Consider the following 57,671-nt stretch of genomic DNA (forward strand, 5'->3'; position numbering starts at 1 on the left):
TTCAGAGGAGGGTTTTGTCCCAGCCTCTTTTTTACGAATAATTAATTTTTCATTCTAGGATCTAGCGCATCCCTTAATCCATCCCCCATTAAGTTAAACCCTAATACCGTTAGCATTATTGCAATTCCCGGAAAAAAGACGGTCCATGGTGCTTGAATAATAAAATCCTTCGAATCAGACAACATTTTTCCCCACTCAGGAGTTGGCGGCTGTGCACCTAATCCAAGGAAACCGAGCCCTGCTGCTTCAATGATTGCGGTGGCGATAGCTAAGGATCCTTGAACAATAATAGGTGCCAAGCTATTTGGCAGAACATGGTGTAATAAAATTCGACTATCCTTCATGCCAATTGCCTTCGCAGCTGTGATATACTCCTCTTCTTTTACAGAAAGTACTCTTGCTCTTAAAAGCCTCCCAAACGTTGGTATATTAATAATAGCAATCGCAATTAACGCATTTTGCAATGATTGACCAAGCATAGCGACAATTGCAATAGCAAGTAAAATACTTGGGAATGCCAGTAATATATCAAAGATTCTAGAAATAATGGCATCCAACCATTTTCCATAATACCCTGAAATAATACCTAGAAAAGAACCGATAATAGCGGATCCCACAACCGAGAAAAATCCTACAGATAAGGAGATTCTTGCTCCAAAAATTACCCGGCTAAATATATCACGTCCAAAATCATCGGTACCAAACCAATGTTTTGCGGAAGGCGGTAAATGCTTGTCCTTAAAATGCTGCTCATTGATTCCGTAGGGTGCTATATAGTTTGCAAATATAGCTATTAAAATAAAGAATACAACAATTAATAAGCCAATAAGGGCAACCTTGTTTTTCTTGAAATTTCTCCAACCCTCTCGCCACGGGGATATTAATGGCTCTTCTGCTAGAGGTTTCTGCGTAACTGTAGTTGATATTTCAGGCATTTGAGAATTTACCTCCTCACTTTTAATATTTTATCCGTGGGTCAATGGCCGCATAAAGTAAATCTACAATTAAATTAATAAAGACAAAAATTAGTGCAATAACTAATATTCCAGATTGAATGACAGGATAATCCCTTGATTGGATGGCATCATATATATATCCACCGATACCAGGCCAACCAAATATTGTTTCCGTTAATATTGCCCCACCTAATAAAAGGCCTGTTTGCAAACCGATAACGGTTAAAACGGGAATGAATGCATTCTTTAAAGAGTGTTTATATACAACCCAAAACATTCTTAATCCTTTTGCCCTTGCTGTTCTTATATAATCTGATCGCATTACCTCAAGCATGCTTGATCTTGTCATCCTTGCTATAATCGCCATTGGAATAGTAGCTAATGCCACACTTGGCAAAATTAAATGTTTAACCACAACGATAAATTGATCAAACCTACCTTCTAATAATGTGTCTATTAAATATAGATTCGTAATAGCTTGAACTGGATCACGAATATCATCACGGCCAGTGGTTGGCAATAGATTCAAATGAATAGAAAATGCATATTGCTCCATTAATCCAAGCCAGAATATAGGCATGGAAACTCCAACAAGCGCTAAAAGCATTGCAATATAATCAAACCATGAGTTTTGAAACCATGCGGAGATAATCCCTGCATTCACTCCAATGATAATGGCGATAATTAGTGCTACTACAGATAATTCGATCGTTGCACAAAGGTATGGCCATATCTCTTGATTAATTGGTGTTTGCGTTTTTAATGAAGTTCCTAAATTACCGCTTAGCAGATCCCTTATATAATGAAAAAATTGTAAATATAGGGGTTGATCAAGCCCAAGCTGTTTTGTCAACGCTGCTACTGATTCCTTCGTTGCATGCTGACCAAGGATCATTTGAGCAGGATTTCCTGGAATAGCATGGATTAACGAAAAGACAATGATCGCCATCCCAAGCAATACTGGAATAAGCATAAATATTCGACGAATTGAATAGGCAACCATTATTATTTCCCCCTTCCATATTATGTATTAACTTTGAATCAATAACTTGGGTACAAGTATGCTGCTTTATCTAAAAACAGATCTATGAATCAAACATTTAAAAAGGGGGAAGAGCAACTTACTCCTCCCCTATTTGGTTAATCGATGGAAACATCAGCAAAGCTTTGAGAACCAGTTGGATGTGGGAAAAATCCTTTAATGTTGCTTTTTCCAGCTAGCAATGGCGTTGAATGTGCTATAGGAACCCACGGAGCATCATTATGAATAATAACCTGAGCTTGTTTGTAAAGTTCATTCCGTTTATTTTCGTCTGTTTCTGTTTGCGCTTTTATTAATAATTTATGAACTTCATCATTGGAATACTGCGAGTTGTTATTGGATCCAATAGCATCTTTGTCTAATAAGGCATATAGGAAGTTATCAGCGTCACCATTATCGCCTGTCCAACCAACGATGTACATTGGCGCTTCCCCTTTTGCCAGTTTCTCTAAATAAGTACCCCATTCCATTGTAACAATTTTCGCTTTTACACCAATTTTTGCGAAATCTGCTTGAAGCGCTTCAGCTACTTTTTGACCATTTGGCATATATGGGCGCACAACTGGCATTGTCCATAAATCTACACTAAATCCATCTTTATAGCCTGCTTCTGCAAGTAACTTTTTCGCTTCATCCAAATTAAAATCATAGTCTTGGATATCATCATTGTAACCACCTATGGAAGGCGGAATTGGGTTTTTAGCTGGAATTGCCGACCCACCATAGAAGTTTTGAATCAGAGCTTCTTTATTCACTGCATGGCTTAAAGCGATTCTTACTTTCGGATTATCAAATGGTTTTTTCTTCACATTAAATCCAAGATATCCAATGTTCATAGATGGACGTTTAAATAATTGCAGATTTTTATCCGAAGTAACTTTTTCAGCATCACTTGGATTTAAACCATCTATTAAATCAACATCGCCTTTAATTAGTGCATTTAACCTAGCTGAATTATCTTTAATAACTTTTAGAATTACTTTATCCACTTTTGGTAATCCCTTTTGCCAATATTTATCATTTTTCACAACAGTAATGGAATCATCACGTTTCCAGCTTTCAAATTTAAAAGGTCCTGTTCCTACAGGATGCTCAATGTATTTATCTCCCCACTTATCAATTGCAGCAGGACTTGAAATCGAGAATGGTGTCATTGCAAGATTTTTCAAAAATGGTGCTTGCGCACGGAAAAGAGTAAACTGAACTTTGTAAGTATCTAATGCCTTTACTTCTTTGATAACAGCTGTTGGTTCACCTTTGTAGCCACCAAATTGTGACTGATAGTATGGAAATTTATCTACGTTTCCGTTAGCCCAACGATCAAAGTTTTTCACTACGGCATCCGCATTGAAATCTGTACCATCTTGGAATTTAACTCCTTGCTCGAGTTCAAACGTATATGTTTTTCCGTCAGGAGATATTTCCCATGACTTGGCAAGGGACGGTTCAATTTCTGTTGTTTCCTTATTGAATTTCACTAATGTTTCAAAGATTTGTTCTGCAACGATCAGAGATTCACCATCTGTTACAGCAGCTGGATCAAGCTTTACTGCATCTCCACCTCTTGCATAAACTAGTATTTTCTGTTTCCCACTCGTTTTTCCGCCACTTGTTTCAGATGAACCGCAGCCCATCAAAGCAAGTGAAAGAATGAGGATTAATACAAAAACTCCCCACAATTTTTTCTTCATTTTTTTTCCCCCTCTGATTTGTTTTACTTATTAAAGGTATGTTCAATCTTCAATGAAGATGACATGCAGTAAAATGACCGTTTTCGACCTCTTTAAAAACAGGTTTCACACTTTGACATTTATCCATTGCATAAGGACAACGTGTATGAAACGCACACCCTTTAGGTGGATTTGCCGGGCTTGGCACATCACCTTGCAGAATGATTCTTTCTTTTTGAAAATCAACATCTGGAATCGGAACGGCAGACAATAGCGCTTGAGTATATGGATGTTTAGGATTGGTATATACTTCTTCACTATCTGCAAGTTCTACAATTCTACCAAGATACATGACACCTACACGATCACTAATATGACGAACAACCCCCAGATCATGTGCAATAAACAAATAAGTGAGATCAAAGTTTTTTTGTAAATCTTTTAATAAATTTAATACTTGAGCTTGTATGGAAACATCCAAAGCAGATACTGGTTCGTCTGCAATAATAAGCTTTGGATTAAGTGTTAACGCCCTTGCAATTCCAATCCGTTGTCTTTGCCCCCCACTAAATTGATGCGGATAGCGTTTTAAATGGGATTCATTTAACCCTACTATTTCAAGTAACTCTTTTACTTTTCTTTTTCTTGCATTTCTATCCTTCACACCATGTACAATTAACGGTTCTTCCAATATTTTTTCTATTGTATGACGCGGATTTAAGGAAGCAAACGGGTCTTGGAAAATCATTTGCATCTCTTTGCGAATTTTTCGTAATTCTGTATTAGAAAGGCTAGTAATGTCTTTTCCCTCAAAGCTAATTTTCCCACTGCTCGGCTCCAAAAGTCTTAGAATCATCCGTCCAGTAGTAGATTTACCGCATCCGCTTTCTCCGACAAGCCCTAAGGTTTCCCCTTTTCGTATCGAAAATGATATATCATCTACAGCTTTTACCTCTCCTACTTGTTTCCCAAGCACGCCACCTCTTATTGGGAAAGACTTTCTAAGATTCTCTATCTTAATCAATGGTTCAGTCATCATTGAGCTACCTCCATATCGTCATGAAGAAAACACCTAATTTTCTGTCCATTTTGCAAGGTTTTTAATTCTGGTGTTTCTGATAAGCACCGTTTAAAAGCATGTGGACATCGAGGAGCAAAATGACAGCCAAATTCAATCGAACCTGGTTTTGGTACGTTTCCAGTTATGGAGTCCAACCGGTCTTTTTTTGTTCGCATGTCTGGAATCGATTTAATTAATCCAACCGTATAAGGATGCTTTGGAGATTTAAAAAGAGTTCGAACATCCGCCTCCTCCACAATTTTTCCGCTGTACATTACAATAATTCTTTGGCACATTTGTGCTACAACACCTAAATCATGAGTAATCATAATAATCGCAGTATCTGTTTCTTTATTTAATTTTTTCATTAAGTCAAGTATTTGTGCCTGAATCGTCACGTCCAAAGCAGTAGTAGGTTCATCAGCTATTAAAAGCTTTGGTTCACAAAGCATAGCCATCGCAATCATTACCCTTTGTCTCATGCCTCCAGATAATTGATGGGGATATTCCTTCATTAATTCTTCCGCCCTAGGCAGACCAACTTTTTTTAGCATATCGATAGAATGTTCTTTTGCTTTTTTCTTTGACCAATTTCTATGAATTTTTACCGCCTCTATTAATTGATCACCGATAGTGAAAACTGGATTTAAACTCGTCATTGGCTCTTGGAAAATCATCGCAATTTCATTACCGCGTATATTACGCATCCTCTTTTCAGATCTATTTACCAAGTTCTCACCATTAAAAATAATTTTACCGTCTACTTTTCCATTTGATGTTGGTACTAGCCCCATAATGGATAAAGATGTCACACTTTTTCCGCAGCCTGATTCCCCGACTATACCAACAACCTCTTGTCGATTTACAACAAAATCAATATCATTTACGACAGGAATGACTCCATTATCCGTTACGAATGAGGTATTTAATCCAATTACCTCTAAAACTGGATTCTCCACTTTTATTGCCTCCTCTATTGATGTTTTATCTCTTGTCGTTTTCAATCATCTCCTAGCACATATGATTACTATTAAAAAATAAGTATAAATTGATAGACTATTTTCTAAATAGTTTACATTTATTTTACTTATTTGAAAATACCTTTTATATAGAATATTTTGTTTTTAACTGTCGAAATTTCATATTTTTTGTCAATTTAATAACATTTACACCGTATTTATCTATTTAATAAATTATTTTCCTATAAAAAAAGAACCTCTCTTACTAGATAAGAGAGGCTCCAGATCTTGCCTAAAGATTTGCTTTTAATTTTAAAAGCCTTTTGGTTAATTTATTTCTCATAACATTTGCTAATTCTTTAACCTGTAAGATTTTCTCGATTCGCTCTTCCTCCATGCAATGAAAAAATGTATCGATAGTAAAGTGAACACTAATTTTTAAAGGATGGCGTTTTAGTAAAATTATTTTAGACTCATTTGTAATCATTCCTTCCTGCAAGACCCGTGCAAAATAGCCTGTCTTGCAAGTTTCGATGACTCTTTTCAAAAAAACATCCACATTATTATGTTGAGAGATTGTCGCGCAAGGTATTCTCCCTTGGGTAATCTGTACAACGGAATCACCTATTTGGAAGATATCTCCGATACAAACACTTTTTTCATCCATTCCTGCTACCGTTAAATTTTCTCCAAAGGATGGAAGTGGAAGATCTCGATTAAATTCTTTTTCCCATTCCTTGTAATGCTCAAAAACATAGAAGCAAACTGCCCTGTCCTCTCCTCCATGAAAGTCTGTATTTGCAACCCCATCATTGACAAAGCCATTTTTTGTCAACCACCCTTTTTGAATTGGCTTTTTATCAATAGCAGTTCTATACTGCCTTTGCTGAAAGTTCTGTATCTTCGGCAACCCGATATTGAGACTTTTTATTTCCATCCCCATCCACCTTCCATAATATACAAATAAAATATTATCCTTTTATTCCATCATAAAAAAACTAAATAAGTAAATATTAATAATAGTACCTAGAAGAGAGGAAATCACTGATGGAACATGTAAATGATACTGTAAAAAACGATTCAAACCAAGATGAAATGCGGGATAAACGATGGGCAATTGTATCGATTGCATCTATCCCCCTCATTATGACTTTGGGAAATTCTATGTTAATCCCAGTACTGCCGGTTATGGAAAAAAAGTTGGACATTTCAAAAGTTCAATCTAGTTTAATCATAACCGTTTATTCCATTGTTGCAATCTTTTTAATCCCAATAGCTGGGTATTTGTCGGATAGGTATGGAAGAAAAATAGTAATTATTCCGTCATTAATATTGGCAGGTATTGGGGGCGTTATCTCTGCGTGGGCTGCATGGAAAATGGGTAATCCATATTCTCTTATTTTAATTGGAAGAATCCTGCAAGGAGTAGGTGCAGCAGGAGCAGCGCCAATCGTCTTACCATTAGTTGGAGATATGTTCCGCAGAGATAAGGATGTGAGTGCTACATTAGGAGTTATCGAAACATCCAATACATTCGGTAAAGTATTAAGTCCGATATTAGGATCGTTTTTGGCAGGTTTTATATGGTTTTTACCTTTTGTAGCGATTCCAATTTTTTGTCTTATTTCTGTCATCGCTATTTTCTTTTTAGTAAAAAAGCCTAAAAATGATAAAAAAGGTGCAGATTTTAAAACCTTTATTCAAAATACGAAAGAGGTCTTTCAGCAGCATAGCCGCTGGTTATTTGCTGTATTTATCATAGGGGCTATTTTAATGTTTGTCTTATTTGCTGTTTTATTTTATCTTTCCTCTGTCCTTGAGGATACGTATAACTATCATGGCGTAAAGAAAGGGTTTATCCTTGCCATTCCATTGGCATGTCTATGCCTTGCATCTTTTATTGCTGGAAAAAAAATTAAAGATAATATGGTAGTCATGAAATGGATTACTTTTAGCGGACTTCTACTTGCTGGTGCTTCTGTACTTGCTGTTAGCTTGTCAGACCAATTTATTTACTTAACCATTGTTTTTCTAGTTTGTGGAATAGGGATTGGAGCTGGTCTTCCGTGTTTGGATGCTCTAATTACACAATCCATTGAAAAGAATGTGCGCGGAACCATAACGTCTTTCTATAGTTCCATGCGTTATATCGGAGTAGCCGCAGGACCTCCGGTTATGGCTTATTTTATGAAGAATAATTTAATCATTATGTTTATGATATTAGCTGTATGTTGTTTTGTAGCAGCTATTATGGCATTTTTCTCTATAAAACCAATTAAAGAAAATGAACAAGAAAAGAATCCTGCCCATTCTCCGGTATAATAATGCATAATAGGGATATAAACTAACACAAAGAAAGAAGCAAATCAAAACGATTTGCTTCTCTTTACATTTTCTAACCGTATTGTTGAGACGGATACCACTGTATAGGTCACAAATGACAATAAAATTGGAATGACAACCGTGTGAATTCCGAACGGATTCGGATAAAAGCGATCAAATAAAATATAACTTATCATCCCGATAAGCATGGAGGTTATCGCCCCATACTTGTTGCCTTTTTTCCAATACAACCCCATGACGATTGGCCAAATAAACACGGCCTCCAAGCCACCAAATGAAAATAAGTTAAGCCATATTAACAGATTTGGCGGATGGATCGCTAAAAAGAAAACAGCAATGCCAACAATGGTGGTTACCCATAAACTCATGTGTTTTATTTTTCTCTCTTCTGCATTTTTATTTATGTAACCAATATAGATATCTTTGACTATTGCAGAGGAAACGAGTATTAAAACGGAATTAACGGTCGACATAATGGCAGCCATTGGTGCTGCTAATACAATTCCTGCCATCCATGCAGGTAATACTTTCATGGTCACCAAAGGCATTACGGTGTCCGCATTTTGAATTCCCGGAACCACCGCTCTAGCAAGCACACCGATAAAATGCATTCCAAACATAATGATACCAATCACAATCGTTCCTATAATAATGGCTCTATGCATGGCAGTTGCATTTTTATAAGACATCGCGCGTATCGCAATTTGCGGTAGTCCCACAACCCCAACACCAACTAAAATCCAAAAAGAAGATATGTACATAGGTGTTAAGCTTCCATCCGAACCATAAGGGCTCAATAAGTTAGGATTCTCTTTTCTTAAATCAGTCATAATATTTTCAATCCCGCCACCCGCCTTAATAGTAGCTACTAAAAGGATGATAGTTCCTAATAACATGACTATGCCCTGGATGGTATCTGTAAACGCAACTGCCCGAAAACCGCCAATAATTACATATAAAAGAACAGAAACTGCAAATATGAATAATGCTGTTGTATAAGACACACCCAAAATCGATTCCATTAATCTAGCTCCGCCAACCCACTGAGCAATCATGGAAGAAAACAAAAATACAATGATGCTTATTGCTGCTAGAATATTGACAAAATGAGAATTATAACGTGCTTTTAAAAAGTCAATCAATGTGATGGCATTATATTTTCTCGCCATAATAGCAAATTTTTTCCCCAATACCATTAATACAAAATATCCAGTTACCACTTGACTCATTGCAAGGAGTACCCAAGCCAGTCCGTAATGATATGCGGCACCTGGTCCCCCGATAAAACTGCTTCCGCTTCCGTAAGTTGCCACCATCGTCATCGCTAAAATAAAACCGCCAAATTGTCTGTTACCTAAAAAATACTCCTGGACAAACGAGTTAGACGTACTCACAAATTTCACGGCAAACATACCAACGATAAAAAAGATAATAAGAAATAATACCAATGGGATAATAACTTGTATATTCATATTCATCATCCGTCCCCTTCTTCTTCAAAAGGAACTTCTTTAAACATGAACTTTACGGTAAGAATAACTAATAATACAATGACAAAGAAGCCAAGAATACAGCTATAAAAAAACCATGCTGGTAAGCCAAAAATATATGTATATCTTTCAACCTTCGTCTTTCCTAAACCATAAGCAAAGCCATACCACCAAATGAAATGAAAAACTGCCAATCCTACTCCGATCAATGCTTCTTTTTTCGCAATTGCAAAACGTAAATCATCTTTCAAAAATGAAGTTCCTCCTCTCACATTATTTGTTTACATAACATTTTTATTGTTAATTAAACTTACGGACAAACTGTTGAATAAGTACATTAACTTTTTTAGATTTTCTTGTTGGCAATTGATGGCCAGCCTTTGAAATAAAATGAACCTCAGTATCAATGAATTTTGGATATAGTCTAACATGGTGATTAATATAATCGGCCCTTGTACCATATATGAGCATAAGTGGTGCATGAAGTTGGGAAATACGATCCATGCAATTAAAACATAAGGATTCTTTATAAAAAGCTGTCCAAATTTCCTTGTTTGCCTTTAAAATATGCTTATACAACGCCTCTTGCAAATCCCTTTCGGGGAAATGACTGATGGATAATATTTTTGCTAATAATGTTGGAAAATGTTCTGCCATATACATTCCAAGCAAATGCTCTTTTTTTAAAACATCTGTATCGATTTTTGGGTATCCACCAGATAATATAACACCTTTCACATGGTTTGGGAATTGTATTGCATATTCTTGCACAATAATTCCCCCTGCTGAATATCCGAAAAGAAATAATTGTTCAAGATTTAACTTTAATCTAATTGCTTCTATTTCTTCTATATAAGTTTGTACAGAAATTGTTCGATCAGAGCTTGGGCTATCTCCGTGTCCACTTAAATCTGGTAGGATAATCCTGAATTGGTTCGCCAAAAGTGTTTGTTTAGCAAATGTTTTTCTCCCCATTCCAGGTGGATGAACAAATAGGATAGCTGTCCCCTCCCCTATATCTTCAAAATAAATATTCTTATTTTCCATCTTTGCAATTGGCATTTTTTCCTCCATATAACTATTTTAATAATAAAAGGTGAAGCAAACCAGCTTCACCTTTTATTACAATGCCCTATTATCTTATTTTTATAAACCTTAAAAAGTAAAATAGTATTTAACGATATTTAAATTGCACTGGCTGCAAATTAGGGGAAATAGCTTCCATTTTATACCCTTTTTGTTGAAAATATTGAAGCACTTTTTCCAGATATTTAAAAGTTGTTGTTTTTTCGTGCATCAATATAACCAATGGTCTAGTCCCTGAGCAATTCTCCACCTGATTTTTTATCTTCCACACATATTCTCCTTTAGTCGTCTGCCAATCATCAGAATCAATATCCCAATCCCACATAATAAAACCTTCTAAATCACTTGCCTTGCGAAATGCCGGTTTCATATATGGAACCGAACCATATGGAACACGAATTAGCTGGGAATTTACACCGGTGATTTTCTTCAAGGTTTTGGATGTTTGGCTCATTTCCTTTACAAAGGCATTAGGAGAACGATAGATTTTATGAATATCATGTGTCACACCATGTGAACCAATGGAATTTCCATCCCTCACCATTTGCTTTACGATTTTAGGGTATTTCTTAATATTTGGTTCAAGCATAAAAAAAGTTGCCTTTGCGTGGTATTTCTTTAGTAACTCCAATGTTTTCGCCGATGATATACTTGGACCATCATCAAATGTCAAATATACCACCTTTTGAGCTTTCGTACTAGGGGATTTCAGTCTTACTAGATTTTTATCATTTGATGCTGACTTTGTCTTTTGTTTATTTAAGAACTTTTTTGGTTCAGTTTTTGTTAATGGTGAAATTGCTATTTTCATAGGGGTTTCTTCTATTTCTTTCCACAATTCATTTTGGAGCATATTCTCCTCTTTTACTTCTTCATTAAAAACTAAATTATGGATAAATGAATCCTGCAATATATTTTGCCTAGTTGGGTATATTTGATTAGGAGTAGCTTTCATTGTGGATGTATTTTTTGCTAAAGCTAAATCGCCTTCTGCTATTTTGCTATTGTAGAATAACAATAAAACAACGGAAATCAATAAAAAGCCAATGATATACTTTGCCAGTAATTTTTTATTATGATTCTTTGATGCTCGATTCACCTATTTCAATCCTTTCCAGCCATTCTACTTTCTGTCCGCCACCCCTTTCATTAGCAACGAAACTCTCAATATATTAGACTTCAAAATGTTAAAAACGTTACATATTTGTAATAATTAACATTATATAAGATTATATATACTTATGGTAGTGTTTATTATAAAAAATCAAAAAATCCCTCCATTTTAGGAGAGATTTTTTGTAACTATCATTTGTTTGGCTTCCTCAATATTGTATATTGGATTTTTACAACTATATTGTTCACATACATATAATACAAAATCATGCTTTCCGTCAATTTTATCTTTCCAGACTTGGAGTTCCTCTATATTGATTCTTTCTGGATTCGCAACCATCAAAATGTCAAATGGATGATAGCTTTCGTGATAAAAGTGAATAAATTCTTTTATTTTATTATGATTTAAACCAGAAACAACCACTTCTTTTCCGCCTGCATACATTGCAATTACAGTTTGCAACATATATAACAGTCCATGAGGATATACTGTTGCATCGTGCTCGAAACTTACTAACAATTGATTTACTTTTTCTTGTAAGTCCATATCCTCTGTTAACTTCGCCAACCTCCATAACTGAAGGGAAGATACACTATTTCCCGAAGGAAGGGCTCCATCAAATCCTTGTTTTTCACGAAAAATTAAGGATTCTGCATCTGTACTAGTGAAATAGAACCCACCATTTTGTTGATCCCAAAATTCATGAAACAAGATATTTTTTATTTTGATTGCCTGCTGCATATCATGAACCCTTTGTTCTGCTTCATACATCTCCAGATAAGCCCACAGCAAGAATGCATAGTCATCAAGATATGCCTTAAATTTCACATCTCCATCACGGAACCTGGCATACAATTGCTCCCCATTCCATAGCTTTTCCTCGATAAAAGTAATACTATTTCGAGCATGTTCAAGAAATTGCGGTTCTTGAAATACCATTCCAGCTTTTGCCAAAGCAGCGGCCATTAAAGCATTCCAGGAAGTTAAAATTTTATCATCAAGATGTGGATAAACCCTTTTTTCACGTTCCTTTAAAAGGATATTCTTCGCTTTTTCCAACTGCATCTTCACATTCTCGACTGACAATCCTCTGTCACTTGCAATTTCTTCCAGTTCGGTTTCAATCATATTAGGAATATTGGATCCTTCAAAATTTCCTTCATCACTAATATCATACGCTTCACAAAAAAGCTCCCCTAATGTAAAATCAAGGATATTCAGTACCTCTGTCCGCGACCAGACATAATACTTCCCCTCGATTCCCTCACTGTCAGCATCTATTGCTGAATAAAAGCCGCCATCCGCATTTGTCATCTCTCTCTTAATAAACTCAAAAACCTCATAAGAAATTTTCTTCCATTTCTCATTACGTGTTGACTGGTAGGTTTCAGCTAATACATATAACAGTAATGCATTATCATAAAGCATTTTCTCAAAATGAGGAACCAACCACATATTATCGGTTGAATATCTCGCAAAGCCACCTCCAATATGATCATATATTCCACCATTAGTCATTCCTTCTAAGGTTTCTTCCACCATAGTAAGAGCTGCATCTGTGCCGGTCCAATAGTAATATCGAAGCAAAAAGAGGAGCTGATGTGACAATGGAAATTTAGGAGCTTGCCCAAAACCGCCATATAACCTATCAAAGCTTTGAACAATTTCCTGATATGCTTTATGTATTACATTTTCTGATATTTCCTTTCCACCCCCAGCGGTAGAACGTTCCTTTAATGAGGAAGTAATTTTATCCGCAATATTCTCGATATTATCCCTTTCCTGCTCATACTTCTCATGGAGCTGTGGAAGCACATCCATCATACCAGGACGACCATAATGACTTGTTTTCGGAAAATATGTTCCAGCATAAAAAGGCTTTTGATGAGGAGTCAAAAACACATTTAACGGCCATCCGCCTTGACCAGTCAACATTTGACAGACAGTCATATAAATCGAATCAATATCTGGCCGCTCTTCCCTATCGACCTTAATAGAAACAAAATATTTATTTAATAAATCCGCCACTTCTTGATCTTCGAAAGATTCTCTTTCCATGACGTGACACCAATGACAAGTAAATCTTATATAACTCCTTTAACTAGGAATAGCCTATAGACACAAAGACTGGTTTCCCCTCCCTTTTAGCCTTCTGGAATGCCTCTGGACTCCACTCTAACCAATTAACCGGATTCGTTTTGTGTTGTAATAAGTATGGTGATTTTGATTCAACTAGCCAATTATACTTTGCTGAATGTCTATCTTTAGTTAAATACTCTTTCATATTATACACATCCTTTATCTTATTAAATGTTTACTACTTGCATTATGATGAACGGGTGTCTAATCCGTATGGTTTATTTATACAAGTAGCGTTCATTTACTTTTATATTATCCTAATGAATATCATTTCAGCCAATAAAAAAAGACCCCATAACGGAGTCACATTTTAAATATAATTAATTTTAATGCTTATATTATTTTTTACGGTTCTTAATCCCTTCTGTATCGTTCATATATTTTTCTTCAAAAACAGACTTTGAAGCTGTCACGGAACGTTGTAAGCTTAAAGAACCACTACATAGGATTTCTTACTATGTCTTTGATATATTGTAATACAAAGGACAAAGAATTACTTCTCTTCGTTTACATGAGCATAAAGAAATTCCTTCTTATACAATTACCGAAGATACTAAATTACTCATTAAAGTTAATTGAAACTCATTTTGACACCATTGATCATCTATAAATTTCACAGTGTTTATTTCCTCGCTAGCCAGAAATCCAATAGTACAGTAATATGATTTTGTTTGTCTAAGTCTTTATAATATATAGAAGGTATTTCTTCATATTAAAATATTTTCTCAACAACTAATTTATCTATTTTAAGACTCATTTAGTTCATTCCCTACTTATAAAAACCAAATTTTATATTAATTGTATATTTAACATTATAATTTATATTTAAATAAGAGGAACTAATTCATCCCTCATTTAAACTTTCCTTTTTTCTCCCAAAACTTAGGTTCTTCTGCTGCTTTAAAGTTGTAGACAGGTTTTATAACTTTTATTATTTCAACTGTATCCCCAATGTTGTCTAGTATGTCCTTCATCCTTTTGTAAGCCATTGGAGCTTCATCGATTGTGTCAGTTCCAACTGATGTAGTCCAAACATCTTTCATTGTATCTTTATACTCTTCAAGATTTAATTGTTTACGAGCCATCGATCTACTCAATACACGCCCGGCACCATGAGGAGCAGAATAATTCCAGTCTGGATTCCCCTTACCAATTGCAATAATACTACCGTCTCTCATATTAATAGGTATGATTAATCTTTCACCTTTTTGAGCTGATACTGCCCCCTTACGTAGAATCATATTGTCTGTATCAATATAGTTATGGATAGTATCAAATTCGTCAATTTTTGTTAGATTCATATGTGAAATTATGATATTGGCAATTTCTTGTCTATTATCGACTGCATATCTTTGGGCAAGCTTCATGTCATGAATATAATGGTCAAAACTTTTACCCTCTAAATAAGCTAAATCCTTCTTAACTTTTGGAGTAGACTCATTTAGTTTTTTAATTGTGCTTTGTATTTCAGAGTGTTTGCCTTCAGATTTAAGTTGATTAATTATTTTATTAACATCAACTTTCTTTAATTCCTGGTATGCTAATTTTTGATAGTAATTTGCAATTGTTGTTCCAATGTAACGACTACCTGTGTGGATTGATAAATAAAGAAATCCATCCTCATCCTTTGAAATCTCAATATAGTGATTCCCACCACCAAGAGATCCTAAACTTTTATTTAATCTAATTGCACTTAATATGTTACTAGATTTAAAGTCTTCTACATTAACTGTTTTAACTTCCCTAATTTCCTCATGGATGTTTTGACCACTTGGAACATGTTCACGAATTACTTTGTCCAGTTTAGCATAATCAATTTCTTTTTCTTCTAATTGAACAGTTAAAACCCCACATCCAACATCCACGCCAACTAAATTAGGGACTACTTTATCTTTAATTTTTATAGTTGTACCGATTGTACACCCTTTACCCGCATGTACATCCGGCATTACTCTAATTGTCGTATCTTTTAAGAATTCTTGATTACATAATTCTTTAATTTGTTCAATTGCTGAGTCATCAACAACATCCGTAAATATCTTTGCCTCTGTAAATTTTCCAATTATTAATTTCATTGTCCTTTACCGCCCTTTTTTCTATATAAAATTGCAATTATTCCTTTATATTCATATACCCACACAAAGATTAATTACATTTGGACTATTGTGTATTTCATTAAACTAAACCATGAATTAATCCATTTGTAAAGTACTTCCATAAATTATCATTAAATTTTTCTAATCAAAGATAAATCTCATCAGGTATTCTACCTCCAAACGAAGAAGCTCGTTTTCACCTTCTATTTTTTGTTCGTTCGTCAATTGTTTTTCTTCTATTTGTTTGTTTTTACTGTTCTTGGCTATATCAGACATGGATGGTCGCCCTTTCGGTTTACCAAGGGCTTCAGCTCCACCTTCAATAAAAGCTCTGTAATTTCGTTATCATTGAAGGATTCGTTAAGCCAAACTTATGGTTTACCTTGTATCCCCGTTTTTTTAATTCTAGATGAATTTGACGATCCGTCGTTATGTTCATCGAAAAAGACTGGATAAGCTCTTCTGACTCAAGTACAGAACAACAATTCATTCTGATCAAGGATGGAATTACCAACATAGAAAGTGGATAAAAACTCTTAAAAAAATAAGGTTGTTCAAAGTATGTCTAGAAAAGGAAACTGTTTAGATAATTCCCAATGGAAAACTTTTTTGGTTAAACAAGAGATGTACCATGGAGAGGCATTATGTTCGTTTGAAGAATTAAAGAGTAAGATTGAAAGATATATAGATTACTATAATAAAAAAGTTGAAGCTATTGTAATAGAAATGAAGGATTTTTTTTATAGAAATAAAATAGTAAATACTCAGAGGAGAGATGTCATGCTCGTTAAAAAACCTTAAGAGAAGTAATCCTAAGGCTTTTGAAAAATAATTACGGAATAATTGATTGTTAGATAATAATAAAGGTGGAAGATAAGATTTTGTACCTTTCCAACAAGGTCTCTACACTTATTTTTGTAGCAATTCGTTTAGAGAATTATAAGTATCTTCCATCATAAATACTCCTGTTATTCTCTCATTTACAAATTGGAAAATATCAAGTGGGTCATCATCATAATCATTAATTGCATCATTTTTATAAATTAATTTAACGTGAGATAAACCCTCCCGAATTAAATTTTTTCCTAACTCTCTCTTTCCCGTTTTTAAATAAAACTCTCCCAAATTGGTATAATTGTAAACATAATTTGGATACTTTTGTATTGACTCATTTAATAATAATTCATATTTGTTTATATCTTCACTTTGAAAATGACAGGCAAGAAGGTAAGATAACATAGATGATGTTTCCATATCAGCTGTATTTTTTATTTCCATAGCTTTCTTAACTAATGCTTCATCTAATCCACCTAGATACCAGTCAGTAAAAAATACTAATAGAACAAAAAATAACTTATTGTCTTTGTGGTAACTTAGTGCGGAGTAAAGATACTCTGATGCTCGTCCATAATCTTCAAGCGGAGATAGTGTTTCCAGTATAATTAACCTATTCCACCCATCAACATCATATGGATTCACTTCTAGATAATTTTCCAATAACCTTTCAGCTGTTTCCAGTTCGCGATTTGAAACTAATTTATCTATTATTTTGTGTATTTCTTTTTCTTTCATTTTACCACTCCAATTTACTGAAAACAGTTGCATGTATAACGACATGTGTAGGTGCGTTAGAATTCTTTCAATTATATTGACAATTTCACTAGGATTTAGTGATAAAAGACATGCAATAGCAAAAAAAGATAAATGTAAAAATAAATAAACGGATGAACCGGTATGGTCAGTAAGAAAAGGTGGGACTCCAATAACAAAATTCTTTCATCATTTTATGAAATTTAATATAAGAAGTAATCATAGACACTGCAAACATTCCAAGTACCTTAATATTATAATAGGATATAAAAATAAATTTATCCAATATCTCACTACTTTGACCATCCATTTATTATTCAAACAAAAGGAAAACACGATATAAATGTTAAATATGAATTTTTATAAGGAAAATACAAAATAAAAGAGGAAACTTCAATTTCTATTTCGCACTACAATGATAGAAGGGAAATTGAGTAGCCTCTTTTTAGTTATAATTAGGAAAGCAATTTATCTAATTCATACTTAGATTATGTTGTTAGAAGGAAGATAAATTATAGCCTAATTACTTATTATAGAAATTGTGAAACAATTACATCATGATCAAAAGGTGTAATACCTTCATTTGCTGAAAATATAATGTCAGCTTCTTCTTTATTATAACACTTTTCCCCTCTTGCTTTAACATGTAATCTTAATAAATCATAAAGATTTGTCTTATTCAAAGTTGTCATTGCTTTTCCCATTAAGACCATTCCCGCTTGATTGCCTTCAACATTATTGTAGAATCGTGGATTTGATTTTAATGCAATATCTGTCCAAATTACTTTGTTTTCATGTAAATCCAATATCATAGGTATACAGATTTTAGCTTCAGAAGTTATATCAATCTTATTTTCTACCGTTTTTGGTTCATAAATTTCCCCAGAATTTGGATTTCCTCTTGCCATCCAACCCATAAAGCATTCAGGAATTTCTGCAAAATTTTGTTCCGTAAAAGAATTTATCGATAATACAATATATCTTCCACCGTATTTTCTTACAGATTCAATATCTAAATCAATAAACTCACTTGCTCCATTTGGTGCGGAAGTTATATCACCGCTATGAAATGCTTTATATGTTACTGATCTTAAATTTGTATAGGAAACATGTTCAAGATAGTTCCAATTCTCATCATACATTACTGCAGATAAGTCTAAGTCTGTTCTATCATTATGAGCTTCTTTCCAATAAATAAATGTTCTTATTGTATTTGTGTTTTTAGGAAAATCTAATTTTGATCCTCTCACAATTGTTTTAAATGATTTACTTGAAGATCTTTGAGAAAATGGTACTATGTAATTCCTTAAAGCTTCATCGACATACACTTTTCCTAAATAATCCTTTTGCTTGAACTGATTAATTAAACTATTTTCACATATTCTAATTATATTATTACAAATAATTTCAGGTACTTCTGGTAGAGTATTATCAATAGCAAATACCTTTGAAATATTTCCTTTAGGAAAGAAAGCTCTCAATTCCTTACCATCATTCCTATGCTTAAAATGTTCTATAACTTGCAATAATACTGTACTTGCAACTTGTTCAGCAACATTTTTAAATTCGTTTATAATAACATTTGGCCTATTAGTTTTTCTCAATAGGTAATCTAGTTTTCTAGCAAATTCACCTGGTCTTTGTTTCAATAAATCAAGAGCAGCCATAAGATTACTCTCTTTAATTGCTTTATCAACTTTTCCATTGAAGGTTTCAATTTTTTCATTATTTCTGAGTTTGTTAAATGCAGTTTGTGTCTTGAGATAAGAAGTTTTAAATTCCGAAGGATGTAGTCTTTCTCCCAACCTTATCCATCTATTTTTATACCTCTTCATATCTTCTTCAATATTATTACAGTTTTCCAATAGCGATAAAATTAACCTTCTTTCCTTCCTTTTAAAGCTCCTAAAGCGTGTATTCTGTGATAAACTGATATCCCCTTCTGATAATGCTACGCAAAGTCTTAGTACATCTGTTGCCGTTTTAAAATACCTAAATAATAATTGTTGATTTAATCCATTCTCCAATATTAATTTTGAAACTAAAGCAACATTTTCTTTAAGTGGTATCTCTTCTGGCAATAAATTTTTAATAAAGTCCAATTTATTGTTAAAAAACCATTTTATATCCGATTGATCCATTTCTGATAATGAAGTCTTTGATTGTAATAAATTAGTGAAGATACTTAAAAACTCTTTTTCATCACCTAAATCAATTACTTTAAATTTATTAGCATTTAACAGTGGTATTCTTGTTTCCTTTTTATAATTTGGTAAAAATTCTCCGAATGTAAGATAATGCATAATTGCATTTATGTATAGTTCACTATCAGTGGCGTTCATTACTTGACTAGGGAAGTTGGGATACATTGGGCTGTATTTTTTATTAGCACCTATTATTAGCTTAATATCAGTAACAATCGAATAATAAAAGTTTTCCAGTTGATCTTTTGAATAATTTTTTATAACATTAATTACTGATTTCGATAATGTAAATCCTAAATCTTCGATATTTTTAATGATGGTTGCTATATATTGAATGCTTTTAGTATCTTCAAATGGTGTATTTTCAATTGATCTATTAAGAAGGATCTTATTTTTTCTTCTTAAGTAAATTGCGTTCTCCATATTTACACCCCTTTTTTAGTTAAGGAAATTGACACTTCTATATAATTCTCCGTAATTTTAGTTAGAAAGAATAATAAACACAGCCTACTTTCCATCTTACACCTATCATTATATTAATTTAACAACCATTATTTATAGTATTTTTTAAATATTTTTATTCAACCAAGGCCCTGGATATAGCCGTTTTCCTTGAAATGAAAACTAACTTGTAATAAACATTTCTTACTGTTATCTTGTTTATCTTGCTGCACTAAAAACATAGTGCTGTTATACAGGTCAATATATTTAAAAAATCCCCTAATATTCGGTTTCGACTGTTATCAAATTTCAAGCCTGAATATCGGAAGCGATCTGCAACAAAGATCAAAATAAGCCTACTTCAAGCGTGCAAAATTAAAAGATTATTCAAGTTGATATATTAAGTAAAATTGCAGCAAATTTCAATAAAACAGGCGCTCAAATAAAAATTAAATGGATTGAATAGTTAATTAAGTATCGCTTAGAAACATTGAAATTGCCTACTAGTTGGTTCTAAAAGTCATCAATTGAGCTGGCGTATTAAAGATTTACAGTAAGAATTACTGTTTAAAGTTGGAAAGATAAAAATTGGAACAATTTAAATAACGATTATTTAATCTTTCCGGAGCAGTTAGAAGGGCAAAATAAGGAATCTGAGGAGTATGTTTCAGCTTAATTTTACTTTAATTAAATTGATAGTAGCAGGAAAGTCAAGAAAAATGGAATATTATGAGTAATAATAACATTTTTGGTAATTACGTTGATGAATCATAGTTCGAAAAAGGCAGGATGTCGATTTTACCTTTTTGAATGATGTCTAGTCGAGCATGCTGTTAGAATTGTATTCGGGATATTAGTCACTTTGGACATACTGGGAGAACAATTCTTATTCATCACTAAAAAGAAAACTAATCAACAATGGATTAGTCTTCTTTATTATGTCGCTTTTGCTATTTATCATCATCAAAGTATATCCATCCAAATTTTAATAGCAGTCGTAAAAATTATAACTGCTAAGATAATTTGAAGAATCTTAGTATTTATCTTTTTACCTGCTTTTGCTCCAAATGGTGCTGCGATAAGACTAGCCACAATCATGATTAAGGCTGGCAAGTAGTCTACTTGACCGGTTGAAATCTTGCCAATTGCCGTACCTATGGATGATATGAAAGTTATTGCTAAAGATGTGGCAATGGTCATTCTTGTCGGTATTTTAAGTATCACCAGCATAATTGGAACTAGTAAAAATGCTCCACCAGCTCCGACAATACCTGCAGCAAGACCAACTAGAAGAGCAAGAAGAGCAGCCAACCATTTATTAAATTTAACTTCATCCAACCGAACAACATCTATCCCTTTTTTGGGGATAAACATCATAATGGCAGCAATAAACGCTAGGATTCCATAAATCACATTAACACTACTCTCAGAAAAATGAGTGGAACCAACCCCTCCTACAAAACTACCGATGAGAATACTGATTCCCATATATGCAATCAATGTCTTATTTAAATATCTACCCTTTCGATACGCCCAAACCCCGCCGATCGTGGCAAAAAACACTTGCAATGCAGTTATACCTGAAACCTCATGTGCAGTGAAGTGAGCAACCCCAACAGCAGCAGGAATATATAACAACATTGGGTAGTTAATAATAGCTCCACCAATACCCAATAAGCCTGAAATAAACGATCCCACAAAACCGACTAAAAAAATGGTAATAATAAAATTAATATCCATCCCTATCCCTCCCTTGTTTTGTTAGCATGGTGATGAGGCGGGAAAAACAATATAACGAAAGGGAGAACCATAAATCGGTCCTCTTCTTATGCCTTCTTTATCCAAAACTTCAGGATTTCATTTTCTTCTTCTTGTTTCACTACCTCATGACCACCTGATTTTGCCCAAGCAGGTAAATCATTTAATGCACCTTTATCTGTTGTATGGATTTCTAATATTTGTCCTGATTCAAGCTCATTCATTGCTTTTTTCGTTTTCACAATTGGCATTGGACATGCTAATCCTTTTGCATCTAATACTTTAGAAATTTCCATGTTGAAACTCTCCTTTTATATTTTTATAAAAAATCCGGTTTAAAACAGGCTTTTTACGGGAAATAAGTTACTTATCTTACTGCACAACGGTTTGGTCCGATTTCCATTTCGCGCTGTTTTTCTTCATCTGGATTGATTTTCCCCATATTGGTTTGGCGAATTTCTTGATATGCATGTGGTTGAGGCGGTAAATTCCCTGTTACCAATTTTCTAAATTCATTTTCATCTTCAATATTTAATCCGTGATTTTTAGCAAATAGTGTTCCTAATTTTTCAGCTACTGTACCATCATCATTTAACTCATCCATTATCATAAAATGTGCTGGAAGAACTAATAATTCATCTGATAATTCTCGATAACGATTGTAAAGAGTCTCCCTTAAATCGGAAACCCAATCTTCTGCCATGCCGGCTAGGTCTGGTCGACCAATGGAGTCGATGAATAGAATATCTCCTGAAAATAAGAATTGTTCATCTACTACGAAAGAAGTGGATCCAATGGTATGACCCGGTGAATATATGGCATGAATATTAATGGTCGCGTTCCCAATCGTTACATCATTTCCACCCTCTAATGGTTGGTATGAGAAGGTTACATCCGTTGCATCTTTTGGTGGAAGCCAATATATTGCGCTTGTTTTCTCTGCAATTTGACGTCCTCCAGATATATGGTCAGCATGAAGATGTGTATCAAATACATGTGTAATTTTTGCACCAATGCTATCAGCAAAGTTTAGATAAATATCAATCATACGAGTGGCATCAATCAATGCAGCTTCCCCGTTAGAAACGACCATATAGGATAAACAGCCTTTCCCTATGCGGACAAATTGATAAATTTCTCCACCATCTTTCAAATCTCCAACTTTCACTGGTTCTAAATGCTCACTCCAAGCTTTCATACCTCCCTTTAAATAAGAAACAGTTAATCCCGCTTCAGAAAGCATATCTGCTACCATGACAGAAGAGCCTTCTTTTGCACAAACCACTAAGATTTCTTTATCAGAAGGAAGTTTTTCTAAAATTCCCTCCACACCATCTAGTAATTCGTAATAAGGAACATTAAGGTAATCAAAGTTTTTACCTTCAATTTTCCAGTCATTAAAATCACTTTCGTTTCTTACGTCCAATACAAATAGTTCTTCTTTGTTAAAGACTTTTTTTGTCACATCTGCTGAAGTCATTACTTTAACAGTCATTTTCACCTTACCCCCTACGGTATATTTTATATTAAAAAAATTTATTAGAATGTTAATGTTACATCTGCAACTTTCGCAAACTCTAAAAATGTTACAGCTCCGCCTACTTCAATTCCATCAATAAAATCTTCTTTTACTAGACCCATTACATCCATCGTCATTTGACACCCAATAAAAGTAACACCCATTTCCTGTGCCATCTCAACCAATTCAGGAATAGCAGGTACATTTGCATTGGCAAAACCTTCCGCAAAATGTTCTTTCCCTTCTGGCATTGGAAGTTGTTGATAAGCTTCTTTGTGAATTAAATTAAGTCCTTCAAATGTGAAGAAAATAGCTATTTCTTGATCTGTTGCCGCTGCAGCGGTTGCGATATTGAATACTTTATATGCATCAAATATTCCACCATTACTTGCGATAATTGCTACTTTTTTACTCATATTCATTTCCTCCTAATTTAAAAGTGCATTCATATTACTGTTTGGGTGAAAACCAACAATCCATTTACATACTGATTTCCGATTGTGGAACCCCATTTGTCCAGTAATTCTTACAGGTTGATTCATTATCTCAGGCTTGTTTCAACATTAATCTCTTTATAAGAAATATATTGATCTTTTAAGAAATTCTAGAGCATTACACAATAAGGGTAACGTGTTTTGTATAGACCGTTATTGAACTCATTATGTTTACCCTCTCTATCCAATACTGTTGATCGTTTTTCCAGACCATTTACTCATGCCTGGAACAACATTGTTGACATTTGAGAATCCTTTTTCAGTTAACTTTTGTGCTGCAAGATCACTTCGATTTCCAGTGCGGCATATAACGTAAATCTCATCATCCTTATTTAACTGTGCCATTTTCTCTTCTAACTCACCCAATGGAATCGATATAGCATTTGGAATATGATTAAAGGCATATTCTGCAGTTTCTCTTACATCAAGTAATACAATTCCTTGATTTGAATTAATCTTCACTTCAAGATCCTTGTTACTAATGATATTAAGGTGCTTTTGCTCATTCACTTCTTCACCCGTAGATTTCCGTAAATAGTGCTTTAAGACATCACCGTCTTCAATCGTTCCTAAAAATTGGTTGCCCGTACTTTGAGCCCATGCTTGAATATCCGCTCTGGAACCTTTATCTGTAGCTTGTATTTCGATCACTTGCCCTGCCTCAAGCGTGTTCATTGCCTTTTTTGTTTTCACAATTGGCATTGGACATGTCAATCCTTTCGCATCTAAAATTACATTTGCCTTTATAATTTTCATGATAAACCTCCTATTTTTCATACCCGGATGGGTATATATCAATCAAAAAAAATTATTCTATATCGCCTTCCCATGCAAGCATTCCGCCACTCATATTGATAACATTATATCCTTCACTTTCTAAAAATAGAGTCGCACGGCCACTTCTACCACCAGATCGACATACCATAATGTACTCAGTAGTTTTATTTAACTCATTCATATAGGATTCAATTGTTCCTAATGGAATATTAACTGCTCCTGGAATTTTACCAGCTGCTACTTCATCGACTTCACGAACATCAATGATGTTTAATTTTTTTCCCTCTTGAATCAATGTTTCTACTTCTTTTGGTGTGATTTCTTTCATTTTTAATTCCTCCTAAATGAATTCTAAGACCAGGCACTCATGCCGCCTTTTACATTGGTAACATGTTTAAATCCTCGTTTTTTAAGAATCTTACATGCCTTATTACTTCTCATCCCACTCTGACAGATCACCACAATCTCTTTATCCTTTGAGAGCTGATTTATTTTTTGCTCTAACAGCTGTAGAGGGATGTTTTGAAACTGTCTAATATGGTTACCCTTATATTCTCCAGACGTACGAACATCCACAAATTGTTTGTTTTTATCATTTAATTCACCTTTTAATTGTGCAGATGTTATGTTCCTTACATTAGTTGGGAACATACGAGTGATGAAATAAATGACAATAACGGCAATCACAATATATTTTATATATTCCACTATACAACCTCCAACTGGGAAAAAGTATTCTCCGTTATTAAATGAATAAATTAACATTGCCATCTTGCGCATCTGCTAGATAAGCTGCAACCCCTGCATATTCAATGTTATCTAATAGCTCTTCCCTTTGAAGTCCTAGAAGATCCATTGTCATGGTACAAGCAACTAATTTAACATCTTGTTCCTGTGCCATTTCTATAAGCTGCGGCAAGGTCATTGCATTATGCTTTTTAATTACTTCCTTAATCATTTTAGGACCAAAACCCGCAAAGTTCATTTTAGAAAGTCCCATTTTGTCTGCGCCTCTAGGCATCATTTTCCCAAACATTTTTTCCATAAATCCTTTTTTTAATGGAATATGTGTCTCTTGGCGTAACGCATTTAGTCCCCAAAATGTATGAAAAATCGTTACTTCATGATCATATGCTGCGGCACCATTTGCAATAATATACGCCGCCATTGCCTTATCATAATCACCACTAAATAATACGATTGTTGTCTTTTTTGGATCTCCCATTACGTACCTCCTTATCCCAATAACCCATACCTGTATAGGTATATATTTTATTAAAAAAATGTATGCTTGTTTAATCCAAAACTTTCATATGTTATTTTCTCCTGCAAAATACGATAGTTCATGAATCAATTTTTCCACCTTTATTTGTTGCAAGAACTTTTAAAATTTGACTGATTGAAGTAGCCATCGCCCCTTCTTGTTTTTACGATTGGCATTGGGTGCTAATCCTTTTGAATCTGAATCCCTTTAAAAATACATACCCATATAGGTATTTTTTTAACTGTAAAATAGGTTGTCAACCTATTGATTATCTACTTTTAACAAGTAGGTTAACAGCCTCTTTTACTAATTCCTCTGTACTTCTTTCTCCTGTTTCTTTCGCTTTCTGAACACACTCCACTAGATTGGAGCTGACCACAACACCAATGGTACGGTCGATTGCTGTTCTCGCTGCTGAAAGTTGTGTTATTACTTCTTTACAATCCTTGTTTTCTTCCATCATTCGCAGAATTCCTCTTAATTGTCCTTCTATGCGTTTTACACGGTTTTTCATTTGATCATCATAATTCATGGATTACCCTCCTTTACAATAAAGACTTTCAATATCCTTATTGTTTTCGTCTGAATCAACAACGGTATATCCAATAACATTAAACCCAAATTGCCGTAATAACCGCACCCCAACATTCTTCTCAAGTAGATTTGATACTACTAAATAAAGATCATTATTAGGTATTTCATGGATAAAACGTTTTAAATATGCTATCGGTATATTAATGGATCCCTCAATTGGGTCATTATAGGATATATTGTAATCCCTGATATCTATAACCTTTATCTTATCACAAACATGATCAATTGAAACGGAATTTACATCACGTATGGGATAGTATCTTTTATACGTCAAAGATAATAGAATCAGTAAGATCACTGTAATAATAATCAAATAGATCACCTCAACCCTCCTTTATGAAAAGGAAATATTATTGACAAGTTCTATATTATACCCCTATAGGTATATTGTCAACGGAAATAAATATTAATTTCTTTAATTTATTCTTAAGAAAGTACGGCTGTATACAGACTTGTTTATTATCTACTCTATCGATTTAAACCAAAATCGTCTTTTAAAAATCAGATAGTTCTATTCATCCTTATTCTTGTTAGTTGATTTCCCTTATACATCTTTCTACCAAAAAGGACCGTTTACGCGGTCCATCCAGGTTCATATTTATAAATAACATCTCCATTCCTTTGAGCAATCCCCCTAAACTCTTTTTTATCCGATCTTTTCGCAAATTCTGATCTAAAAGTCAGGAAATCAGCCTGATTAACATAAACTTCTTCTAATTGTCCATTTTTAAGTTGATTAAGTAGTTCTTTTGCTTCTTCTGATGTCATTTATACTACCTCTTTTTCATGATGTAGTCTTAGGAAAGCTTAATCCAAAACTATATCTGTTATATCATTATATATATTTAATATAAGAATATTGTTTGTATATGTCCATAAAAAACTACTCAATCTTATTCACTGGTCCATCTTTTAATGCTAAATAAAAGCTGATTATAATAGAAAGCGCAACAACAATAAAAGGTGCATAAAACATTAAGAAATTCTCCATTTATACTCCCCCTAAACATGGTTTTTTTCTTTTCCCCGAACATAGTCTTTATCAAATAAAAATAGTTTAAGCACTAAGTATAGGGAAGGAATTAACAAGCAAAATCCTAAGATAAAGGCAATGACCAGTGCTATTGCCATAGCTTCATTTGTAAATGAGTCATATAATGTAAGATGCGGATAAAGCAAGTATGGATAATGGGATACACCATATGCGAAAAAGGCAAATGCAAATTGACCAACTAATAGAGCAAGTGCTGTACCGTAGTTACTGCGTTTCCAAATTAATCTGACGGTAATCAGAAACATGACCGCTGATATGACAAGTAAATACCAAACATCTACCATCCGATCAAAATGCGTCGGGTTATGCTTTCTGAGTTCAACCATTATTCCAATAACGGAAACTGCTAATGGCCCTGCCCAAATTAATGCAAATTTCCTTAATAATCTCGTTGCACCTTCATCCTTTGCTTTATCAGCATACCAAGTTAAAAAGACAGCGGATATAAAAAGCACGGCCGAAATTGCCAGGACGACTATACTCCAAGTGAACGGACTTGTAAATAAAGCCCAATAATCTAATACCGGCTGTCCCTTCTTCATTGAGATAAATCCTCCTTCGGAAATCGTTAAAACAACCGATAAAGCTGCGGGAATCACCAAACCAGCTGCACCATACATAAAGGAATACCCTTTATGTCCACGTGATCCATAAGATTCAAAGGCATAATAGCTTCCACGTATCGCCAATAAAATAATTCCAATACTTACCGGCACCAGCAGAGTGGTTCCATAATAAAAGGCTGTTCTTGGGAAGAATCCCACGATACCGACAAAAAAGAAAACTAAAAACACATTGGTAATTTCCCATACTGGCGATAAATAACGTTGAATGATATGTGTTAAAATATGCTGTCGGCCAGTGAGCAAACTATAAGCATTGAAAAAACCTGCACCAAAATCGATAGAAGCAATGATGACATAACCAAATAGGAACAGCCATAAAACCGATATACCGAGAATCTCTAAATTCATGTAAAATCACCGCCCTTTTCAGCTTCACGATCTGCAATTTCTTGCTCAATAGGATTCTTTCGGAACATCCGCCCAAGTACAACAATACTGCCTATACCTAGAATGAGGTACAATAAACAGAAAAGAACGAGCATTAGATCCACATGTTCACTAGTTGTTGCTGCTTCAGCCACTTTCATGTATTTATATAATATCCAAGGTTGACGTCCAACTTCTGCTAGCCACCACCCTGCTTCAAGAGCAATAACCGTTAATGGTCCCCCGGCAACGATTAACCATCGAAACCACCTGGAAGAAATGAAATTCCAGTTTTTATACTTACCAAAAACGTACACAGCGGATAATACAATCATAAATGTACCTATCATAACCATCGTATCAAAGAGATAATGTATATAAAGGGGAGGTGTTTCATCCCTTGGAAATTCATTTAAACCTGTTACTTCAGCAAATGGATTATTATGAGCTAAAATACTTAAAGCATATGGCACTTTAATTGCATACTTTATATTTTCACCATCTGTGACACCGAATAAAATGAGACTAGCACCTTTGTCTGTTTCGAAATGCCATTCCGCAGCTGCTAATTTTTCCGGTTGATATTTTACTAAATATTTTGCTGAAAAATCCCCAATCAATAAAGAGGCAAGTGAAAAAACTAACCCCAACTTCATATACAAAAATAATGATTTTTTGTGATAGAGATGAGGGGATCCTTTTAACATTCTAAAAGCTGCAATAGCAGCTAAAACAAATGCTGATGTCATATAGGCCGTAACAAGCACATGTCCCACTTTCGTTGGCATTGCAGGATTAAGCATTGCAAGAATAGGTTGTATATTTACTAATTGACCATTTACTACATCGAAGCCCTGTGGTGCATTCATAAAAGCATTTACAATCGTAATAAAAACAGCTGACATGGATGCTCCAATAGCAACTGGAATTAATAAAAGTAAATGTTTTTTCTGATTTTCAAAGCGGTCCCATGTATATAAATAAATTCCAAGGAAAATAGCCTCAAAGAAAAACGCAAAGGTCTCCATAAAAAGAGGTAATGCAATCACATTTCCTGCCAATTGCATGAAATTTGGCCATAATAAGGATAATTGCAAACCAATGGCTGTCCCTGTTACAACTCCTACTGCAACCGTAATAACAAACCCACGTGCCAGTCGTCTTGCTAATAAAATATAATGTTCGTCGTTTTTCTTAATACCCACCCACTGTGCAATCATGATCATCAACGGAATTCCGACACCGATAGTAGCGTAGATGATGTGAAATGTTAAGGTGACTTCCGTTAAAACACGACTAAAAAATACAGCATTTCCGCTATCCATCAATAAATCCTCCTTAACTTGTGAATATATGACCAATTATGGATAACAGCATAATACCAGCAACTATAAAGCTGACCCATATTAATTTCCTTTCTTGTCTTCTATACATTACATCATCTCCTTTCCTATATATTACCCTCATAAATTTTATTTCTAATGATAATTAATGACGATTTAATAACGTATTTTTGAGAAAAATGTGATAAAGGAATGATCAATACAGATGCATTATAAATAGTATAATTAGATTTCAGATATGATATGCAAGCGAGCTTATCCTTTTATAATTCCACCCAGTATTTTATATAAAAGAATACCTTTAACCTAATCAGAGGAGACAAAAAAGCACCTAATCCACCGGTCCCCTGTATTCTAGTTGGGACCTGTAGTTTAATAGTGCTTGAACGCATATATAATCGAATCAAGAGGTGTATCGATTTACAATTTGTATTACTTAAGAATTGGGCATAGATGCTCTACTGTGGGAGTTGAATCATTTTGCTTTAGTGAGGAATAGAATCAAAGGATTGGATGAAGCCCTTATCATGGCAGTTTCCCTTATCATTCATGCTTGTGGTAATACCTTTTTCTTTGCTAGATATGAAGAATAGACTGACTGCTGGTCATTTTGAAGTATTTTTCCTATTTTCTTTCGTAGCTATACAAAATCTCTTTGAATCTATTACTAAATTTATTTCTGGTACTAAGTTGTGAAAAATATCTTCTCTCTTCGGCTGTGACTTTAAACGAACAAGACGAACCTCATGTTTGGGATTGCGGTAATAGTAGGAAACAAGAAAATATTGCTACTAGATCAATGCTTGCAGTTGCAAAGAAATGTGTCCATGTTCCAAACTTGGCAAGTAATCCACCTAAGCCGGGACCATCAATAAATCCAGATGACATCGATTCACCGTGAAAAGACTTCGCTTTCACTCTCTGTTTTTCCCTGGTAATGTCTATAACATATAGCATAATAGACGGGACCAAAGTAGCAGATCCCATCCCACCAATTAAACGTACAACCAATAAAAGTAAAAAATGATTCGCAGTTGCGGCTACTAAGTTGGAAATGGCGAAAAAGCAATGCAAGCAACTATCAACGGCTTATAACAGTATGTTGAATAATAATAATGGAAATGTAGATTTTGTTGGCATCGATTTTTCTCCTCTATGATTCGAAAGAAAAAATAGATATTACTTCGTTAATTTTCTTTATTCAAGAGAACCTGATACAATGTTTCCTTTGAACATCGTGGCTATTCGTTTTGATCTCCTCGCAATTGTTTCTGCGGAACAGGATGCATCCACCACAACCATATTTGCTTCATCTCCCACTTTTGGCCAAATTTGTTTTCCCTCTAAGTTTAGCGGAGTTTTACCTCCTGTAATAAAGTAAAGTGTTTGGGCCAGTGCTCTTTCATTACTCCATCCGGAAATCTCAGCTAAACGCCCCCCACGTTCTAATACATCTCCATTACCAAATGGTGACCAAACATCAAAGATATTATCACAGCCAACGGCAACGGACACGCCTTTTCTGTGTAATAAGCCAACGGGTGGAAACTTTCTTCCAAGAGGGACACTGGTAATGATGGTGATCCCAGCATCCTCCAATATTTCTGCCATCGCTTCTGCTTGTACTTCAGAGATATCGCCCAGACCAAACGCATGGCTAATAGCAACCTTACCTTGGAGACCCGCTTCTTTAGTTAATTTTGCCAAGCGTTTCATCGTAAATATTCCTAAATGATCCGCATCATGTAAATGTAAGTCAATTCCTACATTTCCATCCACCGCGAGTTCAACCATTTCTTGTAAGGATGCTTCAATATCACCATCTACTGTTGCTGGATCGACACCGCCAACAAAATTTGCCCCTTGGCGCACGGCTTCTCGTACCAATTCTTTTGCGTTCGATAGTAATAAACCATGCTGTGGGAATGCAACAATTTCATAGGACAACTTTCCTTCAAATGTTTGTAATGCTTTTTGAACTTCTTCTAAATTTTTCAATCCAACTTCCGGGTATAGATCCACATGTGTACGTACATGAGTAACCCCGGATTTCAAATATATATCTAATAGTTTTTCTGCCCGTTCTTGCGTAGATGTTTCTAGTGTAGGCAGAACTGTTTTTTCTGTTTCAAAGCGGCCAAATATATTTTTTACAGGTGTTACAGCACGCCATCTATCCCCAAGCAATGTTTTATCCAAATGGCAATGCTTTTCAACGAATGAAGGAAGAACCAGCAAATGTTTTGCATCCTTTTTTGGTAAATCATCTGTAAGGATTTCATCAGCGGAAATAATTTGTTCAATCTTCCCATTCTTTATTAATAAATGGAAAAATTCAGTCTTCGTCCCTGTTACGATGCCATTATCGAATTGAAAGCCCGTCTCTAATCCTGCATTTGTTAACCAAAAATTAGAATTCATATTAATCTTTCCTTTCTTTTCCTATTATGTAAGTGCTCCGTAAACAACTTTTCCATTAAATATAACAGCTTTTCTTTCTGCTCTTCTGGCAACTGCCTCAGCAGAGCAACTCGCATCAACTAGAACAAGATTCGCATTATCCCCTACATTTGGCCATATACTTTTTCCTTCTTTATTTAACGGTGTTACGCCGCCCGTAATATATCCTAAGGTTTGTCCAAGCGAACGTTCATCACTTAAACCAAAACGCTCCGCTAACGTACCTGCCTTTTCCAGACTATCTCCTTTACCAAATGGTGACCAATGATCAGTAATACTATCATCCCCTAAGGAGATGCTTACCCCTTTGCTTTGTAAAAGCGGAATTGGTATTGTCCTCCCAATGGGAACAGATGATGTAATGGAAATACCTTGATGTGACAGTATCTCTGCCACTTCACTGGCTTCTTTGGTAGAGATATCAGCAAAAGCTAAAGCATGGCTAATTGTTACTCTACCTTGCCATCCTGCTTCTTCTGTTAGAGCTGCTAAACGTTTGAATGTAAAAATTCCAAGATGTCCAGGATCGTGGATATGAAGGTCAACATTTGCATTCGCTTCGACAGCCAGTTCCATTACCATATGTAATGATTTTTCTATATTATCGTCTACTGTTGCAGGGTCAACACCACCGACTAATGAGGCTCCCATGCGCAATGCTTCTCTAACATAAGTGACAGATTTGCTGCGCAATAAACCGTGTTGCGGGAATGCTACAATTTCGACAGATACTTTGTCCTTATATGTTTCCACTGCGCTTAAAACGGCTTCTAAATTTTTCAAACCAATGAAAGGATCCACATTACAATGTGTACGAATATGAGTGGAACCTGAACTCAGCACTAAGTCTAGCAGTTTTTTGGCTCTTTCCTCCGCGCCTGGCAATAAACGAGGAAGCAAATCTTCCTCTTCCTCCAGCCTGGTCAAAAGACCCTTTGTAGGGATGGATGGTGCTTTCCAAGGTCCTCCATAATACGTTTTATCGATATGGATATGCATATCTCTAAATGATGGAAGCAGTAAATAATTATGGGCCTCTCGCTTAGGTAAATTGGTTTCAATCGGTCTATCCGCCTTGACTAACTCTATTATTTTTCCTTTTTCAATCCTCAAATGAAATGGCTCTGTTTTTGTTCCCGTAACTATGCCATTTTCATAGTGGTAGCCAGTTTCTAATCTGGCATTCGTTAACCAGAATGCATTATCTAGCAATACTTTTCTCCCCCATCGTTTAAGTAATTTTTCAGAGCGTATTCAACCTCTCTTCACTCAAACAATTACCGTTTATGTTTCATTCAGCTCGCTCCATCGTTGATACACTTTAATACTATCTTCATTTTTAATCTGTACCATAGGTAATCTGCGTTCTTCGATTGGTTTACTATATTCATCATAGAAGGTATTTAATTCAAAATACTTCCGATTATCTTTGTAGTAAGGGGCATAATCCTCTCGTGTTGTAATATAAATAACTTTTTTAGGACTGCAATAATAGAGGGATCCCAAACACATTGGACATGGGCTTGCAAGGATATAGATTTCACAATCAGTTAAATGTTCTGTTTGCAATTTTTTACTTGCCTCTCTAATTGCGAGTATTTCTGCATGAGCCGTCGGATCATGCGTTTGTACAACTAGATTCGGACTTTCAGCAATAATTTCTCCATTCCTAACTATGACAGTAGCAAATGGCCGTCCCCCTTCTTCAACATTTTTAAGTGCTAATTCTATGGTGCGTTTTACAAAATCCAAAAAAATCACCTCATATTAATGTTTTAGGAATATCATGAAATAAGAGCTAAACAACTAGAATTACCATCTTATCTATCTTTATGTCGCCATCTATTTTATTCATATTTGATATCTGGTGAGTTAGTTTATAAATCTTTTAATATTTTTTCGATTTTTTTATATCCACGTGATAGCGCATGTTCCAAAGGAGTCATTCCCTCTTTGTCACCAATATTACTATCAGCCCCGTGTTCTACTAACAATTGTACAATCTTTTGATGCTTCTCTCCTCCGTCACCCAAAATAACCGCATCCATTAACGCTGTCCAATGTAAATTATTGATATGATTAACATCAATATCAGAATTCATGAGGAGTTCCTTAACCACTTCAACATGTCCACGTTCTGAAGCTGGTATAAGAGCTGTTCCTCCAAACCGGTTTGTAAGTTTCGTGTCAGCACCAGCTTCAATGGCAAGTTTTACGATTGGGAGTATTCCTTCTGCTCCTGCGTATAAAAGCACATTATTTAAATTATTGTCGCGAATATTAATATCCGCACCATTTTCAATAAGTGCCTTTACCGTATCTACTTTATTGTTTTTAGTCGCTGCTAAGACGGCAGTTCTCCCACTTTTATCTGTTGCATTAACCTTGGCACCATCTTTTAGAAGTTTCAAAACGGTTTTCGTATCGCCTCTTTCCGCGGATAAAATAAGTGCGTGATTCATTACATTCACCTTCTTTCCTTTCCATTGTGTTTCTTTTGATAAACTTGATGTAGTATTGGGAAATTCATGACAACCTGTCAAAAATACAACAACTAAAATCAAGAAGAAACGATACATCAGCATTGCTCCTTTTCCCATCTGTACAAATATGCTAACATAGGGAAAGTCATATGAAAAATATAAAAAAAATTAATTTTGCTTAAGTTTTTCATATAATAAGAACAAAGCAAAAGCGCCTTGCTCATCAGGGTACGGATGAGAGAAATTAGTTCATCCATTTTCACCAAGTAAAAATTTGTAGTTTCATTTTTTCTGATGTGACTTATCGTAGGGAGGAAACGGAGAAATCCGAAAGATGATAGGCTGCTTGTCCTAGAAAAGGACATGACTGATAAAAAAGCTTATATATGTTTTAAAAGAGGAGGCATTTCCATATGGATATTAGACAATTGAGATATTTTATTGCTATTGTGGAGGAAAGAAAAATTTCCGCTGCTGCTGAAAGGTTGCATATTTCTCAACCTCCATTAAGTCAGCATTTAAAATCGATGGAAGATGAACTCGGTTCAAAATTAGTAGAAAGAAGTGGTAAATATTTTGAAGTAACAGAGGCTGGAAAAGCATTATATAAATACGCCTTACGAATGACACAATTAATGGAAGAAGCGAAAATGGAAGTCAAGGAAGTTGGAAATGGGGTAAACGGAAGACTGACAATAGGTATCAATACGTTTTCAGTTGTAGAATTTCCAGAATTACTTTATAAATTTAAAAAACAATTCCCTAAAGTTACCTATAAAATTCAGCAAAATGAATCCGCACATCTATGCAAATTAGTAAGAGAGCGGATTGTCGAACTTGCTATCATTCGATTGCCACTTGAGCTCGATAATTTTTCTGTACTCCATCTTCATTCAGAACCATTCTACTTTATTACTGCAAATAAGCAGAAACATTTAGGCGATGAAATCACACTTGAAGAAATACAAAACTATTCTATGCTGTTACCTAGTACAGAAGGATTAGGTGTGCATTACCTGATTATGGAGGCTTTTTCACGTTATCAGATAAATCCCAACATTATTGGAGAGTGTTCCGACATTAATCTTTTAATGGATTTAATCTCAACGGACTTTGGAGCGGGAATTGTACCGGAAACAATACTTAAACGTCATAAGGGGTATCCTATATACGCTCATAAAATTTCTAGTAGTATACTATCTGCATCTGTAGGATTAATATGGCTGAAAAATCATTACTTGTCTAAAACTGCACAGAACTTCGTTGATTTAATAAAAGGTGAAGTAAACTTTGGTGATCATAATTGATTCAGACCACATTTTTATTGCAATCAATAAAAAATACATTTTTAATATTTATCAAATTTTATAATTAGGCTGTTTTCGCAAAGATTATCGCTTTTCGTATAAGTATATAATCCGTGAAACGGATAAGATTTGCGTTCTTTTTTACATTCCGTTTTTCATTTGATTATAGAAAATTACCGTAAAAATCCTACTTCCGATTTTTACTCATCTTAAATAACAACAGGCTAAAATCGGCTTTTGGATTTTATACAAAGTATAAGAAAAGAGTAATGATTCTGCTGATGTTGTCCGAATCAAGGCAATATTCGGAAGGCTTTATCGGATTTCTTGCTTTTTCTGTCTAATTCAAAAGTTTTCGATAGGAGGCGTTGGTGTATTGATAAACACGAGTCTTTCAAATGAAATACAGTACTTTCCACTGGAATTTCTCCCTGCTTTAATTATAAAACAACTGACTACAAATTTGTAGTCAGTTGTTAACAACTGCTTAAGTATTTCAAGACTGTATTGAAGTTTTATCTATTTATATTGCACAATTATATTTAAACTAACACAACTTGATTAACTAGTTTAGTAGCCACATCGGATACTCTACGTAAGCCTTCTGCAATAATCTCATCTGCTTTATCAGGCATTGCATTATGACCCTCAATAATAACTTCATCGATAATTTCCATACCAAAAATACCGCCAAATACGTTACGCATATAATTAACGGACATTTCCATAGATGCCGCTTCTGGTGTTGAATAAAAACCGCCGCGTGCATTTAAGAAGATTGCTTTTTTATCCTTCATTAATTGAATCATATTTCCTTCTGAATCGTATTTAAAAGCAAAACCAGCAGCATAAACATAGTCAATAAATGTTTGTAATTTAGCAGGGATCGTTAAATTCCATAATGGAAAAGCAAACACTACCACATCTGCAGCAGTTAAAACATCCATCGCTTTTTGTTTTGCATTTACAAGACGTTGTTCTAATTCTGTTAATTCCTCACCATTTTTCACTTTCCCAAATGCATTAAACAGTTCTTGTCCAAAATAAGGTGTATCTTCTGCAAAAACATCATATACAGTAACGTTTAGATTCTTTGCATCTTTTATTGTCTGCATAAAAGTTTCATACATTTTACTGGAAACCCCTGCTTCAGCAGGGCGATTGTTTGCTTTAACTACTAATAAGTTCATCTAGTATTTCCCCCTATTGTTTAATATACAATAATTGTAACAGTCATTAGCGAAGGCTATTTATGCCCTTCTCCTTACCAAATAGTTACTATATCACAATAGCTAGAAATTGTCTGTTTTCCTGCTTTCTAAAAAACATGAAGTCAAAAAAAGGGTTTCATAGTTCCTTTTCTCTCCTGTAAAAAATACTATTATTGGGAGCATATAAAAAAAGTTTTCGATTAATGAGAGAAAATTTAACAATCACGATATGATGGTAACGGAGAGAAAAGAAAAAAGAGAGCATAGAGGATTATCCTTATTTGCTCTCTACAAGTTTAAAGTTTTGTTTCGATAGCTTTATTCCTCTTGCTTAACTTAGTTTCTGCCCACAATTTGAACAAAAATTAGCTCCTTGCGTTTTCGTCCCGCAATTAGGACAAAAGTTTGGCTTTTGTTGAACTTCACCCTGTGGATGTGATTGGTCTGGAACATTTTGGGATCCAGCAGATTGATTTTGATTCATTTTGTTTAGCATTTGGTTTGCAACATTCATTCCCATCATCATCCCAGCCATATCGGAGGCAGTGCTACCACCACTCATTTTTCCACTGGACATTCCATCTATCATGGAAATTTGCTGATATTTATCAATATTTCCTACCATTCCATAGGATGCATTTTTATTAATCATATCTTGAATTTCTTTTGGATAACTAAAGCTCATGATATTAAAGTCGCTTATGGAAATGCCATTTTCCATGATCTCCATATCTAAATCTTCTTTAATGCCTCTGGAAATTTCAAATGAATTGGACTGAAGATTGAACATATCCTTGCCTTCTCGGCTAATCCATTTCATTAACAACTGATCTAGAATAGAAGTAATCCGAAGTTTAACATCGTCCACCAAATACTGGTCCTTCACTCCAGCAATTTTATCGATTAAAGCAATATAATCATTCACTTTAAAATTAAAAGTTCCATTAGCTCGTATCGGCATGCCCCCGGGTAGTCCTGGTGCAGGAATATTAATAGCATTCCTTGTACCCCATTTTACATTGAACTCCTTCGTGTTCACAAATAAGACTTCCACCCTCATACCGCTGTTAAAACCAAACTTGAATCCTTTCAAAGTAGATAAAAACGGAATGATTTGTGATTCAATATCATACTCTCCCTCGTCCTTAAATACCCCTTCAATCTTTCCATTATGAAAAAATATCGCGTCTTGACCAGGGCGAATAATCAATTTACTTCCTTTTTTAATCTCACGATTGTGCCATTTATAAAAAATCATATCATCCCGAAATTCTTGCCATTCTACTATATTTGCAAATTGGTTTTTAAAAAAAGACATGTCTTTCCACTACTCCTTCTAAATGCTATTAAAACTTACCTCCGCTGCTCCCGCTATGGGAATAACCGCCTCTTGTAACTCCTCCACCGCCGCCGCTTTTATTATTATTGGACGGCTTCCTTTGCTTAGTTACCGTTTGCCTTATAAACACATCTCTCTTGTTAAGCACTTTTGATTTATTACTATCCATATAAGTTCTAGCATTTACTGTTACCCTACCACCAGATTGGTAGGCCATAAGTGTAACAATGATGGCGCCTACAGCAATTGACACAATCAGTTGAAACCACCATTTAAAAAGAATATTTTCCGGATTAACGCCTGGTTTATATCCCATGTATTCATGCGAAAGTTCAATATATTTAGAAAAAGCCTTAAAATACTTGCCATTGGATAAATCAGGAGTGATTTTATCCTGAATCAGATCTAATCGATTATTATCCAAGTATTCTTCCGCCTTTTGAAATCCCGCTAAATATACATCTCTCTCTTTCATATCAATAAATAAAATAGCCGTATTCCCATGGGGTTTATCATATCCAGGTGCATTCTCATCATAGAAATTCTCTACATATTCAATATAGCCTTTTCCGTCTATTCCATTTACCGTAAGGATGAGAAAAGCGGTATTGGTATCCTTCCCTTTTTCATTTGCTAATGCTTCTAACTTTGCCACTTCATTATCTGTGAGCAGGTGTGCTTCGTCATATACATAGCGTTTTTGATTAATTGATTCAGCATTTGTTTTCAATGTAAAGGAAGATACAAGCAAATAAGTTGTCAAAAGAAATAAAAGGCTGCGTTTTAAAAATCTCCCTCTCACCAAAAACCACCGCCCATCAAAAAGGACATGCATTTTAAAGCCAGAAATGTTCCAGCGGTAATGCCACCGAACCACATTGACACTTTGCTGGTGCTGATAGGCGGCTTACCAACTACTTTTCCTGTTTGTCCATTCATCGCAAAAATATGTTCAGAATGATTGAAATCATAACTAATCATCCATACTGGCAATAAAACATAGGAACTATTAACACTACTCGTATTAATTCTTTTATTTTTATAATGGATAGAATGATAGCCTGATAAGGTTGAATGAATATATGATTCAATATATTCTTTGATTTTATCCTTCGCTCTTGGTAGCAGGTCTGAATCCGTATAATTATACTTTTCTGCAATATACCCCGCTAAATATGGAGTTTTAAAATCTTTTAATTGCTCATAAGGAAATGGTTCCAATTTATCCATCAATTCATCATTCATTTTTTCAGATGCATCGACGGGGATTTTTACATAATCAAGATTAATATCGCGGAAAGCATTATAATACTTTGTCTCCGTGTAAATATATTCACCTCTTGTATATGTCCTAACTTTTGTACATTCAGCATCTACCTGTACTTTACTATTTAAATCAAATAACCAATACGGAACATACATACCAGTTATCCCTTTTATTCGGTCTGCCGACATAAAACCCTTTGGGGTAAGCAACCCTTTTCTACACCACTTCTTAAACGCTTGCGTTGCTTCTTCTTTACTAATTGTAAAAGGTATAACTTTTGCCGGAGCAAGATTTCCTGAAAGTCGATCTGCGATAACGACAACAGAACCGCAAAAACTGCAATTGGTTGCAGTAGTCTCTGCCTCCGTAATTAATACCGCTCCACAACTTTCACAATGATATTCGTTTGCCTCATCTTCAGTAAATCTGGCTGTTTTTAACTCTTCTGGATAATTATCAATGTTCTCGTGTTTTCCACAAGCATCACAAGATAAAGTCCCAGATTCGGAATCAAATTTCATATCATTGCCGCAATCCGGACACTTATATTGAAATAACATGTTTTAATCCCCTCTTTAGAATGGAAATAGTAAAATAAAAAAGCCATAGGGGTACCAAAGCTATAGTACATCACTACAGCTTTAGTGAAATAATTCAGCTATTATTTTTTAGTTTTTCTTTCAAAGCATTGAGTTCTTCCTCAACAGCCAAGCTGTTTTCATCATATTTTGCAGTTAATTCTTCTATATCATCTTTAGGCCCTGCATTTAATTCTGCCATAGCATTAGCCTCGTCCAATGCTTGATTTACCTTATCTTCCATTCTTTCAAAAGCAGAAATAGAATGACTTGCACCAGAAACTGATGCTCCTAACTTATTCATACGCTCCTGTGTTTTTGCTACTGACCATTTTGCTTTTAGCATATTTCTTCGTGAATCTAATTCCCCGATATCTGATACAAGCTTATCGTGCATCTGTTTCATTTGCTGCGCATTAGTGGATGCTAATTGAAAGGATGTTTGCAATTCAGATAGTTTTATTGCTAGACTTGCCTTTTTCTCAAGAAACTTTCGGGCATCATCTTCATTTCCTGTTTCCAAAGCTTTCAATGCGTAACGTTCCATCTTTTCTATATCTGATTGACACTCATTTAATTCTCTCTTCACTCTTTGCTCTTCTGCCATTACGGATGCAGTTTCTGATTTCACCTTACCTAAGTCCTTGTTTAAGTTTCGTAAATATTGATCGATCATTTTTTCTGGATTTTCTGCTTTGTCCAATAATGCATTGATATTACTTGACATGATATCTTTAAATCTTGTGATAATGCTCATCTTTGATATCCTCCTTATGATTCCAAGTTTTGCCTTCACAGTCTATATATATTTGCTAAGACGTAAATTATTGTCATCGAGTAAGCCATTTAGAAACACTCAATTATTACAATATACTGTTTTGTACGAAAAAAGTTTCATTTTTTCATTCTTAAGTTTTAGATTCTATAAATATAATGTAAGTGATACTCGACACATTAAATAATGGAAAAAGGAGATATAATGATCATAGTTCCTGATCACTATACTCTCCTTCTTTCTTAACAAAATAATGTGCAAATTGTCCATTTTTAATTTCCAAACAATTTAATTGATGGCCATACACACACGCTCCATCGATTCCAATTTTTTTATTCCCATAAAATATATTAGGGTCATTCTGTAAGATAAACGTTGGCGTATGTCCATGAATAATTGTTTGTGGAAATGAATGATCAAAATGCAGAAATGGATCACGTATCCAAATAAAATCATGTTCACTAGTGTTTTTCCAATCTTCATGACTTGGATTAATACCTGCATGGACAAATATAAAGGAATCGTTTTCATAAAAGTACGGTAAACTTTCAAGAAAATCAATTAAATCCTTATTTTCCTTTAATATAACCTCTGCCCATTTTTTATATGTATCTTCTTCTATGTTCTCCTTAATATCCGTCCCTAGAAAGGATTGAATGGTTGCAAGTCCGCCATTCATAAAATATCTTTCCAAAGTTTCAACTGGTTCCTTCAGCCAATCACAAAACATTTGGTCGTGATTTCCTTTTAAGGCAATTACCCCATTTGTTACAACTAATTTTTTAACAAATTCAACTACTTCCTTACTTTTACTCCCCCTATCTACATAATCTCCCAATAATATTAATTGATCATTTATGGGATCAAAGTTTGCGAGCTTTAGAAGTTCTTGAAATTCATGTAAACAGCCATGTATGTCACTAATAACTAATATTCGTTTCTCTATCGCACTCATCCCCACTCATTAGTTCGTGTATATTCTTGTAGTATTTAAATTATTTTAACATATATTCGTTTTTCTAAATATATTTTAATTTCTATTTATTCGCTTGTCTAACTAGATAAAAACAAAAATTTCTTAGAATAAGCTTTGCACATTAGAATATATTTTTTATAAACTTATAATTTAAAGGAGATTATATGAATCACTTTGATTACAATAAGTGTGAAGATATAATAAAATTAATAGAAAAACATATCGAGGAGTTAAAACTAGTTCGAAATAGAATTAAAAGAAGTATCAATGATTCACAATATGGGAAACTTACCACAAAAACAAAGGAGCTTGAAAGCCTCCTTCACGACAACGATATCAAATTAATGACGTTAATTTTACTACAAGAGAAAATGAAAGAAGTAATTATTTCGAAGGATAAATTTCAAGCATAGTATTTCACGTGCTAGAAAGATACTCATAAATATCATATAATGTTTCAAAGCCTCTTTTCTGTACTTCCTCCATAAAAATGCTCCAAAGCTTTGCTGTTAAGAAGGCATCTCCCATAGCATGATGCCGGTTTTTTATTTCAATATTATGACTTATACAGTATTCATCTAATGTCTTTAATTCTGATTCAGGATATATAACACGTGATAAAAAAGATGTATCAATGATTCTGTTTCGAAATGGCGTCCTAAATAGTTTCCAGCTTTCATGCTGGAAGAACTTTTTTTCGTGATTCGAATGATGGGCCACTAAAGGTTGTTGTTGAATAAATTGGAAAAATCCCTTCAACACCTCTTCCCTGGAAGGTGCTGCAGCTAATTCATTTTCCTGTATTTTTGTTAATGTTTGTATTTCCTTTGGAATTGGTATTTCTGTATTTATTAGAGAATAATATGTTTGATGGTCGAAAATATTTGCCCCTTTCATATTAATAGCTCCAATGGAAAACATGACATCCCCTTTGTCTGGGTAAAAACCAGTTGTTTCTATATCTACAACTGTCACCTTTAATTCACTTAACGGAATTGTTAAGTGATTATTCGCTGCATCCTTTTCCATTCGCCGGATAACAGCCTTTTGCTGTAAGCTTTGACCTCCTTGTAATGCATTTATAACATTTGCATTGATTCTTCCCTGAACTTCCTTCATATATTGAAAAATAGAGTCAATCCTCATAGTAGCCTCCTTTTTCGAAGCAACCGTTCTACAGATTCATGCAAGTTTATCACATCCTTCATCATTCTTTTTATTAATCTTTTCTGGTCTTGATTTAACTTCTTTATATATAAAGAATTAGCATGACCATATATTGATTCAACCGACAATTCAATCCTTATCGCTAAAAGTTGTTCAAAGTATTGATGGCTTCTAGTTAATGGATTCTTCCATTCTGTAATTTCCATTAACGAATCCATCCGTTCTAATGTAGAGATGCTTGTCACTCTATATATTAGTGATAATAAACGAATGATATTAACATACGGTATATAAATTGTCTTTTTAATATCAATCATTTTACTGGTTGGAGAGGTTCTTTCGATTATAAATTGCCCTAAAGGATTCAACCCTTTTGGAATGTGTTGGATATTTGCCAATAATCTATGGATCAACAAGGGTTTATCGTATGTGTGGGTTAGAATCACTTGACTTAAATCCGAAAGAAAACTATTTTCACCAACGACTGCTCTTGCATCGAGGAAAATGTGCAAATATCTTAACGATTCCATATTCTCTTCTTCCATCCATAATATAAGCTGATTTTTCCACTCTGATAATGATTTGCACCACTTAGGATTAGAACTCATTACATTCCCATCACAATAAGAATATCCTACTTGTTCCATCCCATCTGTAATTTCTTTCCCTAAGCACTTAAAATAATTACCGCATCTCTCATCATGATTTTCATAGATTATTCCGTGATCCTGATCACTTGTTACACTTTGTTCAGAGCGTCCCGCACTCCCCATCACAAACCAGGTAAAGCGACAAGGCAGCTCTCCAATAGCTGCCTTCATTCGCCTACTTGCTATCTCTATTACTTTTCGCATTACTTTATCATGAAAATCATTTAACGCAGCGATATCAGATATAAAATTTACAATATTATTATCTTTCCAGGTTTTTAAATCTTTATAGGAGCAAAACTCCATATACTAAATCCACCTTTTCTTAGACATATGAATCCGTACTTATGAACTTAGTTTTTTATCACCTAAAAATTGTTCCGGATAACCATAACTGCCATGTTCACTCACATCCAGGCCGATAATCTCCTCTTCTTCTGAAACTCTTAATCCTTTCATTGCTTTTTTCATTATATACAGAATCACAAAGGAAACAATAAATGCATAAAGTCCGGAGACAAAGACACCCATGAACTGAACTCCTAATTGATGAAAGCCACCACCATAAAATAACCCTGGCGAACCAACTGTCGCCAATTTTTTAGTAGCAAAAAAACCAGTTGATAATGTACCCCATATCCCTGCTGTTCCGTGAACGGATAATGCAGAAATCGGATCATCAATATGAATTTTTTCGAAAAATCTCATACTATAGAAAACTAATATACCTGCTATAAAACCTATTATCACCGCAGCCCATGTAGTCACAAATGCACAGGAAGCTGTAATGGCAACCAAACCGGCAAGAGCTCCGTTTAATATAACAGTTACGTCTGATTTGCCTAGAACGAGCCATGAAATAATAAGGGCTGAAAAAGCTCCTGCTGCCGCTGCCAAATTGGTATTCAGTGCAACATAACCAAAAAAACCTCCATCCACGCTTAATGTACTCCCTGCATTAAATCCAAACCAGCCAACCCATAAAAGTAAGACCGAAAGTGCAGTATAAACTTGATTATGACCATAGATATTATTGGGAGAACCGTCTTTGTTGTATTTTCCAATTCGTGGTTTTAATAAAATAGTTGCAGCCAATGCAGCCATCGCACCTGTCAAATGTACGACCGTTGATCCAGCAAAATCCTGTTTCCCATGTTCTGCCAACCAACCTCCTCCCCAAATCCAATGCGCAATTACAGGGTATACAAGTGCGGAAAAAAATATGGAGAAAACAACATATGTGGATAATTTTGCACGTTCAGCAAACCCTCCAAACGCAATGGTTAATGAGATGGTCGCAAATGCAAGTTGAAACATGAAAAACACGGGTGTCGAAAGATTCATTCCTTTAATTTCATATCCTGAATAAAAAAAATGGGAAAGTCCGACAAAAAAATTTGCATGTTCACCAAAAATAAAAGCATATCCTACAGCCCAAAAAATCAAAGAGCCAATACCAAAAGTAAAAATGGTTTTTCCTGCAATATGACCTGCATTCTTCATTCGAGTAGAACCAGCCTCGAGTAATATAAATCCACCTTGCATAAGTATGACTAAAATCGCCCCTAAAATTACCCAAATACTGTTTATTAATGTTACTGTACTCATTCATATCCTCCTTTGAAATATTTTATAACTTATAATGTTATATTATCTAACATATATTAAAATTTTATCTGTTTTATGTAATTTGTCAATATGTTTTAAAAAAAATAAAATATTTATGTTATAAAAGTTAACATGAACATTTAAGGTCAGTGTATCCTATAAAAAACATAAAAAAGGATGTTCTCATTGGAACATCCTACATACTTACTTATTTTCTTGTATATTATTATTTTCCCTTTGATCAGTAGTATAGTCAAAGTCATTGCGATCTACAGGAGTGAAATTTTTTGGTGTGTAAAAACGTAGTAAATCATCATAGACTACTTTATCCGATAAGCTTAACATTGTTTTTGCCTCTTTGTCGCTAGCCTCACACTTATTACTATCCACTTCCGTACCATCGGGATTACTATAACACTTATTTCCAACTTGCGTATATTCGTTCGTAACGAAATCTCCATTTCGGAATGGAACTAACTGGTGATGCTTTTCAGATAATAAATCTGATCCGAATGAAATATAATCTTTCGTATCAATTCCAAGCAAATGCATGACAGTAGGTCTGACATCCACCTCACCACCATATGTGTGATCAATATGACCTTTTACACCAGGTACATGAATAAATAAAGGAACCCGTTGAAGTTGTGTGTAATCATATGGTGTAATTTCTTTTCCCATTACATTGGCCATTGCTCTATTATGATTTTCTGAAATTCCGTAATGATCTCCATATAAAACAATAATGGTATGATCATAAAGTCCGGATGTTTTCAATTCATTGAAAAATTGCTCCAGTGCCTGATCTAAGTAATGTGCAGTTTGAAAATAATTATCTACATATTTATCTCCGAAATTTCCCTTTGGAAAATCAGATTGTTCTCTGAGCACAAAAGGAAAATGATTGCTTAGGGTAATAAACTTTGTGTAGAACGGCTGAGGAAGACTTGTTAAATACGGCATAGATTCACGAAAGAATGGTTTATCCTCCATACCATAATTAATGGTATTTTCTTCGCTCATATCATAATAATTAGCATCAAAGAATTTCTGATATCCTAACGATTTATACATATCATCACGATTCCAAAAGCTCTTATAGTTTCCATGAAACACCGCAGTTGTATATCCTAATTGATTAAAGATTGCCGGTGCTGCCTGATACGTATTCTGCGCCTTTGTAGTGAACACAGCACCCTTCGGTAATGGAAACAGTGAATTCTCCATCATAAATTCTGCATCGGATGTCTTGCCCTGTCCGGTCTGATGAAAAAAGTTATCAAAATAAAATGTGTTTGGATCATGTGTTAACTTATTTAAAAATGGTGTTACCTCTTGACCATTCACCTTATAGTTAATAACAAAGTTTTGAAGTGATTCCATGGAAACATAAATCACATTCATTCCTTTCGCTGCACCAAAATACTTTGGATTTGGATCTGTATGTTTTGCCTTTACATAATTTTCAACATCCACAATATCACTGCTATCCGCAAACGCACGTTGTGCAGACGATTTTGTTGTTTGAATCGCATCATAAATCGTGTAATTATAAGCACCAATATATTTAACAAGATAATTTCTGTCAAAGGTACGTGTTAAAAGCTCAGGGCGATCCGCTTCTGCAAGACCAAGATTGACAATGAAAAAAGCTACTGCTGCTGCAAAAAATCCATATACCGTTCTTCGATCTATCTTTTCATAAGAAACCTTCACAAACTTAAACACTACTAAACCAATGATAATCAAGGTATCTAAGAAATATAAAACATCATGAATTTTCATTAAAGCCAGTGCGCTTCCGCCTAAATCTCCAAAATTCTTCGTTTGGTGAGTGATGACATCAATGGTAATAAAATCATTAAAGAACCTATAATAACAAACATTTGCATATAATAATATGGAGAGCAGGTGATTTATGATAATTAAACTAAGATAACGTATCCGACCTTTAAATATTAATGATATCGAAAAAAAGAACAGTGCCGAACTAATTGGATTAAAAAACAATAAAAATTGCTGCATTACATTTTGCAAATCTAAATTAAATTCTATCTTATAGACTATATATGTCTTAAACCAGAAAAGTACAGTAGCAATAAAAAGGAGTGAAAACTTTTTATTTAACAAACTACGAACTTTTAAGCCTAAATGTCGCATTACTATAAACCTCCTAATCGCCAATACGATGATTTCAAGGTCGTAAACACAAATATACTATTTTACTTCAATCATTTTAATACTTTCTAAAAAAAAATCAAGTACTTTAACCAAAAATAGTATTTCTAACCCACTTCTTTTTTACCCTAAACCACGCAAATTTAAACATTGAATAGCATTATTTTTTGCTAAATATTTCAAATTAGCTACCTATATGAAAGATTCATTCTGTGCCCTCAAAAGAATCTTTATAGTTTCATAATAAATAAAAAAGCCGCCATAAATGGCAGCTTTGATTTTAAAATTAAAGTTTTACAACGTTATCTGCTTGTGGTCCACGTTGACCTTCAACGATATTGAACTCTACTCGTTGACCTTCTTCTAATGTTTTGAAGCCTTCGCCAGTGATTGCACTGAAATGTACGAATACGTCGTTTCCGCCTTCTACTTCAATGAATCCAAATCCTTTTTCGCTGTTAAACCATTTTACTGTACCTTGTGTCATGTATAGACAACCTCCAAAAATTTTTTAATATGTTACTCATATTTACGCAGTAAATAAAAATTCACATATTATAAAGAGTATCCACACCAAAAAGTAGTTACTCTTTATAACATGTGAATCAAAAACTCCATAATTTTGAACGAATCAAAATGAAAATATATTTTGAACTGAGGTAAAAATTTTATTCAGTAAAACAAATTAGATGTTTCCAAAACAACGAAAGCCCTACCTCTCTTTCGTCCTTGCGACTCCGCTGATCGCGCCAGTTGAATTGATATTATCTTAAGCGGAAAAGGAAATCCTCGCAATAACTGTAAACTTATAATTTCTCTCTTATAATATAACATTTATCGGTAAATTGCAAGATAAAAACAATAAAGCCTTGTATATTATGTAAAATAATCATTTATTTTTTCTTATCGTATTTCAAACATAAATGGCATCCATCTAAGATAGACGCCATTTATCTTAACAATAAATATTTAATTTTTTCACACTTCCAAGAAGAGATTAATAGTTTTTTACCAGAATCCTCCCCAACCGCCATATCCATAACCGTAACCACCATATCCTCCGCCAATATAGGCGGCACCTACAATGATTAACAGAATAAACAGCACTACGATAAACGCAAATCCGCCTGCATAACCACCTACTGCGCCATCCATAGAATTACCTCCTTTTTTATAGTCACTTATACTGTATTCAAAAGGAGGTTGTTTGTCGTGTAAAATAATGAAATTGGGCTATATTGAACCAAAGTCTAATCTAAGTACAAGTCTATGGAATTCAACCCCTATAAAACTTATCGTTTACCTCTGCCTTCAAAATAATGAAAGGCAATCATACAAATCAAAATCCAAAATGCGCCAGCCAAATATCCCCCAATTACATCACTAGGATAATGGACTCCTAGATAAATTCTGCTTATTCCAATAATCAGAACAAGGACAATTCCGATTATCACACCGAGAATTTTTGCCCACATCCGATTATAAGCTTTAAAAAGAACGAATGCTAAGCTTCCATATAAAATCATCGATCCCATTGAATGTCCGCTCGGAAAGCTGTAGCCACTTTCCGCAATAATTGGTTGAATATCAGGTCTTGCCCGCTTAAACATTAATTTCAATATATGATTGAATCCCCCTGCACCTAATGCAACGGTTATAGCTAAGTACATCCCTAATAAGCGGTGACGGGTTATGTATAAAATAACACAAACGATAAATGTAATAAGTGCTACTCCCTTAACAGATCCAAAAAATGTAATCCATAGCATAATGGTTGTTAATTCACTAGATACATTACCTTGAATTAAATCAATAATTCTCCGGTCAAAATGACGAATTTGTGATCCATCAAAATTATTAGCTATAAGCAAAAATAGCCATGAGAATATCACCAGCAAAAAAAGAAGAATTATTCCTACCCAAATTTTTCGTTTTTTCATGCTTTCACCTCTATACTTCATCCTAACATAAAAAGACAATTGCATGATGAATTGTCTTTTTATTTTGTTTATCTTTTTGTTTATTGAGCTTTTTTCGTTCTTGTTGTTCTCCGTTTTGGCTTTGGTTTCTCCTCTGTTGTTCCTTTTGTTTTGTCTATGGATGCCTGTAGTGCTGCCATTAAATCGGTAACATTTGCAGCTTGTTTTTTCTCCTTAGGTGTAACAAGTTCTTTGCCAGTTCTTTTAGACTCGATTAATTCCATTAGTTTTGATCTGTATTCATCCGTATATTTTTCTGGTTCAAATGTCGTTGTCAGTTGATCTATAAGGAGAATGGCAGTATCAATTTCTTTCTTTGACACCTGATCTTCCGCAGGAACATTAGGGACATCTGCTGCATTTCTCACCTCATCCGGAAAGTGAATCGTTTCCATTAATAGAGTGTTTTCTAATACACGTATAACAGCTAACTGTTCCTTCGACCTCATGACAATTTTAGCAAGCCCAGCTTTTTTTGATTCAATAAGTGCTTTACGAAGTAAACCATATGCCTTTATTCCTCCTTCATTCGGCGACATATAGTAACTTCGATCATAATAAATAGGATCTATCTCTTCCATTTTGATAAAATCGATAATTTCTACTGCTTTTTCTTCCGTTGTTCTTTTTAGTTCATTTAACTCTTCTTCCTCTAAGATAACAAATTTTCCTTTTGCAATTTCATACCCTTTTACAATATCTCCCATAGATAATTCCTCTTCACATACCGGACACATTTTTTCATATTTAATTGGAGTGTGGCATTTTTTATGAAGGGATCTTAACTTAATGTCCTTATCTTCTGTTGCTGCATGTAATTTTATTGGGATATTTACTAGCCCAAAGCTAATACTTCCTTTCCATATCGTATGCATAAAAGCTCCCTCCCTTTTTCTTCTTACTTTTAATGTTTGTTCAATAGGTTATTTCATTCGTTAAAAGTTTTGGAAAAAAACAATGAAACAGGGAATACTATTTAAAAAGGGGGATATTTGCTTTGAAACCAATGCTTCCAACCTTAAAATCCACTCTTCCATCTAATGGTAATTGGGCTTTTGAAATTAAATATGATGGTTTTCGGGCTATGTTGGAGTGGAATGAAAAAAATCTATATTTATGGAGTCGTAATGAGGTTGATTTACTCCCACAATTCCCTGAAATAAAGGAATTCCTCCTTTCTCAAAGGGAAAAAATAAAAGATTACCTTCCAATTACACTAGATGGGGAATTAGTAATTTTAGAAAATCCTAATAAGGCCAATTTCGGACAATTACAAATTCGCGGACGTATGCGATCCAAAGAGAGGATTCTTGAAAAAGCTTATCTAAGACCTGCGCGCTATTTGGTTTTTGATCTTTTAAAAATTAAGGGAAATAGTATGATGAACATCCCATTTATGGATAGAAAAAGCAAACTTCAAACTATATTTGAACAAATGAATTTCCCTCTTCGCCCGTCAAACGGAGAGCCTGAATTGCTGCAATTAGTTCCATTTGAAAAAAAATTAGATGTTATATTAGAAAAAGCGTTTACCTTTGATAGTGAAGGTATTGTTGCTAAATTACTGGAAAGCAAATGGGAAATTGGAAAGAGAACAGAAACCTGGGTAAAAATCAAAAATTGGAAAAAAGTAAGTTGTTTTATAACAGCTTTCGACTCCAATAATGGCTACTATCATATTGGAGTATTTGATAAAGACAATATTATTCCTTTAGGCTTATTTTTATTTAGCATTTCTCCGGATCAGAAACAAGCTCTTAACCAGGTGATTAAGGAAAACGCATATGAAAATAATAAGGGTTTATTGAAAATTCACCCATCTATCTGTATTGAAGTCCAATATTTAGAATGGTATGAAGAAAGTTTAAGGGAACCTCATTTTCATCGGTTTCGTTTTGATCTTTCTCCCGAGGACTGCACATACGAACAATTTATCCTTAATAGAACAGCTATTCCAAAAGAAATAGAAATAACTCATCCTGATAAACCGCTTTGGGAAAACGAAATTTCAAAATTGGATTTTGTCTGTTATATGCGGAAAGTTTCTCCTTTAATGCTGCCTTTTCTAAAAAATCGTTCTTTAACTGTCATTCGTTTTCCGCACGGTATTTTTGATGAACCTTTTTACCAAAAGAACTGTCCAGATTATGCACCTTCTTTCATTGAAACATTTCGTCATGAAGGAATTGAATATATTGTTTGCAATGATTTAAGAACATTGATGTGGCTTGCAAATCAATTGGCCATTGAATTTCATATTCCCTTTCACGTAAATAAGAGCAAATTTGTCAGTGAAATTGTTTTTGATCTTGATCCCCCGTCTAGAAACGAATTTCGCTTGGCTGTAAAAGCAGCTCTAATGATGAAAGAAATATTCGATCAGTTAGATTTAATAAGCTTTGTAAAAACGTCTGGCAATAAAGGCTTGCAAATATATTTGCCGTTGCCGGAAGAAACCTATTCATGGGAAGAAACACGAGCATTTACAGAGTTTATAGCTCAATTTCTTATCACTAAGGAACCCAATTTATTTACAATAGAAAGATTGAAAAAACATCGAAACAATCGTTTATATATTGATTTTGTTCAACATGCAGAAGGAAAAACAATCATCGCACCTTATTCGATGCGAGGAAATAAAGAAGCATTGGTTGCAACCCCACTCTATTGGGAGGAAATACACGAAGGATTAAATCCAGAGTTATTTACCTTAGAGAGTGTTTTGCAACGTATAAATGAAATAGAATGTCCTTTTGCATCCTTTTTTGAAACAAAAAAAATCCAACCATTTGACCCTGTCTTACAATTTTTAAAGAAGCAACATTAAAAAAACCGGCAGTTTTCTCTGCCGGTTCAGGATGAAAATATTACTGGATCAATTATCTCTTTAACATGAGCCTCTAGCTGTTCATATCCTACTTGCTCTGCTGTATCTGTTTTTTGAACAACAGAAAAGTTTTCAGGATGTTTAAGATCAATACTAATCTCTGCATTATATAAATACGTAGCATTACCAATTAGATCAATCTTATACTCTTCCTTATTCTTATGAACAACACAACGAACCTTTCCACCATTAGTAAAGACTTCAATTCCTTTTTCAAATTCATTTAGTTCAAGTAAACATGAAATTAAAGAAGAAGCTGACATTGCAGTACCGCACGCATTGGTAAATCCGACACCTCGTTCATATGTCCGTACGTAGATCCTATCCTTCTGCATAAAGTGAACAAAGCTGACATTAACCCCATCCGGAAATAAATCATTAGGTCCATTTACATATTCTGCAATGTTTTTTTGTACATTACTACGAATAACTTCCGCATCTACATAAGTAATAAGATGCGGATTTGGAACAGCTACAGCAGAAAACAATAAATCTTGAGAGAGCTCAGAAACTTTTTCGTTAAATAACGTTTCTCTCGGTAGATTCATTGGAAGTTGATCTAATTGAAAAAGTACTGGAGATATTTCTACCTGATAGGTTGGAATCTGTTGAAAGATCGGTTCAGCCTTTTTGACATGCAAGTTGACTTTTAAGGTTTCTACTATTAGTTCATCCTTTTGTAATAGCTCACAAAGATAACGTCCAGCGCATCTTAATCCATTTCCGCACATAGAAGCCTCAGAGCCATCAGCATTAAAAATTCTCATCTTTGCATCAGCAACTTCACTTTTCATTACAAAAAGTATCCCATCCGCACCTAAAGAAGAATTTCGGTCGCACAATGCGAGAGCTATATTTTCACGATCAAGGTCTGTAAATGAATAAAAATTGGTTATTTCATCAATTAATATAAAATCATTATTCGATCCGTGGCACTTGATAAGTTGAATATTCACTATTGAAACCTCCATTTTGTTCCCCGCTACAAACTACTTGCTATTATTATTTATTTTAATATAACATTGCCACAAACTTTACCTATAATCAATGAAAAAACGCTAAAATTATGTTGATAAGTCTTCCGCTATAACTAATTCCGTCCAATTGCATGCATCCTTATAGATAGAAAAAAGGAGTTGTTGTGACATTCCTAACTCCTTCACATAAATGTCTACTTTGTCCCACTCAGCCTTCTCTATTGCAACCGTCAACTCCAAAACTAAACGCATATGATTAAACTTCCCATTTAACGCGTCACTAATTTCGTCTCCAAGTGATAGTTTGCTTAGTATTTTTTCCATCGGAACTGATAAAATAGTATCCATTAAAGAAAACATACCTACTAAAAAATAGCTGGAAGCCAGCAATTGATTTGGTTGCTTTAATGCAATCATTTCACACATTTTTGCTCTTGTTAAACATAGCCTTAAGACTTCTTCGGGCATATACTTTCGATATCCTGTATTTTCTCTAATTGCTAGTACATAAATCCATCTTTTAATTTCAATCAGCCCTAATAAAACAATCGCTTGGCGTATAGAATGTATTTTATGTTTTGGTCTATATGCTGGTGAATTAATAAGCTTTAATAATTTATAAGACAAGGAAAGATCCTGCTCTATTAATTTAGCTATTTGATCGATGCTCGGATCAGCCGCTGTCAAATAATTGATAATTTGAAAATAGGAACCAAAAGAAGCGGGAATGTCTTGAGTAGAAACTATGATTGGCTTGCTGAAAAAATAACCTTGAAAATAGCTGTAATTTCCTCGCTTTGCTTCTTCAAATTGTTCCCTTGTTTCCACTTTTTCCGCTAACAATTCAATATTAAATGCCTTCACGACTTTTTCTAAATTCCTTCTTTCAGACTTTGAAGTATTCAAATAATCAATTTTTACAATATCTACATATTCTAGTATTTGTTTGGCATAAAAGTTTTGATGTTGAAAAATAAAATCATCCAGTGCAATTTTATAGCCTAAGCTTTTTAATTCTTTACATATTTCTAGAAGCTCTTGTGACAGGGTAACGTTTTCAAGAATTTCAACAACGATTTCTTGCGGTCTAAAATATGTAGGAACTTTTTTCTTCAGAAGGTTTTCAGTAAAATTAATAAAACATGGTAAACCACATGATAAATCATCGATTCCTATATTTAGAAAACTATTGATTATAACTTCCGCAGTAGCCTGATCTCCATCAACATTTGGAAATTCATTTATATTATTTTGCCGATACAGCAATTCGTATCCGCAAACATCTTCTTTTATATTGAATATTGGCTGACGAGCAACATAAACTTCCATCATTACGCTCCTAACTTACCATACCTCTTAATTATATGTTTCTATTATTTAGATTACCAAACGAGTAGTCCACAAGTCTATAGTATACTAGTTTCTTTATCTATTATAAAAGAGAGCAATCCCTAAGGATTACTCTGATAAAAAACTATAAACTCTGCAAAATGAAATTTATTAAAAACAAACAGGAAATCACATATAGTGGCAAGGATACTTCCCTGGCTTTACCCATCGAGACCTTTAGTAAAGGATATAAGATAAATCCAATTGCAATTCCATCTGCAATACTATAAGTAAATGGTATCATTACAATGATTAAAATAGCAGGGAAAGCCTCTGAAAAATCCTTTAAGTCCATCGTCCGAATATTTAATGTCATCAAACCGCCAATTATAATTAGTATAGGCGCAATAGCATTATCTGGTATCCATTTCAAATATGGAATAAACAAAATAGAACTAAGGAATAGACATCCAGCGATGATAGATGTAAGACCTGTTCTTCCACCGGACTGAATAGCAGCAGTCGATTCCACTGCAGCAACTGTAGGGCTAGAGCCAAAAACACCTGATAACATAGCTGAAATTCCATTGGACTGTAAAACGCGTTTAAACTTCTCCGGACTTCCCGAAAGACTTGTTTGGCTATGTGCAAGACCAATGGTCTCAAATACTAGAACCATAGTTAAAGAAAAAACCGAAACCCAAAACGAAAATGACTGTATTTTATGGAACGATAATTCTGCAAAAACCAAACGATATTCACCTAGGGAAAATGCCCCATTATGATGATGCGGAATAAGTCCGAATAAAAAGCCTAACATAGTACCAAACAATATACTAATCAAAAAATGACCTTTTACATTCCGTAAATATAATATGATGGTAACCATAAACGTAATAATAGTTGCCAAGACTTTAATATCGCTTAAGTCCCCTAAAGCAATAAGGGATGAGCCACCTCTAACAACAATGCCTCCCTTTTCTAGTCCGATGAGCATGAGAAACAATCCAAGTCCTATCGAAATAGCATCCTTTAAAACCTGCGGAATAGCCGTATTCAACAATTTCGCAAGTTTTGTAATGGTAATTATGATGAAAATAATCCCTGACACAAAGACAATTCCTAGTGCTTCCTGCCATGTAAATCCCTTTGATTGGACAATGGTGTATGTAAATAACGCATTTATTCCCATGCCAGGAACTAAAATAATTGGCGCATTTGCCCAAAATCCCATTAATAAGCACCCTATAAAGGAAACTAATATTGTCGCGATTACTGCGCCTTGAAATGGTATCCCAGCCTCGGATAATATCATAGAATTAACCGCAATAATATATAGCACAGTAAGGAAGCCAATAACACCAGCGATCATTTCTTGGCGAATAGTTGTCTTATGTTCCATCATATTAAACAATCGAAGCTTTTTCATTTTTTTACCTTATTAAATTGTCCCTCTCCCATCCCGCTTTCCATGTGATATACATGTAAGCCACAGGTTTACATTATAATAAAATAATCTGAACTTTACAATAAGATTTACATTCAAGCAGATAATTTCCTGCATTCTTCAGCACATTGAAAACAAATTTCTGCACATTTTTGACAATGTTCATGATCATGTTTCTTGCATTCATTTCCACATAGTTCACAAATGTTAGCACAGACGCCACAAATATCTTTCACAAAAATACTGCTCCTTTGCATGGCAGCGATAGCCAAACTGCAAAAATCTGCACATTCTCTAGTCAGTTCAATACTTTTTGTCAGCTTTTCAGGATGTTCTTCTTTTAAACAAGCATGAAAACAAATATTACATGCTTCAAGACAATTAAAACCGGCTTCTAGACATGCTTTGTAGTTTGCATTCATTAGCGAATCCTCCAACTCAATAAGTATATGAGTTATTATGAAGCCTTTGTTATCATTTCATACGTAATTTGCCACTTTGTTATTGATTATTAAATATCAAAATAAGCAGACCATAAATGATAATTTGATCGGTCTCAATTACTTCCTCTTTAAAAGAAAGTATAGGTGTATTTGGGGAAAAATATCGTTGCCATTTTATCGGCATCCAACCATTTTCAATTATTGCAATCGTTTTATTATTTTTTGTTACCACCATCTTATGTGCTGATACATGAATAAGTATCCTATCTCCATCTGCATCGAACGTTAGTTTATTTCTTTTTCTTTCTTTTAATTGAATGATGGATTTCAGATTCGTAAGAGTAGTTATTTCAATATTTCCTTGGCGATGCAATACTTTCATCTTAGCCATTACCAATCCATCTCTTTTCTTAAATTGGTAGAACTTTGATTCGTTTCTTCCTATTTTAATTGGAGAGTACCATTTCCGTAGATTTATTTTTTCTTCCTTGATCTCATACTCACATATCCCATTACTTTTAAAAAATTTAATACTTAGACTAGGGGCAGGTAAAAACAGCATCATTTGTTCATTAGAATTTATAATCTTCAATTTTCTATCTTTTGATATGTCTCTAAGGTGATC

Annotated in this window: 56 protein-coding genes and 3 pseudogenes (1 of these 59 running past the window's edge); 5 read left to right on the plus strand and 54 right to left on the minus strand. The window is 34.3% G+C overall.

Annotated features, from left to right (window positions below):
- Window positions 1-41: 41 nt before the first annotated feature.
- The 6 genes from CWO92_RS05090 to CWO92_RS05115 all read right to left on the minus strand — a co-directional run bounded on the left by CWO92_RS05090 (window position 42) and on the right by CWO92_RS05115 (window position 6,624).
- Window positions 42-935: an ABC transporter permease gene (locus CWO92_RS05090; protein WP_101353130.1), complete on the minus strand. Its 894-nt coding sequence runs from the start codon at window positions 933-935 to the stop codon at window positions 42-44.
- Between the two features lie 22 nt (window positions 936-957).
- Window positions 958-1,959, minus strand: coding sequence for an ABC transporter permease (locus CWO92_RS05095; RefSeq protein WP_101353131.1), 1,002 nt, complete (start codon window positions 1,957-1,959; stop codon window positions 958-960).
- A gap of 137 nt (window positions 1,960-2,096) precedes the next feature.
- Window positions 2,097-3,689, minus strand: coding sequence for an ABC transporter substrate-binding protein (locus tag CWO92_RS05100; protein ID WP_101353132.1), 1,593 nt, complete (start codon window positions 3,687-3,689; stop codon window positions 2,097-2,099).
- A gap of 49 nt (window positions 3,690-3,738) precedes the next feature.
- Entirely contained in the window at window positions 3,739-4,704 is a 966-nt protein-coding gene (locus CWO92_RS05105) for an ABC transporter ATP-binding protein (RefSeq protein ID WP_101353500.1), read from the minus strand.
- The gene (locus CWO92_RS05110; protein ID WP_101353133.1) at window positions 4,704-5,687 is read right to left on the minus strand and encodes an ABC transporter ATP-binding protein; all 984 of its coding nucleotides are present in this window, start codon (window positions 5,685-5,687) and stop codon (window positions 4,704-4,706) included. Before CWO92_RS05110 ends, CWO92_RS05105 begins: the two co-directional genes overlap by 1 nt.
- Before the next feature lie 292 nt (window positions 5,688-5,979).
- Window positions 5,980-6,624, minus strand: coding sequence for an MOSC domain-containing protein (locus CWO92_RS05115; RefSeq protein WP_233269847.1), 645 nt, complete (start codon window positions 6,622-6,624; stop codon window positions 5,980-5,982).
- 110 nt (window positions 6,625-6,734) lie between these two features.
- On the opposite strand from CWO92_RS05115, the gene bcbE reads away from it, so the two are divergent.
- Complete coding sequence (bcbE, locus tag CWO92_RS05120; protein ID WP_101353135.1) at window positions 6,735-8,009, plus strand: bacillibactin exporter BcbE; 1,275 nt, start codon at window positions 6,735-6,737, stop codon at window positions 8,007-8,009.
- A gap of 44 nt (window positions 8,010-8,053) precedes the next feature.
- Here bcbE and panF read toward each other — a convergent pair whose 3' ends face one another.
- From panF to CWO92_RS26250, 7 genes and pseudogenes are all read right to left on the minus strand, one after another.
- Entirely contained in the window at window positions 8,054-9,502 is a 1,449-nt protein-coding gene (panF, locus tag CWO92_RS05125) for a sodium/pantothenate symporter (protein WP_101353501.1), read from the minus strand.
- Window positions 9,503-9,507: 5 nt separating this feature from the next.
- The gene (locus CWO92_RS05130) at window positions 9,508-9,771 is read right to left on the minus strand and encodes a YhdT family protein (protein ID WP_101353136.1); all 264 of its coding nucleotides are present in this window, start codon (window positions 9,769-9,771) and stop codon (window positions 9,508-9,510) included.
- Window positions 9,772-9,820: 49 nt separating this feature from the next.
- A complete protein-coding gene (locus CWO92_RS05135; RefSeq protein ID WP_158176071.1) occupies window positions 9,821-10,582 on the minus strand; it encodes an alpha/beta fold hydrolase in 762 nt (253 codons plus the stop codon).
- Between the two features lie 112 nt (window positions 10,583-10,694).
- Window positions 10,695-11,705, minus strand: a complete 1,011-nt coding sequence (locus CWO92_RS05140; RefSeq protein ID WP_101353138.1) for a polysaccharide deacetylase family protein — start codon at window positions 11,703-11,705, stop codon at window positions 10,695-10,697.
- Window positions 11,706-11,888: 183 nt separating this feature from the next.
- A pseudogene (locus CWO92_RS05145) lies at window positions 11,889-14,004 on the minus strand (thioredoxin domain-containing protein).
- A gap of 706 nt (window positions 14,005-14,710) precedes the next feature.
- On the minus strand, window positions 14,711-15,934 hold the full coding sequence (locus CWO92_RS05155) for an RtcB family protein (RefSeq protein ID WP_101353141.1): 1,224 nt from the start codon (window positions 15,932-15,934) through the stop codon (window positions 14,711-14,713).
- A 162-nt stretch (window positions 15,935-16,096) separates the two neighbouring features.
- Window positions 16,097-16,231, minus strand: coding sequence for a hypothetical protein (locus tag CWO92_RS26250; protein WP_268877576.1), 135 nt, complete (start codon window positions 16,229-16,231; stop codon window positions 16,097-16,099).
- A 285-nt stretch (window positions 16,232-16,516) separates the two neighbouring features.
- Between CWO92_RS26250 and CWO92_RS26670 the strand changes: the two genes are divergently transcribed.
- Window positions 16,517-16,756: an IS3 family transposase gene (locus CWO92_RS26670; RefSeq protein ID WP_101353142.1), complete on the plus strand. Its 240-nt coding sequence runs from the start codon at window positions 16,517-16,519 to the stop codon at window positions 16,754-16,756.
- A gap of 108 nt (window positions 16,757-16,864) precedes the next feature.
- Here the strand turns inward: CWO92_RS26670 and CWO92_RS05165 are convergent, their stop codons facing one another.
- The 22 genes and pseudogenes from CWO92_RS05165 to CWO92_RS05265 form a co-directional block, all read right to left on the minus strand.
- Window positions 16,865-17,527 carry a tetratricopeptide repeat protein gene (locus tag CWO92_RS05165; protein WP_101353143.1) on the minus strand — a complete coding sequence of 221 codons (663 nt, stop codon included), beginning with the start codon at window positions 17,525-17,527 and terminating at the stop codon, window positions 16,865-16,867.
- Between the two features lie 33 nt (window positions 17,528-17,560).
- Window positions 17,561-17,719: pseudogene (locus CWO92_RS26505) on the minus strand (branched-chain amino acid transport system II carrier protein); the annotation flags it as partial.
- A gap of 356 nt (window positions 17,720-18,075) precedes the next feature.
- Window positions 18,076-20,172, minus strand: coding sequence for a TerD family protein (locus CWO92_RS05170; protein ID WP_101353144.1), 2,097 nt, complete (start codon window positions 20,170-20,172; stop codon window positions 18,076-18,078).
- 981 nt (window positions 20,173-21,153) lie between these two features.
- Window positions 21,154-21,930, minus strand: coding sequence for a sulfite exporter TauE/SafE family protein (locus tag CWO92_RS05175; RefSeq protein ID WP_101353145.1), 777 nt, complete (start codon window positions 21,928-21,930; stop codon window positions 21,154-21,156).
- A gap of 86 nt (window positions 21,931-22,016) precedes the next feature.
- A complete protein-coding gene (locus CWO92_RS05180) occupies window positions 22,017-22,244 on the minus strand; it encodes a sulfurtransferase TusA family protein (RefSeq protein WP_101353146.1) in 228 nt (75 codons plus the stop codon).
- Window positions 22,245-22,315: 71 nt separating this feature from the next.
- On the minus strand, window positions 22,316-23,443 hold the full coding sequence (locus tag CWO92_RS05185) for an MBL fold metallo-hydrolase (protein ID WP_101353147.1): 1,128 nt from the start codon (window positions 23,441-23,443) through the stop codon (window positions 22,316-22,318).
- Window positions 23,444-23,487: 44 nt separating this feature from the next.
- A complete protein-coding gene (locus tag CWO92_RS05190) occupies window positions 23,488-23,883 on the minus strand; it encodes a DsrE/DsrF/DrsH-like family protein (RefSeq protein ID WP_101353148.1) in 396 nt (131 codons plus the stop codon).
- A 258-nt stretch (window positions 23,884-24,141) separates the two neighbouring features.
- Window positions 24,142-24,717 (minus strand): sulfurtransferase TusA family protein, encoded by a 576-nt coding sequence (locus CWO92_RS05200; protein WP_101353149.1) that lies wholly within the window; start codon window positions 24,715-24,717, stop codon window positions 24,142-24,144.
- Window positions 24,718-24,769: 52 nt separating this feature from the next.
- Window positions 24,770-25,066 (minus strand): rhodanese-like domain-containing protein, encoded by a 297-nt coding sequence (locus CWO92_RS05205; RefSeq protein WP_101353150.1) that lies wholly within the window; start codon window positions 25,064-25,066, stop codon window positions 24,770-24,772.
- 23 nt (window positions 25,067-25,089) lie between these two features.
- On the minus strand, window positions 25,090-25,446 hold the full coding sequence (locus tag CWO92_RS05210; protein ID WP_101353502.1) for a rhodanese-like domain-containing protein: 357 nt from the start codon (window positions 25,444-25,446) through the stop codon (window positions 25,090-25,092).
- Window positions 25,447-25,483: 37 nt separating this feature from the next.
- Window positions 25,484-25,963 carry a DsrE/DsrF/DrsH-like family protein gene (locus CWO92_RS05215; protein ID WP_101353151.1) on the minus strand — a complete coding sequence of 160 codons (480 nt, stop codon included), beginning with the start codon at window positions 25,961-25,963 and terminating at the stop codon, window positions 25,484-25,486.
- A gap of 307 nt (window positions 25,964-26,270) precedes the next feature.
- Window positions 26,271-26,534 (minus strand): metal-sensitive transcriptional regulator, encoded by a 264-nt coding sequence (locus tag CWO92_RS05220; protein ID WP_101353152.1) that lies wholly within the window; start codon window positions 26,532-26,534, stop codon window positions 26,271-26,273.
- Window positions 26,535-26,537: 3 nt separating this feature from the next.
- Entirely contained in the window at window positions 26,538-26,918 is a 381-nt protein-coding gene (locus CWO92_RS05225; RefSeq protein ID WP_101353153.1) for a rhodanese-like domain-containing protein, read from the minus strand.
- Between the two features lie 251 nt (window positions 26,919-27,169).
- Complete coding sequence (gene ykzS, locus CWO92_RS05230; protein WP_101353154.1) at window positions 27,170-27,364, minus strand: protein YkzS; 195 nt, start codon at window positions 27,362-27,364, stop codon at window positions 27,170-27,172.
- A gap of 115 nt (window positions 27,365-27,479) precedes the next feature.
- The gene (gene cydS, locus CWO92_RS26675; RefSeq protein WP_437177509.1) at window positions 27,480-27,587 is read right to left on the minus strand and encodes a cytochrome bd oxidase small subunit CydS family protein; all 108 of its coding nucleotides are present in this window, start codon (window positions 27,585-27,587) and stop codon (window positions 27,480-27,482) included.
- Between the two features lie 11 nt (window positions 27,588-27,598).
- Entirely contained in the window at window positions 27,599-28,624 is a 1,026-nt protein-coding gene (locus tag CWO92_RS05235) for a cytochrome d ubiquinol oxidase subunit II (protein ID WP_101353155.1), read from the minus strand.
- Window positions 28,621-29,967, minus strand: coding sequence for a cytochrome ubiquinol oxidase subunit I (locus tag CWO92_RS05240; protein ID WP_101353156.1), 1,347 nt, complete (start codon window positions 29,965-29,967; stop codon window positions 28,621-28,623). Before CWO92_RS05240 ends, CWO92_RS05235 begins: the two co-directional genes overlap by 4 nt.
- A 762-nt stretch (window positions 29,968-30,729) precedes the next feature.
- Window positions 30,730-31,059, minus strand: a complete 330-nt coding sequence (locus CWO92_RS05245) for an MFS transporter (RefSeq protein WP_101353157.1) — start codon at window positions 31,057-31,059, stop codon at window positions 30,730-30,732.
- A gap of 123 nt (window positions 31,060-31,182) precedes the next feature.
- A complete protein-coding gene (locus tag CWO92_RS05250) occupies window positions 31,183-32,406 on the minus strand; it encodes an amidohydrolase (protein ID WP_101353158.1) in 1,224 nt (407 codons plus the stop codon).
- A gap of 24 nt (window positions 32,407-32,430) precedes the next feature.
- On the minus strand, window positions 32,431-33,657 hold the full coding sequence (locus tag CWO92_RS05255) for an amidohydrolase family protein (protein WP_101353159.1): 1,227 nt from the start codon (window positions 33,655-33,657) through the stop codon (window positions 32,431-32,433).
- A gap of 72 nt (window positions 33,658-33,729) precedes the next feature.
- The gene (locus tag CWO92_RS05260; RefSeq protein ID WP_437177510.1) at window positions 33,730-34,206 is read right to left on the minus strand and encodes a nucleoside deaminase; all 477 of its coding nucleotides are present in this window, start codon (window positions 34,204-34,206) and stop codon (window positions 33,730-33,732) included.
- A gap of 116 nt (window positions 34,207-34,322) precedes the next feature.
- A complete protein-coding gene (locus CWO92_RS05265; protein ID WP_437177511.1) occupies window positions 34,323-35,030 on the minus strand; it encodes an ankyrin repeat domain-containing protein in 708 nt (235 codons plus the stop codon).
- 311 nt (window positions 35,031-35,341) lie between these two features.
- On the opposite strand from CWO92_RS05265, the gene CWO92_RS05270 reads away from it, so the two are divergent.
- Complete coding sequence (locus tag CWO92_RS05270) at window positions 35,342-36,235, plus strand: LysR family transcriptional regulator (RefSeq protein WP_101353161.1); 894 nt, start codon at window positions 35,342-35,344, stop codon at window positions 36,233-36,235.
- 542 nt (window positions 36,236-36,777) lie between these two features.
- On the opposite strand, the gene CWO92_RS05275 is transcribed toward CWO92_RS05270, so the two are convergent.
- From CWO92_RS05275 to CWO92_RS05300, 6 genes are all read right to left on the minus strand, one after another.
- Window positions 36,778-37,425, minus strand: a complete 648-nt coding sequence (locus CWO92_RS05275; RefSeq protein ID WP_101353162.1) for an FMN-dependent NADH-azoreductase — start codon at window positions 37,423-37,425, stop codon at window positions 36,778-36,780.
- Window positions 37,426-37,777: 352 nt separating this feature from the next.
- Complete coding sequence (locus CWO92_RS05280) at window positions 37,778-38,764, minus strand: SPFH domain-containing protein (RefSeq protein WP_101353163.1); 987 nt, start codon at window positions 38,762-38,764, stop codon at window positions 37,778-37,780.
- A 28-nt stretch (window positions 38,765-38,792) separates the two neighbouring features.
- Window positions 38,793-39,587, minus strand: a complete 795-nt coding sequence (locus CWO92_RS05285; protein WP_101353164.1) for a TPM domain-containing protein — start codon at window positions 39,585-39,587, stop codon at window positions 38,793-38,795.
- Window positions 39,584-40,612: a TFIIB-type zinc ribbon-containing protein gene (locus tag CWO92_RS05290; protein ID WP_101353165.1), complete on the minus strand. Its 1,029-nt coding sequence runs from the start codon at window positions 40,610-40,612 to the stop codon at window positions 39,584-39,586. Before CWO92_RS05290 ends, CWO92_RS05285 begins: the two co-directional genes overlap by 4 nt.
- A 94-nt stretch (window positions 40,613-40,706) precedes the next feature.
- Window positions 40,707-41,387, minus strand: coding sequence for a PspA/IM30 family protein (locus CWO92_RS05295; protein ID WP_101353166.1), 681 nt, complete (start codon window positions 41,385-41,387; stop codon window positions 40,707-40,709).
- Window positions 41,388-41,613: 226 nt separating this feature from the next.
- Window positions 41,614-42,360 carry a metallophosphoesterase family protein gene (locus CWO92_RS05300; protein WP_101353167.1) on the minus strand — a complete coding sequence of 249 codons (747 nt, stop codon included), beginning with the start codon at window positions 42,358-42,360 and terminating at the stop codon, window positions 41,614-41,616.
- 185 nt (window positions 42,361-42,545) lie between these two features.
- Here CWO92_RS05300 and CWO92_RS05305 point away from each other — a divergent pair, with 185 nt between their 5' ends.
- On the plus strand, window positions 42,546-42,794 hold the full coding sequence (locus CWO92_RS05305; RefSeq protein ID WP_101353168.1) for a hypothetical protein: 249 nt from the start codon (window positions 42,546-42,548) through the stop codon (window positions 42,792-42,794).
- 4 nt (window positions 42,795-42,798) lie between these two features.
- On the opposite strand, the gene CWO92_RS05310 is transcribed toward CWO92_RS05305, so the two are convergent.
- The 8 genes and pseudogenes from CWO92_RS05310 to ku form a co-directional block, all read right to left on the minus strand.
- Window positions 42,799-43,527, minus strand: a complete 729-nt coding sequence (locus tag CWO92_RS05310; RefSeq protein ID WP_101353169.1) for an exonuclease domain-containing protein — start codon at window positions 43,525-43,527, stop codon at window positions 42,799-42,801.
- Entirely contained in the window at window positions 43,524-44,504 is a 981-nt protein-coding gene (locus tag CWO92_RS05315; protein WP_101353170.1) for a DUF294 nucleotidyltransferase-like domain-containing protein, read from the minus strand. Before CWO92_RS05315 ends, CWO92_RS05310 begins: the two co-directional genes overlap by 4 nt.
- 39 nt (window positions 44,505-44,543) lie before the next feature.
- A complete protein-coding gene (locus tag CWO92_RS05320; protein ID WP_101353171.1) occupies window positions 44,544-45,806 on the minus strand; it encodes an ammonium transporter in 1,263 nt (420 codons plus the stop codon).
- A gap of 204 nt (window positions 45,807-46,010) precedes the next feature.
- Window positions 46,011-47,966 carry a lipoteichoic acid synthase gene (gene ltaS / locus CWO92_RS05325; protein WP_101353172.1) on the minus strand — a complete coding sequence of 652 codons (1,956 nt, stop codon included), beginning with the start codon at window positions 47,964-47,966 and terminating at the stop codon, window positions 46,011-46,013.
- Between the two features lie 304 nt (window positions 47,967-48,270).
- Window positions 48,271-48,471 (minus strand): cold-shock protein, encoded by a 201-nt coding sequence (locus CWO92_RS05330; RefSeq protein WP_055739531.1) that lies wholly within the window; start codon window positions 48,469-48,471, stop codon window positions 48,271-48,273.
- Window positions 48,472-49,049: 578 nt separating this feature from the next.
- Window positions 49,050-49,139, minus strand: a pseudogene (locus CWO92_RS25925) (YjcZ family sporulation protein); the annotation flags it as partial.
- 137 nt (window positions 49,140-49,276) lie between these two features.
- Window positions 49,277-49,924, minus strand: a complete 648-nt coding sequence (locus tag CWO92_RS05340) for a phosphatase PAP2 family protein (protein WP_101353174.1) — start codon at window positions 49,922-49,924, stop codon at window positions 49,277-49,279.
- Between the two features lie 80 nt (window positions 49,925-50,004).
- Window positions 50,005-50,838 (minus strand): non-homologous end joining protein Ku, encoded by an 834-nt coding sequence (gene ku, locus CWO92_RS05345; RefSeq protein ID WP_101353175.1) that lies wholly within the window; start codon window positions 50,836-50,838, stop codon window positions 50,005-50,007.
- 122 nt (window positions 50,839-50,960) lie between these two features.
- Here ku and CWO92_RS05350 point away from each other — a divergent pair, with 122 nt between their 5' ends.
- Entirely contained in the window at window positions 50,961-52,790 is a 1,830-nt protein-coding gene (locus tag CWO92_RS05350) for a DNA ligase D (protein ID WP_101353176.1), read from the plus strand.
- Window positions 52,791-52,816: 26 nt separating this feature from the next.
- Here CWO92_RS05350 and dapF read toward each other — a convergent pair whose 3' ends face one another.
- The 5 genes from dapF to CWO92_RS05375 form a co-directional block, all read right to left on the minus strand.
- Window positions 52,817-53,806, minus strand: coding sequence for a diaminopimelate epimerase (gene dapF / locus CWO92_RS05355; protein WP_101353177.1), 990 nt, complete (start codon window positions 53,804-53,806; stop codon window positions 52,817-52,819).
- Between the two features lie 108 nt (window positions 53,807-53,914).
- Window positions 53,915-55,156: an EAL and HDOD domain-containing protein gene (locus tag CWO92_RS05360; protein WP_101353178.1), complete on the minus strand. Its 1,242-nt coding sequence runs from the start codon at window positions 55,154-55,156 to the stop codon at window positions 53,915-53,917.
- Window positions 55,157-55,301: 145 nt separating this feature from the next.
- On the minus strand, window positions 55,302-56,585 hold the full coding sequence (locus tag CWO92_RS05365; protein WP_101353179.1) for an NCS2 family permease: 1,284 nt from the start codon (window positions 56,583-56,585) through the stop codon (window positions 55,302-55,304).
- A gap of 113 nt (window positions 56,586-56,698) precedes the next feature.
- The gene (locus CWO92_RS05370; protein WP_101353180.1) at window positions 56,699-57,025 is read right to left on the minus strand and encodes a four-helix bundle copper-binding protein; all 327 of its coding nucleotides are present in this window, start codon (window positions 57,023-57,025) and stop codon (window positions 56,699-56,701) included.
- A gap of 79 nt (window positions 57,026-57,104) precedes the next feature.
- Window positions 57,105-57,671, minus strand: the 3' portion of a protein-coding gene (locus tag CWO92_RS05375) for a hypothetical protein (protein WP_101353181.1). 198 nt of this gene lie beyond the right edge of the window; the window shows 567 of its 765 coding nt (coding positions 199-765); its start codon lies beyond the right edge, outside the window; it ends in the stop codon at window positions 57,105-57,107.

Source organism: Heyndrickxia camelliae (assembly GCF_002844575.1).
Classification (GTDB): Bacteria; Bacillota; Bacilli; order Bacillales; family Bacillaceae_C; genus Margalitia; species Margalitia camelliae.

What these genes read in the sequence shown, in the direction of transcription:
- CWO92_RS05090 (WP_101353130.1), bottom strand. Translation starts at nt 935, where the DNA reads ATGCCTGAAATATCAACTACAGTTACGCAGAAACCTCTAGCAGAAGAG.
- CWO92_RS05095 (WP_101353131.1), bottom strand. Translation starts at nt 1,959, where the DNA reads ATGGTTGCCTATTCAATTCGTCGAATATTTATGCTTATTCCAGTATTG.
- CWO92_RS05100 (WP_101353132.1), bottom strand. Translation starts at nt 3,689, where the DNA reads ATGAAGAAAAAATTGTGGGGAGTTTTTGTATTAATCCTCATTCTTTCA.
- CWO92_RS05105 (WP_101353500.1), bottom strand. Translation starts at nt 4,704, where the DNA reads ATGACTGAACCATTGATTAAGATAGAGAATCTTAGAAAGTCTTTCCCA.
- CWO92_RS05115 (WP_233269847.1), bottom strand. Translation starts at nt 6,624, where the DNA reads ATGGAAATAAAAAGTCTCAATATCGGGTTGCCGAAGATACAGAACTTT.
- bcbE (WP_101353135.1), top strand. Translation starts at nt 6,735, where the DNA reads ATGGAACATGTAAATGATACTGTAAAAAACGATTCAAACCAAGATGAA.
- panF (WP_101353501.1), bottom strand. Translation starts at nt 9,502, where the DNA reads ATGAATATACAAGTTATTATCCCATTGGTATTATTTCTTATTATCTTT.
- CWO92_RS05135 (WP_158176071.1), bottom strand. Translation starts at nt 10,582, where the DNA reads ATGCCAATTGCAAAGATGGAAAATAAGAATATTTATTTTGAAGATATA.
- CWO92_RS05155 (WP_101353141.1), bottom strand. Translation starts at nt 15,934, where the DNA reads ATGAAATTAATAATTGGAAAATTTACAGAGGCAAAGATATTTACGGAT.
- CWO92_RS26250 (WP_268877576.1), bottom strand. Translation starts at nt 16,231, where the DNA reads ATGTCTGATATAGCCAAGAACAGTAAAAACAAACAAATAGAAGAAAAA.
- CWO92_RS26670 (WP_101353142.1), top strand. Translation starts at nt 16,517, where the DNA reads ATGTCTAGAAAAGGAAACTGTTTAGATAATTCCCAATGGAAAACTTTT.
- CWO92_RS05165 (WP_101353143.1), bottom strand. Translation starts at nt 17,527, where the DNA reads ATGAAAGAAAAAGAAATACACAAAATAATAGATAAATTAGTTTCAAAT.
- CWO92_RS05170 (WP_101353144.1), bottom strand. Translation starts at nt 20,172, where the DNA reads ATGGAGAACGCAATTTACTTAAGAAGAAAAAATAAGATCCTTCTTAAT.
- CWO92_RS05175 (WP_101353145.1), bottom strand. Translation starts at nt 21,930, where the DNA reads ATGGATATTAATTTTATTATTACCATTTTTTTAGTCGGTTTTGTGGGA.
- CWO92_RS05180 (WP_101353146.1), bottom strand. Translation starts at nt 22,244, where the DNA reads ATGGAAATTTCTAAAGTATTAGATGCAAAAGGATTAGCATGTCCAATG.
- CWO92_RS05185 (WP_101353147.1), bottom strand. Translation starts at nt 23,443, where the DNA reads ATGACTGTTAAAGTAATGACTTCAGCAGATGTGACAAAAAAAGTCTTT.
- CWO92_RS05190 (WP_101353148.1), bottom strand. Translation starts at nt 23,883, where the DNA reads ATGAGTAAAAAAGTAGCAATTATCGCAAGTAATGGTGGAATATTTGAT.
- CWO92_RS05200 (WP_101353149.1), bottom strand. Translation starts at nt 24,717, where the DNA reads ATGAAAATTATAAAGGCAAATGTAATTTTAGATGCGAAAGGATTGACA.
- CWO92_RS05205 (WP_101353150.1), bottom strand. Translation starts at nt 25,066, where the DNA reads ATGAAAGAAATCACACCAAAAGAAGTAGAAACATTGATTCAAGAGGGA.
- CWO92_RS05215 (WP_101353151.1), bottom strand. Translation starts at nt 25,963, where the DNA reads ATGGGAGATCCAAAAAAGACAACAATCGTATTATTTAGTGGTGATTAT.
- CWO92_RS05220 (WP_101353152.1), bottom strand. Translation starts at nt 26,534, where the DNA reads ATGAATTATGATGATCAAATGAAAAACCGTGTAAAACGCATAGAAGGA.
- ykzS (WP_101353154.1), bottom strand. Translation starts at nt 27,364, where the DNA reads ATGACATCAGAAGAAGCAAAAGAACTACTTAATCAACTTAAAAATGGA.
- cydS (WP_437177509.1), bottom strand. Translation starts at nt 27,587, where the DNA reads ATGGAGAATTTCTTAATGTTTTATGCACCTTTTATTGTTGTTGCGCTT.
- CWO92_RS05235 (WP_101353155.1), bottom strand. Translation starts at nt 28,624, where the DNA reads ATGAATTTAGAGATTCTCGGTATATCGGTTTTATGGCTGTTCCTATTT.
- CWO92_RS05240 (WP_101353156.1), bottom strand. Translation starts at nt 29,967, where the DNA reads ATGGATAGCGGAAATGCTGTATTTTTTAGTCGTGTTTTAACGGAAGTC.
- CWO92_RS05250 (WP_101353158.1), bottom strand. Translation starts at nt 32,406, where the DNA reads ATGAATTCTAATTTTTGGTTAACAAATGCAGGATTAGAGACGGGCTTT.
- CWO92_RS05265 (WP_437177511.1), bottom strand. Translation starts at nt 35,030, where the DNA reads ATGCTGATGTATCGTTTCTTCTTGATTTTAGTTGTTGTATTTTTGACA.
- CWO92_RS05270 (WP_101353161.1), top strand. Translation starts at nt 35,342, where the DNA reads ATGGATATTAGACAATTGAGATATTTTATTGCTATTGTGGAGGAAAGA.
- CWO92_RS05275 (WP_101353162.1), bottom strand. Translation starts at nt 37,425, where the DNA reads ATGAACTTATTAGTAGTTAAAGCAAACAATCGCCCTGCTGAAGCAGGG.
- CWO92_RS05280 (WP_101353163.1), bottom strand. Translation starts at nt 38,764, where the DNA reads ATGTCTTTTTTTAAAAACCAATTTGCAAATATAGTAGAATGGCAAGAA.
- CWO92_RS05290 (WP_101353165.1), bottom strand. Translation starts at nt 40,612, where the DNA reads ATGTTATTTCAATATAAGTGTCCGGATTGCGGCAATGATATGAAATTT.
- CWO92_RS05295 (WP_101353166.1), bottom strand. Translation starts at nt 41,387, where the DNA reads ATGAGCATTATCACAAGATTTAAAGATATCATGTCAAGTAATATCAAT.
- CWO92_RS05300 (WP_101353167.1), bottom strand. Translation starts at nt 42,360, where the DNA reads ATGAGTGCGATAGAGAAACGAATATTAGTTATTAGTGACATACATGGC.
- CWO92_RS05305 (WP_101353168.1), top strand. Translation starts at nt 42,546, where the DNA reads ATGAATCACTTTGATTACAATAAGTGTGAAGATATAATAAAATTAATA.
- CWO92_RS05310 (WP_101353169.1), bottom strand. Translation starts at nt 43,527, where the DNA reads ATGAGGATTGACTCTATTTTTCAATATATGAAGGAAGTTCAGGGAAGA.
- CWO92_RS05315 (WP_101353170.1), bottom strand. Translation starts at nt 44,504, where the DNA reads ATGGAGTTTTGCTCCTATAAAGATTTAAAAACCTGGAAAGATAATAAT.
- CWO92_RS05320 (WP_101353171.1), bottom strand. Translation starts at nt 45,806, where the DNA reads ATGAGTACAGTAACATTAATAAACAGTATTTGGGTAATTTTAGGGGCG.
- ltaS (WP_101353172.1), bottom strand. Translation starts at nt 47,966, where the DNA reads ATGCGACATTTAGGCTTAAAAGTTCGTAGTTTGTTAAATAAAAAGTTT.
- CWO92_RS05330 (WP_055739531.1), bottom strand. Translation starts at nt 48,471, where the DNA reads ATGACACAAGGTACAGTAAAATGGTTTAACAGCGAAAAAGGATTTGGA.
- CWO92_RS05340 (WP_101353174.1), bottom strand. Translation starts at nt 49,924, where the DNA reads ATGAAAAAACGAAAAATTTGGGTAGGAATAATTCTTCTTTTTTTGCTG.
- ku (WP_101353175.1), bottom strand. Translation starts at nt 50,838, where the DNA reads ATGCATACGATATGGAAAGGAAGTATTAGCTTTGGGCTAGTAAATATC.
- CWO92_RS05360 (WP_101353178.1), bottom strand. Translation starts at nt 55,156, where the DNA reads ATGGAAGTTTATGTTGCTCGTCAGCCAATATTCAATATAAAAGAAGAT.
- CWO92_RS05365 (WP_101353179.1), bottom strand. Translation starts at nt 56,585, where the DNA reads ATGAAAAAGCTTCGATTGTTTAATATGATGGAACATAAGACAACTATT.
- CWO92_RS05370 (WP_101353180.1), bottom strand. Translation starts at nt 57,025, where the DNA reads ATGAATGCAAACTACAAAGCATGTCTAGAAGCCGGTTTTAATTGTCTT.